The organism is Chryseobacterium daecheongense (assembly GCA_027920525.1).
Lineage (GTDB): Bacteria > Bacteroidota > Bacteroidia > Flavobacteriales > Weeksellaceae > Chryseobacterium > Chryseobacterium proteolyticum.
Genome location: CP115858.1, coordinates 1,845,487 through 1,903,157, shown reverse-complemented (window position 1 = coordinate 1,903,157; position 57,671 = coordinate 1,845,487). Strand labels below are relative to the sequence as shown.

General features: G+C 36.0%; 60 protein-coding genes (2 of these 60 only partly in view). 22 read left to right on the top strand and 38 right to left on the bottom strand.

Going from position 1 to position 57,671, the window contains the following annotated elements:
• The 3 genes from ppk1 to PFY10_08325 form a co-directional block, all read right to left on the bottom strand.
• Positions 1–27 carry the beginning of a polyphosphate kinase 1 gene (gene ppk1 / locus PFY10_08335; GenBank protein ID WBV58455.1) on the bottom strand. Its footprint begins 2,046 nt before the window's first position, so 27 of the gene's 2,073 nt are visible here — the first part of the coding sequence; its start codon is at positions 25–27; the stop codon falls past the left edge of the window.
• A 176-nt stretch (positions 28–203) separates the two neighbouring features.
• Entirely contained in the window at positions 204–1,520 is a 1,317-nt protein-coding gene (locus PFY10_08330) for a hypothetical protein (GenBank protein WBV58454.1), read from the bottom strand.
• Between the two features lie 377 nt (positions 1,521–1,897).
• On the bottom strand, positions 1,898–3,211 hold the full coding sequence (locus PFY10_08325; GenBank protein ID WBV58453.1) for a hypothetical protein: 1,314 nt from the start codon (positions 3,209–3,211) through the stop codon (positions 1,898–1,900).
• Between the two features lie 569 nt (positions 3,212–3,780).
• Between PFY10_08325 and dnaK the strand changes: the two genes are divergently transcribed.
• Complete coding sequence (gene dnaK / locus PFY10_08320) at positions 3,781–5,676, top strand: molecular chaperone DnaK (protein ID WBV58452.1); 1,896 nt, start codon at positions 3,781–3,783, stop codon at positions 5,674–5,676.
• A gap of 90 nt (positions 5,677–5,766) precedes the next feature.
• On the opposite strand, the gene PFY10_08315 is transcribed toward dnaK, so the two are convergent.
• The 3 genes from PFY10_08315 to PFY10_08305 form a co-directional block, all read right to left on the bottom strand.
• A complete protein-coding gene (locus PFY10_08315; GenBank protein WBV58451.1) occupies positions 5,767–6,120 on the bottom strand; it encodes a cupin domain-containing protein in 354 nt (117 codons plus the stop codon).
• Between the two features lie 19 nt (positions 6,121–6,139).
• The gene (locus PFY10_08310; protein ID WBV58450.1) at positions 6,140–6,559 is read right to left on the bottom strand and encodes a DoxX protein; all 420 of its coding nucleotides are present in this window, start codon (positions 6,557–6,559) and stop codon (positions 6,140–6,142) included.
• A 91-nt stretch (positions 6,560–6,650) separates the two neighbouring features.
• A complete protein-coding gene (locus PFY10_08305; protein WBV58449.1) occupies positions 6,651–7,439 on the bottom strand; it encodes a helix-turn-helix domain-containing protein in 789 nt (262 codons plus the stop codon).
• A 254-nt stretch (positions 7,440–7,693) separates the two neighbouring features.
• Here PFY10_08305 and PFY10_08300 point away from each other — a divergent pair, with 254 nt between their 5' ends.
• Positions 7,694–8,803, top strand: a complete 1,110-nt coding sequence (locus tag PFY10_08300) for a heparan-alpha-glucosaminide N-acetyltransferase domain-containing protein (protein ID WBV58448.1) — start codon at positions 7,694–7,696, stop codon at positions 8,801–8,803.
• Between the two features lie 122 nt (positions 8,804–8,925).
• Complete coding sequence (locus PFY10_08295) at positions 8,926–9,447, top strand: thioredoxin family protein (GenBank protein WBV58447.1); 522 nt, start codon at positions 8,926–8,928, stop codon at positions 9,445–9,447.
• 62 nt (positions 9,448–9,509) lie between these two features.
• Here the strand turns inward: PFY10_08295 and PFY10_08290 are convergent, their stop codons facing one another.
• The 4 genes from PFY10_08290 to PFY10_08275 all read right to left on the bottom strand — a co-directional run bounded on the left by PFY10_08290 (position 9,510) and on the right by PFY10_08275 (position 10,758).
• A complete protein-coding gene (locus tag PFY10_08290; protein ID WBV58446.1) occupies positions 9,510–9,908 on the bottom strand; it encodes a hypothetical protein in 399 nt (132 codons plus the stop codon).
• A 53-nt stretch (positions 9,909–9,961) separates the two neighbouring features.
• A complete protein-coding gene (locus PFY10_08285) occupies positions 9,962–10,093 on the bottom strand; it encodes a hypothetical protein (protein WBV58445.1) in 132 nt (43 codons plus the stop codon).
• Between the two features lie 137 nt (positions 10,094–10,230).
• Entirely contained in the window at positions 10,231–10,587 is a 357-nt protein-coding gene (locus PFY10_08280) for a hypothetical protein (protein ID WBV58444.1), read from the bottom strand.
• A 6-nt stretch (positions 10,588–10,593) separates the two neighbouring features.
• Positions 10,594–10,758: a hypothetical protein gene (locus PFY10_08275; GenBank protein WBV58443.1), complete on the bottom strand. Its 165-nt coding sequence runs from the start codon at positions 10,756–10,758 to the stop codon at positions 10,594–10,596.
• A gap of 205 nt (positions 10,759–10,963) precedes the next feature.
• On the opposite strand from PFY10_08275, the gene PFY10_08270 reads away from it, so the two are divergent.
• Entirely contained in the window at positions 10,964–11,977 is a 1,014-nt protein-coding gene (locus tag PFY10_08270) for a nucleoid-associated protein (GenBank protein ID WBV58442.1), read from the top strand.
• Positions 11,978–12,063: 86 nt separating this feature from the next.
• On the opposite strand, the gene PFY10_08265 is transcribed toward PFY10_08270, so the two are convergent.
• The 6 genes from PFY10_08265 to PFY10_08240 all read right to left on the bottom strand — a co-directional run bounded on the left by PFY10_08265 (position 12,064) and on the right by PFY10_08240 (position 19,117).
• Positions 12,064–12,813, bottom strand: coding sequence for a succinate dehydrogenase/fumarate reductase iron-sulfur subunit (locus PFY10_08265; GenBank protein ID WBV58441.1), 750 nt, complete (start codon positions 12,811–12,813; stop codon positions 12,064–12,066).
• A 12-nt stretch (positions 12,814–12,825) separates the two neighbouring features.
• Positions 12,826–14,742 (bottom strand): fumarate reductase/succinate dehydrogenase flavoprotein subunit, encoded by a 1,917-nt coding sequence (locus tag PFY10_08260; protein WBV58440.1) that lies wholly within the window; start codon positions 14,740–14,742, stop codon positions 12,826–12,828.
• 11 nt (positions 14,743–14,753) lie between these two features.
• Entirely contained in the window at positions 14,754–15,410 is a 657-nt protein-coding gene (locus PFY10_08255; protein WBV58439.1) for a succinate dehydrogenase cytochrome b subunit, read from the bottom strand.
• Positions 15,411–15,427: 17 nt separating this feature from the next.
• The gene (locus PFY10_08250; protein ID WBV58438.1) at positions 15,428–16,858 is read right to left on the bottom strand and encodes an anion permease; all 1,431 of its coding nucleotides are present in this window, start codon (positions 16,856–16,858) and stop codon (positions 15,428–15,430) included.
• Positions 16,859–16,877: 19 nt separating this feature from the next.
• On the bottom strand, positions 16,878–18,008 hold the full coding sequence (locus tag PFY10_08245; GenBank protein WBV58437.1) for a porin: 1,131 nt from the start codon (positions 18,006–18,008) through the stop codon (positions 16,878–16,880).
• 62 nt (positions 18,009–18,070) lie between these two features.
• Positions 18,071–19,117 (bottom strand): linear amide C-N hydrolase, encoded by a 1,047-nt coding sequence (locus PFY10_08240; GenBank protein WBV58436.1) that lies wholly within the window; start codon positions 19,115–19,117, stop codon positions 18,071–18,073.
• A gap of 336 nt (positions 19,118–19,453) precedes the next feature.
• Here PFY10_08240 and PFY10_08235 point away from each other — a divergent pair, with 336 nt between their 5' ends.
• The 3 genes from PFY10_08235 to PFY10_08225 all read left to right on the top strand — a co-directional run bounded on the left by PFY10_08235 (position 19,454) and on the right by PFY10_08225 (position 23,287).
• Positions 19,454–21,643, top strand: a complete 2,190-nt coding sequence (locus PFY10_08235) for an ATP-binding protein (GenBank protein WBV58435.1) — start codon at positions 19,454–19,456, stop codon at positions 21,641–21,643.
• 26 nt (positions 21,644–21,669) lie between these two features.
• Positions 21,670–22,221 carry a biliverdin-producing heme oxygenase gene (locus tag PFY10_08230; GenBank protein WBV58434.1) on the top strand — a complete coding sequence of 184 codons (552 nt, stop codon included), beginning with the start codon at positions 21,670–21,672 and terminating at the stop codon, positions 22,219–22,221.
• Between the two features lie 139 nt (positions 22,222–22,360).
• Entirely contained in the window at positions 22,361–23,287 is a 927-nt protein-coding gene (locus PFY10_08225) for a malate dehydrogenase (GenBank protein ID WBV58433.1), read from the top strand.
• Between the two features lie 60 nt (positions 23,288–23,347).
• Here the strand turns inward: PFY10_08225 and PFY10_08220 are convergent, their stop codons facing one another.
• From PFY10_08220 to PFY10_08205, 4 genes are all read right to left on the bottom strand, one after another.
• Positions 23,348–24,076, bottom strand: a complete 729-nt coding sequence (locus PFY10_08220; GenBank protein WBV58432.1) for a hypothetical protein — start codon at positions 24,074–24,076, stop codon at positions 23,348–23,350.
• A 124-nt stretch (positions 24,077–24,200) separates the two neighbouring features.
• Positions 24,201–24,617 carry a VOC family protein gene (locus PFY10_08215; GenBank protein WBV58431.1) on the bottom strand — a complete coding sequence of 139 codons (417 nt, stop codon included), beginning with the start codon at positions 24,615–24,617 and terminating at the stop codon, positions 24,201–24,203.
• A 92-nt stretch (positions 24,618–24,709) separates the two neighbouring features.
• Entirely contained in the window at positions 24,710–25,618 is a 909-nt protein-coding gene (locus tag PFY10_08210; protein ID WBV58430.1) for an alpha/beta hydrolase, read from the bottom strand.
• A gap of 119 nt (positions 25,619–25,737) precedes the next feature.
• On the bottom strand, positions 25,738–26,280 hold the full coding sequence (locus tag PFY10_08205; GenBank protein WBV58429.1) for a hypothetical protein: 543 nt from the start codon (positions 26,278–26,280) through the stop codon (positions 25,738–25,740).
• Between the two features lie 311 nt (positions 26,281–26,591).
• Between PFY10_08205 and PFY10_08200 the strand changes: the two genes are divergently transcribed.
• Positions 26,592–27,923: a DUF2268 domain-containing putative Zn-dependent protease gene (locus PFY10_08200; protein WBV58428.1), complete on the top strand. Its 1,332-nt coding sequence runs from the start codon at positions 26,592–26,594 to the stop codon at positions 27,921–27,923.
• 71 nt (positions 27,924–27,994) lie between these two features.
• On the top strand, positions 27,995–29,008 hold the full coding sequence (locus PFY10_08195; GenBank protein ID WBV58427.1) for a DUF2268 domain-containing putative Zn-dependent protease: 1,014 nt from the start codon (positions 27,995–27,997) through the stop codon (positions 29,006–29,008).
• A gap of 63 nt (positions 29,009–29,071) precedes the next feature.
• Here PFY10_08195 and PFY10_08190 read toward each other — a convergent pair whose 3' ends face one another.
• The 6 genes from PFY10_08190 to PFY10_08165 form a co-directional block, all read right to left on the bottom strand.
• Positions 29,072–29,308 carry a hypothetical protein gene (locus tag PFY10_08190; GenBank protein ID WBV58426.1) on the bottom strand — a complete coding sequence of 79 codons (237 nt, stop codon included), beginning with the start codon at positions 29,306–29,308 and terminating at the stop codon, positions 29,072–29,074.
• A gap of 54 nt (positions 29,309–29,362) precedes the next feature.
• Entirely contained in the window at positions 29,363–30,184 is an 822-nt protein-coding gene (locus PFY10_08185) for an AraC family transcriptional regulator (protein ID WBV58425.1), read from the bottom strand.
• A 26-nt stretch (positions 30,185–30,210) separates the two neighbouring features.
• Positions 30,211–31,188 carry an aldehyde reductase gene (locus PFY10_08180; protein ID WBV58424.1) on the bottom strand — a complete coding sequence of 326 codons (978 nt, stop codon included), beginning with the start codon at positions 31,186–31,188 and terminating at the stop codon, positions 30,211–30,213.
• 240 nt (positions 31,189–31,428) lie between these two features.
• A complete protein-coding gene (locus PFY10_08175; GenBank protein ID WBV58423.1) occupies positions 31,429–32,166 on the bottom strand; it encodes an SDR family NAD(P)-dependent oxidoreductase in 738 nt (245 codons plus the stop codon).
• A gap of 63 nt (positions 32,167–32,229) precedes the next feature.
• The gene (locus PFY10_08170) at positions 32,230–32,814 is read right to left on the bottom strand and encodes a TetR/AcrR family transcriptional regulator (GenBank protein ID WBV58422.1); all 585 of its coding nucleotides are present in this window, start codon (positions 32,812–32,814) and stop codon (positions 32,230–32,232) included.
• Positions 32,815–32,905: 91 nt separating this feature from the next.
• A complete protein-coding gene (locus PFY10_08165) occupies positions 32,906–33,292 on the bottom strand; it encodes a DoxX family protein (protein ID WBV58421.1) in 387 nt (128 codons plus the stop codon).
• A 118-nt stretch (positions 33,293–33,410) separates the two neighbouring features.
• Between PFY10_08165 and PFY10_08160 the strand changes: the two genes are divergently transcribed.
• A complete protein-coding gene (locus PFY10_08160) occupies positions 33,411–33,752 on the top strand; it encodes a helix-turn-helix domain-containing protein (protein ID WBV58420.1) in 342 nt (113 codons plus the stop codon).
• Positions 33,753–33,754: 2 nt separating this feature from the next.
• Here the strand turns inward: PFY10_08160 and PFY10_08155 are convergent, their stop codons facing one another.
• Together PFY10_08155 and PFY10_08150 are read right to left on the bottom strand one after the other, a co-directional pair.
• Positions 33,755–34,294 carry a GNAT family N-acetyltransferase gene (locus PFY10_08155; GenBank protein ID WBV58419.1) on the bottom strand — a complete coding sequence of 180 codons (540 nt, stop codon included), beginning with the start codon at positions 34,292–34,294 and terminating at the stop codon, positions 33,755–33,757.
• A 9-nt stretch (positions 34,295–34,303) separates the two neighbouring features.
• On the bottom strand, positions 34,304–34,960 hold the full coding sequence (locus PFY10_08150) for a hypothetical protein (protein WBV58418.1): 657 nt from the start codon (positions 34,958–34,960) through the stop codon (positions 34,304–34,306).
• Positions 34,961–35,294: 334 nt separating this feature from the next.
• Here PFY10_08150 and PFY10_08145 point away from each other — a divergent pair, with 334 nt between their 5' ends.
• Entirely contained in the window at positions 35,295–36,941 is a 1,647-nt protein-coding gene (locus PFY10_08145; GenBank protein WBV58417.1) for an alkaline phosphatase family protein, read from the top strand.
• Between the two features lie 74 nt (positions 36,942–37,015).
• Here PFY10_08145 and PFY10_08140 read toward each other — a convergent pair whose 3' ends face one another.
• Positions 37,016–38,149, bottom strand: coding sequence for a hypothetical protein (locus PFY10_08140; protein WBV58416.1), 1,134 nt, complete (start codon positions 38,147–38,149; stop codon positions 37,016–37,018).
• Complete coding sequence (locus tag PFY10_08135) at positions 38,146–39,798, bottom strand: AraC family transcriptional regulator (GenBank protein WBV58415.1); 1,653 nt, start codon at positions 39,796–39,798, stop codon at positions 38,146–38,148. The genes PFY10_08140 and PFY10_08135 overlap by 4 nt, the downstream gene beginning before the upstream one ends.
• A 149-nt stretch (positions 39,799–39,947) precedes the next feature.
• Between PFY10_08135 and PFY10_08130 the strand changes: the two genes are divergently transcribed.
• Positions 39,948–41,264 carry a T9SS type A sorting domain-containing protein gene (locus PFY10_08130; GenBank protein WBV58414.1) on the top strand — a complete coding sequence of 439 codons (1,317 nt, stop codon included), beginning with the start codon at positions 39,948–39,950 and terminating at the stop codon, positions 41,262–41,264.
• Between the two features lie 86 nt (positions 41,265–41,350).
• Here PFY10_08130 and PFY10_08125 read toward each other — a convergent pair whose 3' ends face one another.
• The 6 genes from PFY10_08125 to PFY10_08100 all read right to left on the bottom strand — a co-directional run bounded on the left by PFY10_08125 (position 41,351) and on the right by PFY10_08100 (position 44,684).
• Positions 41,351–41,659: a barstar family protein gene (locus PFY10_08125; protein ID WBV58413.1), complete on the bottom strand. Its 309-nt coding sequence runs from the start codon at positions 41,657–41,659 to the stop codon at positions 41,351–41,353.
• The gene (locus PFY10_08120) at positions 41,656–42,192 is read right to left on the bottom strand and encodes a matrixin family metalloprotease (protein ID WBV58412.1); all 537 of its coding nucleotides are present in this window, start codon (positions 42,190–42,192) and stop codon (positions 41,656–41,658) included. The genes PFY10_08125 and PFY10_08120 overlap by 4 nt, the downstream gene beginning before the upstream one ends.
• Positions 42,193–42,262: 70 nt before the next feature.
• Complete coding sequence (locus PFY10_08115) at positions 42,263–42,745, bottom strand: ribonuclease N (GenBank protein WBV58411.1); 483 nt, start codon at positions 42,743–42,745, stop codon at positions 42,263–42,265.
• A 75-nt stretch (positions 42,746–42,820) separates the two neighbouring features.
• Positions 42,821–43,612, bottom strand: coding sequence for an NAD(+) synthase (nadE, locus tag PFY10_08110; protein ID WBV58410.1), 792 nt, complete (start codon positions 43,610–43,612; stop codon positions 42,821–42,823).
• Between the two features lie 14 nt (positions 43,613–43,626).
• Positions 43,627–44,154: an N-acetyltransferase gene (locus tag PFY10_08105; protein ID WBV58409.1), complete on the bottom strand. Its 528-nt coding sequence runs from the start codon at positions 44,152–44,154 to the stop codon at positions 43,627–43,629.
• Positions 44,151–44,684 carry a GNAT family N-acetyltransferase gene (locus tag PFY10_08100; GenBank protein WBV58408.1) on the bottom strand — a complete coding sequence of 178 codons (534 nt, stop codon included), beginning with the start codon at positions 44,682–44,684 and terminating at the stop codon, positions 44,151–44,153. The genes PFY10_08105 and PFY10_08100 overlap by 4 nt, the downstream gene beginning before the upstream one ends.
• A gap of 165 nt (positions 44,685–44,849) precedes the next feature.
• Here PFY10_08100 and PFY10_08095 point away from each other — a divergent pair, with 165 nt between their 5' ends.
• The 10 genes from PFY10_08095 (at position 44,850) to PFY10_08050 (ending at position 54,637) form a co-directional block, all read left to right on the top strand.
• Entirely contained in the window at positions 44,850–45,836 is a 987-nt protein-coding gene (locus tag PFY10_08095) for a gliding motility protein GldB (GenBank protein WBV58407.1), read from the top strand.
• Positions 45,837–45,921: 85 nt separating this feature from the next.
• A complete protein-coding gene (locus tag PFY10_08090) occupies positions 45,922–46,824 on the top strand; it encodes an ATP-binding cassette domain-containing protein (GenBank protein WBV58406.1) in 903 nt (300 codons plus the stop codon).
• Positions 46,825–46,835: 11 nt separating this feature from the next.
• Entirely contained in the window at positions 46,836–49,034 is a 2,199-nt protein-coding gene (locus tag PFY10_08085; GenBank protein ID WBV58405.1) for a thioredoxin-like domain-containing protein, read from the top strand.
• Positions 49,035–49,058: 24 nt separating this feature from the next.
• A complete protein-coding gene (gene gldC, locus PFY10_08080; GenBank protein ID WBV58404.1) occupies positions 49,059–49,385 on the top strand; it encodes a gliding motility protein GldC in 327 nt (108 codons plus the stop codon).
• Positions 49,386–49,477: 92 nt separating this feature from the next.
• Positions 49,478–50,617 carry a cystathionine gamma-synthase gene (locus PFY10_08075; GenBank protein ID WBV58403.1) on the top strand — a complete coding sequence of 380 codons (1,140 nt, stop codon included), beginning with the start codon at positions 49,478–49,480 and terminating at the stop codon, positions 50,615–50,617.
• A gap of 16 nt (positions 50,618–50,633) precedes the next feature.
• Positions 50,634–51,113, top strand: a complete 480-nt coding sequence (locus tag PFY10_08070; GenBank protein WBV58402.1) for a DUF4440 domain-containing protein — start codon at positions 50,634–50,636, stop codon at positions 51,111–51,113.
• Positions 51,114–51,125: 12 nt separating this feature from the next.
• Positions 51,126–51,578 carry a GNAT family N-acetyltransferase gene (locus PFY10_08065; GenBank protein ID WBV58401.1) on the top strand — a complete coding sequence of 151 codons (453 nt, stop codon included), beginning with the start codon at positions 51,126–51,128 and terminating at the stop codon, positions 51,576–51,578.
• 183 nt (positions 51,579–51,761) lie between these two features.
• Complete coding sequence (locus tag PFY10_08060; protein WBV58400.1) at positions 51,762–52,271, top strand: DinB family protein; 510 nt, start codon at positions 51,762–51,764, stop codon at positions 52,269–52,271.
• A 261-nt stretch (positions 52,272–52,532) separates the two neighbouring features.
• Positions 52,533–53,081, top strand: coding sequence for an L-threonylcarbamoyladenylate synthase (locus tag PFY10_08055; protein ID WBV58399.1), 549 nt, complete (start codon positions 52,533–52,535; stop codon positions 53,079–53,081).
• Between the two features lie 137 nt (positions 53,082–53,218).
• Positions 53,219–54,637, top strand: coding sequence for an HD domain-containing protein (locus PFY10_08050; protein WBV58398.1), 1,419 nt, complete (start codon positions 53,219–53,221; stop codon positions 54,635–54,637).
• Positions 54,638–54,814: 177 nt separating this feature from the next.
• On the opposite strand, the gene PFY10_08045 is transcribed toward PFY10_08050, so the two are convergent.
• On the bottom strand, positions 54,815–55,855 hold the full coding sequence (locus tag PFY10_08045) for a hypothetical protein (protein WBV58397.1): 1,041 nt from the start codon (positions 55,853–55,855) through the stop codon (positions 54,815–54,817).
• Between the two features lie 11 nt (positions 55,856–55,866).
• A protein-coding gene (locus tag PFY10_08040) for a TonB-dependent receptor (GenBank protein ID WBV58396.1) crosses the window boundary here: on the bottom strand, positions 55,867–57,671 show its 3' portion. It continues 43 nt past the right edge of the window; only the last 1,805 of its 1,848 coding nucleotides appear in the window; its start codon lies off the right edge, out of view; the stop codon is at positions 55,867–55,869.

Below are 57,671 nucleotides of genomic sequence, written 5' to 3'. Positions count from 1 at the left end.
ATCCCTCGGATTAAAGTGTATTGACATATTTGTGTGTAAAATTTATCAAAAATAAGGATTAATACATATTGAAAGTGGATAAACAAGATTAAACTTTGATTAAGAATGTAATTGTTTTGATCCCTGAGAATATCACATATTTTACTGTAAATAAAAAAGCTGCTTTTACAGCAGCCTTCTATAAAATTATATGTAATAGCAAATTAATGACTTAATACATATTTGATAGCCTTATCAAATATATTACAAAACAAAATGGATTTGCTGTTATCGGAACAACTTGAGGATCCCTGATAAAAACCATCATCTGATTGGTAATTGATGTACCAGTTAATATCCGAAACAACGATTAAGTTATCAGCAATGATAGAATTAACAGTTCCATCCATATTTTTCATAAAAGGAGTGGAATTGGATGTGTAATTCGTCATTTTTCCGACGGCTAATGTCATATTTATTTGTGTACCGGCTGGTAGCGTACCAAATGCACCTTTATCAGGTCCCACTGTTGTTGATACAATAGAACCAGAATAATTACCATAATTAAAGTAGTCAAATGTCTGTCCTGAAAAGACGGATTTTCCCGGAAAAACCGAACCATTATAATTATCGTTACCAATAAAAAAGAATTTTTTCTTTTCATTGATTTTTTGTTCCAGAGCATTCCTCATTTCCGCATTGATATTTCCGTTGGTTATATAACTGATCCAGATGATATCAGCATTATCAATAGCTGTTTGCAGTCCCTGTGCAGTCCCTGTACTAACATCAAAGGTACTATACGTGAATCCAGATATTTTTACAGTTCCGGACGGTCCGAAGTGGGATGAATTATTGAGTTTAGACCTGGCAACACTTGTATAGGGATCATTTGATAAGTTTGTAGACCAGGCATCAGGAACCAGCGATAGTATTTTTATGGTGCGGATCTGCTGCTCAACCTTGACCGTGAATGTGCATGTTTTCCCTAAAAAATTGATTATGAATGTTGCTGTTCCGGATGTAGTTGGTGTTCCAAAAATATTTAAAGTAATGCTTCCGTTACCATTATTTAATGTTCCGGCCGGAGCGGTAGCGGTAAGTCCTATAACTCCTGTTGATGCGACGTTTATAGCATCATAAGCCTTTCCATTTCCGTTCGTATAGTTGATTACTTTCATACCATTACTAAGTGTCCCTTGATTATAAGTTCCAGTCAAAGAACCATTGCATTCCAGATTGTCTATTTTACCTGCTATGTTGTTGTTATCACTAAGGCAATTGGACCATCCTGTAGATTTATGCACCTTAACACAGTCCTCAGTAGAATCATACATCATTGTTCCAACAGCAATATTTCCTCCTTGAGGATTGATTATTTTTGTTGTGCTGGTGTTGGTTGGTAGTACAAACCCAAATTCGTTAGTCGTCGGCTTATTGATGTCCAGTGCACCTCTTGGAGTTGTTGTCCCTATACCTACTTGGGAATAAATTGTTTTAAATGCTAAAAGCATTGAAAGTAGAAAAAAATTTCTTTTCATATTTGTATTTATTTATGTTTATAATGAAATATATTCTTACCGGTTATGGTCTAAATTGTTGATATTGATCTTTTTAAATTAGGTGAACCCGATAATATGAATATGGTTTATCAGTGCCCTAAAGAAAAATAGGGTATGAATAATTTTTTATAAAATAAGAAATTTCATTGGTTTTCATCTTGAATGTTTGTGTTGGGTACTCCTATTATCAATATATGTGCCAAAATCCAAATATCATTGTCTTATACGTATGTAGAAACTAGAATGCGATTTTGTATACGACAACTGTTTTTACCATTTGTATTGTGAGAAATATGCTGAAAAAGGTTGCCACAATGGGCAACCTTTTTAAAGTCTGGAGATATTTTAAATGTTATTTAATGAGTTAAGACGTATTGTACTGCCTTTTCAAAAATATTACAGAATAATATAGAGTTGTTGTTGTCTGAGCAGCTGCTTGAGCTTCCATAAAAACCGTCTGCTCTTTCATAGTTTGTATACCAATTAATATCTGATACAATTACCAAATTATCACTGCTTACTGCATTAGTTGTTCCATCTGTATTCCGTATAAATGCGGTAGATCCGGAAGGGTAATTCGTTACTTTACCAATAGCTCTGTACATTTTTATAGGAGCTCCGTCGGATAGGTTCCCGAAAATTCCTTTATCAGGTCCGTTTGTCGTTGATATGATATTATTCGAAATGGTTCCGAATCTGAAATAATCAAACGTGTGCCCTGCAAAACTGGTTTTACCCGGAAAATATCCTCCGTTGTAATTATCGTTACCAATAAAGAAGAATTTCTTTTTTTCTCTGATTTTTTTGTCCAGCATTTGTCTTTTTTCCGGAGTAAAATAGCTATTGCTTATGTAGCCTATCCAAATAATATCTGCATTGTCTATTGCATATTCCAGCTCCTGGGCACTGTTAGAGTATATATTAAAGGTGTCGTAGGTAAATCCTGTTACTTTAACTTTTCCTGAAGGGCCAAAGTTAGAAGAATTATTTAATTTGGATCTTGCAATATTTGTATATCTGCCATTGGATAAATTGGAATTCCAGGCATCAGGAATAATTGATAATATTTTTACGTGTCTTACTTGTGGTTGGCCGATATTGATTATAAAAGTACAGGTTTGTCCTGCTATATTTATGGTAAAATTAGCTGTACCACTTCCGGATGGCGTTCCTGAAATATTTAAAGTGATTGACCCGTTTCCATTGGCTAAAGCCCCTGCGGGTGCCGAAGCTGTAAGGCCTGTAACTCCTGTTGAAGCTACAGATATTGCGTTATAACTTTGTCCGCTTGCTCCTGTGTAATTAATGGTTTTAGTTCCACTGCTAGGTATAGACTGCGTATAAGTTCCTGTTAGTGTTCCACTACTACAATCCAAAACAAATCCCTGATTAATGCCTTCACCCAGACACTGAGACCATCCTTTAGATTTATAAACTTTTACACAATCCTCTGTTGAATCATACATAATTGTTCCGATTGCTACCTCTCCACCCAAAGGATTAGATATTTTAGAAGTACTTGAATTTGTAGGTAATACCAATCCATGATCATTGGTTGTAGGTTTATTGATATCAAGAGCTCCTCTTGCGTTAGATGTTCCGATCCCTATTTGTGCAGATGTTATTTCAAACAACAAAATTGAGGATAAAAATAGCATTTTTGTTTTCATATGTGTTTATTTATATGTTATTGTATATTATGTATTGAAGGCTTTTTATAAATAATAATACCCGGCCAGGAGCAAAAGCTGCTAGCTTATATAGTTACTGTTAAAGAATTTAAGAATGGATATAGCACAAAACACAACTGGAAGACATGGATGTGTTATATTTAAAACAGATGTGGAATATCCGTATTCAGTATCTTTTAGACAATAAGTTGAATTGGGAGTGTTATATAGTATTAGAATTTAGGGTAGGCTCATACCATAACAGGAAGTAGTTAATTTCATTTTTCATCGTGTGTGTTTGTGTAAATAGAATATTGGACAAATCCAAGCAATTAATATGCCAGAATGGTCATGCTGGTTAGCTCAATATGGCAAAAAAGTCTTAAACCAGATTATTCATAAATTGTTGATATATAAAGGAATATTTTTGAGTGCTGACTTATGCGATGGCCGGCTGCGTCCATGTTCTCTGATAATGTATGTCAATTTGTCATATATATTTGAATGGTACGAATATTGAGAAATGTACAGTGTAAATCAAATTAAAAATTAGAAAAATAAAAAATATTATGAGTAAAATAATTGGAATTGACTTAGGAACGACCAACTCTTGTGTTGCTGTAATGGAGGGTAAAGACCCTGTTGTTATCCCTAATGCGGAAGGAAAAAGAACAACTCCTTCTATCGTAGCGTTTACAGAAGATGGTGAAAGAAAAGTAGGTGATCCTGCAAAAAGACAGGCTGTAACGAATCCAAAGAAAACTGTATACTCTATTAAAAGATTTATCGGGACTCATTTTAAAGAAGATGCTAAAGAAATCTCAAGAGTACCTTACGAAGTTGTATCCGGACCAAATGATACTGTAAAAGTAAAAATCGACGACAGAGAATATACACCACAGGAAATTTCTGCAATGATTCTTCAGAAAATGAAGAAAACGGCTGAAGATTATCTTGGACAAGAAGTAACAAGAGCGGTAATTACTGTTCCTGCATACTTTAATGATGCACAAAGACAAGCTACTAAGGAAGCGGGTGAAATCGCAGGTTTAAAAGTAGAAAGAATTATCAATGAGCCTACTGCTGCAGCTTTAGCGTACGGTCTTGATAAAAATCACAAAGATCAAAAGATTGCGGTATATGACCTTGGAGGTGGTACTTTCGATATTTCTATCCTTGATTTAGGAGATGGTGTATTCGAAGTATTGTCTACAAACGGTGATACACACTTAGGAGGTGATGACTTCGATGATGTGATCATCAACTGGATGGCTGATGAATTCAAAGCTGAAGAAGGTGTAGATTTGAAAGCAGATGCTATTGCTCTTCAAAGATTGAAAGAAGCTGCAGAAAAAGCAAAAATCGAATTATCTTCTTCTCCACAAACTGAAATCAACTTACCATATATTACAGCTACAGCTACAGGTCCTAAACACTTAGTGAAGACTTTAACTAAAGCTAAATTCGAGCAGTTATCTGCTGATCTTGTAAGAAGATCTATGGAGCCGGTTGCTAAGGCATTAAAAGATGCAGGTTTATCAACTTCTGATATCGACGAAGTAATCCTGGTAGGTGGTTCTACAAGAATCCCGATCATTCAGGAAGAAGTGGAAAAATTCTTTGGTAAGAAACCATCTAAAGGAGTTAACCCGGATGAGGTTGTAGCTATTGGTGCAGCTATCCAAGGTGGTGTATTAACAGGTGATGTAAAAGATGTATTACTTCTTGACGTTACTCCACTTTCTTTAGGTATCGAAACAATGGGTTCTGTATTCACTAAATTAATTGAAGCGAACACTACGATCCCAACGAAAAAATCTGAAGTATTCTCTACAGCTTCTGACAACCAGCCAGCTGTAAGCATCAGAGTAGGACAAGGTGAAAGACCAATGTTCAATGACAATAAGGAAATCGGTAGATTTGATCTTACAGATATTCCACCTGCACCAAGAGGAGTTCCTCAAATCGAAGTTACTTTCGATATTGATGCCAACGGTATCTTAAGTGTATCTGCTAAAGATAAAGGTACAGGTAAAGAGCAGTCTATCAAAATCCAGGCTTCTTCAGGTCTTTCTGACGAAGAAATCGAAAGAATGAAAAAAGAAGCTCAGGAAAATTCTGCAGCGGATGCGAAAAGAAAAGAAGAAGTTGAGATCTTCAATAAAGCAGACGGATTGATCTTCCAGACTGAAAAGCAATTGAAAGAGTTTGGAGATAAATTATCTGCAGATAAAAAAGCAGCCATAGAAGCTGCAGCAGCAGAGCTGAAAACAGCATTTGAAGCTAAAAATTCTGACGATGTAAAAGCTAAAACTGAAGCTTTGGATGCAGCTTGGATGGCTGCTTCAGAAGAAATGTATGCAGCAGGACAACAAGCTCAGGGTGCTGATGCCGGAGCTCAGAATCCTGGCGGAAATGCAGGAGGTGATGATGTACAGGATGCAGACTTCGAAGAAGTGAAATAATAAGTTGTAAGTATATACTTACCTTTAATAATACAACCGCAGTAAAAGATTTTTTTACTGCGGTTTTTTTATAAATAAAGGAGTTGTCTTTTAAAGAATTTCAACCTCTTCGGGGATCATAAAGAAGATCAGACATCCGTTTTCTGATTTTACAGAGTGTTTAAAGTTAGGAGGTGTATACAAATAATCTCCTTTTTCCAAACGCGCTCCGGCAATAATGGCATCCCCTTCCATAATAAACAATTCTTCTCCTGCCGGATGATTGTGATAAGGGTAGCTTGCTCCCGGATCAAATTTTAAAAGAATTGTGGTTGATCTGTTCTTTTCAGGATCAAATTTCAGAGATTTAACGAAGATGCCTTCATAGTGAATTCCTTTTTCAATTAAAGGTTGCCATTCTTTTTGTTCTGTTTTTACGATGTAATCGTGAATGTTAGTGTTCATTGTAATTTATTTTTAATTGTTATTGATTCAAAAAATCTTCAAGGTTCCATTTATAATGTGGAAAAGTACTGAGTAAAAATGCTCCGGCACTGAATGCAAATACTGAATAATCCAAAGGCTCTTTAAGTCCAAAAGAAAAAGACATTGCCAAAGCAAATAATAAAGTGAGGAATGATGCAAATAAAGCTGCTTTATGGATTTGGTATCCCACCAATAATAAAATACCGAGCGACAACTCTATAATAGTTGATGCCGTTGCAATGAATGGTGCTAATGACCTGGGTAAGAATGAATTGGTTTCTGCGGTATAGTTTATAAAATTTATCCATCCCGAAGACCGGTTTCCCCAAAGTCCCAGTCTGCTGGCAGTAGCGGATAAAAATCCGGTAGCAAGGGCTATTCTTAATAGGAAAACAGCTATGTCCTGTCTCGCTTTCATACTCATTATTTTATTGGTTGAATTATAAGTACAAATTTCGCGAATGACTCGTAGCTAAAGAATAGACAATCCTGGGAAAAGCATATAAGATTTAGTTTTTCACTGCCTTTTGATAATCCTTGGGAGATAAGGAAGTGTGCTTTTTAAAGAAGTTTGAAAAGTAAAAAGGATCATTGAATCCCAACTGATAAGCGATCTCTTTAACCGTGAGCTTTTCGTAGAGCAATAATCTTTTAGATTCAGAAATAATGAGACTGTAGATGACGTTCAGTGCTGTTTTATTGGTGTGCAATTTAGAGACCTCATTGAGCTTTGCTTCTGTAGTCCCCAGAATATCGGCAAAATAGGATACCGGATAATTCTGCGAAAAATTATGGCGGACATTTTCCAGAAACTTTAAAAATAAAGCATCAGGTTTCCAGATATCATCACCATTTGCAATTTTACTGCGATTGATTTCTATTAACAATAATTCAACCAATGAATGGGTAGAAATGAGATATTGATAAGGCTTTTCATTAATTTCATCTTCAATCTGTTTAAGTGTTTCTGTAAAGAAGTCCGGACGGTGTATCGTGATCTTTTCATTCATACCGAAATGGCAGAACAACCCGTTATGGAAAATGAGCTCTATATCGCTGTCGCTTTTACTGAAAAAATCAAGCGTGAATTCAAGAGCCGTTAATTCGCCTTCAACAGATTTTAACTGATGAAATTGTCCTGAAGTAATGGTTACGGTTTGATTGGCTTCCAGAATAAAAAAATGCTCGTCAATCAGAATTTCAGCATGCCCGCTCTTGCACCAGAACAGCGTATACCTAATGACACGCCTAGGTTCAGGGTGTCCCTTTTGATCTGAGTATTTTTTTATATCAATCATTTTGTTTATTCTCTAATGTAAGCAGCATGAGCCCGGAAATGCATTCATCTAAATTACAAAAAAGTTAAAGTAAAAAATAAGCGGGAAATAATATTAATAAACCATTGGATAAAATACCGATGAAATTGATCATGGAACTTGATTATTTATTTTAAATAAGTATATTTGTTTTTATTTAGAATTAATAAAAATTAAATTTTAACAAACTAAAACAGTTTGATTATCAACTATATCTATTGAATTAAAACAAAACTATGGAACAACTCAACAAAAGAATCTTAACATTGGACCTGATAAAAGGAATGAGTGTAATAGGGATGATTATCATTCATACCTTACTCATATTTGCCAATGTGAAATCACAATCAGATACGGCAATTGGAAGTTTTATTGTCTTTTTAGGAAGAGGGACTTCTATTTTTCTGATTTGTATGGGAATCACATTCATGACTTCCAGCCATCAAAGTTTAACAAGTGCCATCAAACGGGGAGGTTTACTTTTATTAGCGGCTTTTTTTATGAATTTTATGAAGTTCATTGTTCCCGTAATTTTAGGTTTTGCTCCTGCACATTTTATCGAAAAATATGGATGGCATGGTCCGATAGAGCAGCAATATCTATATCTGGCACTGCTGGGGGATATCTTGCAACTGGCAGGAATGTCTCTCCTTTTTGTAGGATTTATCAGGAAATATGTGAAGAATAAATATGGTATCCTTGCGATAGGTCTTTTGGTGGCTCTTGTATCAAGAGAAGTAAGCGGTATTCATATTAATTTTCCTGTCGTTAACTATATTCTGGATCTTCTTTTTAATAATAATTTTCCTGCTTATGTGTACTTTCCTGTTTTTCCATGGATGTCTTTTATTATTATCGGGATGTTTTTTGGGAAATGGTTTCAGCAGCTGAATTATAACGGGCCGCAATTGTTTAAAAATATGCTCTACGTCGGGCTTATATTTATTGCCTTAGGTGCTCCTTTGGTTTTTATGTATGGGAATTATCACTACAATGGTTTTTATCATATGGGGCCTGGAGGTGTAATTTATTTTGCAGGATGGACGCTGATATTTCTTTGGGCTATTTTCAGACTGACAAGTAAAGCAAAGGAAAATACATGGATGAAAGTTTTAAAATATTGCAGTAAAAACCTCACCTCCATGTATATGATACAATGGATATTGATTTCATGGGGAAAAGGGATTTTTGGATACAGACAGCATGGAATTGCATTTGTCTCAATCCTGATTCTCTTTTATATACTGCTCACTTTTTTAGTTCAGAACACATTGGACATTGTAAGGAAAAAAGAACCTTTGATTGTCTTCCGACGTATTTCAGTGGATGAAACAGTGTTAAAATAATAGTGTAAATATGTATAGATACCAGACGGAAAACCAGCAGTTTTTTGATTTTGTATTTTATTATTTATAAATTCCTGATAAATTACCTAAATTCGTGTTGTATTAACTTAAAAAATATTGAAATGAAATATTCTAAAATAATCCTGGTGTTTACTGTACTTTTATTTCAGTTGGGATTTGCGCAGGAAAAAGCAGATGTAGTCCTTAACAAAGCTCTTACAGATGCTAAAAAGGAAAATAAAAATGTACTTCTTGTATTCCATGCGTCATGGTGCCAATGGTGTAAACTGATGGAAAAGAATATGAATCTTCCGGAAACAAAGCCTTTGTTTGATAAAAACTATGTTACGGCCTATGTGGATGTTCAGGAAAGAGGAGAAAAGAAAGTTCTTGAAAATCCCGGAGGCGAAGCAATGATGAATCAATATAAGGGTGAGAATGCAGGCCTTCCTTTTTGGTTGGTATTGAATTCTAAAGGTGAGGTTCTTACAGATTCTTTTAATGACAAAGGCGAAAATCTGGGATCCCCAGCAACTCCGGAGGAAGTAGATGTTTTTTTAGCGAAACTTGAAAAAACTACAAAATTGAACAGACAAGAACTTGAAACCATTCAAAAAGTTTTCGTGAAGAAAAAAGATCAGTAAAGAGATTGATATCATCCAATAAAAATGCCCCGGAATTGAAAGATTCCGGGGCATTTTGCTATTTATTTTTTACCAAAAAATATCTGATCTTTTTTCTGCTGTTCCAGGTAAATTTCCTGGAAATTAACCGGCATATATTGAAAGATCGCATTCCAGTGTTGTATCTTAGTATGCTTTTTAAAGCTTTCAAATGATCTTACGAAAAGATTTTCGATAATATCTTTAACATAAGTATCCGCATTACGGTAAATTCCTTCCATCAATTTGATATGATGGCCGATAATATTAATCTTGGATTCCCGTAAGAGGTTCTTCAAGTAATTTACCGTGGATTGAATAATACCGGCGAAATTTTTTTGCATTGATAATTGAGTAATTTCACTTCTAAGAGTGGGATAGAAAAATTTTAAATACTCTACAGCTGTCTCTTCATTAATAGTTTGCATTGGCTCGTTCATCATAAATAATATTTTATTTTTCAAACACTTTTATTGCCGCCAAAATTATACCAAACTTATAAGTATGATGCAACAATAAATACTCCGATTATTAAAGCAATATGAGTTGCCAATATTTCGATATTGTGTCTGGAATTCGCTTCTTTCCACTGTTTCCAGTCGAATTGTTTTCTGATTTTTGTCTTCATAGTGATGATAATTGTGTAATGAAATACCTGAAAAATGTAATAAAAAAAATAAGGTGACTGGTTTTTATCAACCGTTTTCCACGGAAAATCTCCTTAAAGTGACAAAAGGATTCTTTTTCTGATGATAAATACTGTCATTATATGCCATGATTGTAAATCTGCTTGGCATATATTTTTTGCAAATCCCTGGACATGTGGCTAAAGATTGCTTTCCGGTATTCTTCATTACAAAGGATAGTGACATTATCGAGGGAATAAATAAAAGTACATTCTATAGCATTCTTAAGCATAGCATCTCCGTTTTTATAGATGTTACTCATCTTTTTTAAACTTTTAAAAAGGAGTGTCCTTTCATTTTGACGGATCATTCGCTTGATATGATCTGTAAAAGTGCTCATGGCATAATAAGAACTTTGTGTTTTGTGCTCATCCAACTCGTACTGTATATCAGGAATAACTTCTGTAATTTCCTGAACGGCCTGTAAGTAATTCATATTTATTTAATAATGGTTTTGTTCTAAAAATCTGATAAATCCTCCGAAAATAAAGAGTACAAGAAATGCTATGAATAGCAAGTGATAAGGCTTCATCCATTTCGGGGTTTTCGGTCCTCTGCTTTTTAATCTTCGCAGCCGGTCTATTCTGTTTAAGGTCTTTAAGTCCATTTTTTTATGTTTTGAGAATGGTGATGCCAAATGTGTTCCTTTGAAAGTGTTTTTATTTTAATATACTGTATATCAATTTATTGAACTTATATTACTGATGTTTATACAGCCAGAAAACCATTCAAAATGATAAGGTTATTATCAGAATGAAATGCTGTCCGGTATTTGATATTATTAATATCTTTGCAATCCATAAAAATCAAAAATGTTTTCAAAAATTATAGTACACAGAGTAGGAAATAAGATCAATGGTGAGTCTTTAACACTTTCCCAGGAAGAGCTGCAGTTGGAAGAAGGGATGGCAGAAATGCTGGAAGATTACTTTCTAGGTTCTTTTAAAACAGAAGAAACGTACCAGTTTTACAGTGATACTTATCTTGTCAATAATCCTGTTTACAGTTCTGTAACAGAAATTTTTGAGGATAAGGCCAAATTTCTATGGGAATCGGAGAATATTGCCAAACACCTTTTTGAAGCTGCTGAAAATCCGAGAGTGCAGGGAGGAGAATTGTTTATTGTTTTCTTTGAAGATGAAAGGGAAGGCGATGAGAAAGTGGATAAAATAGGTATTTTTAAGACTGAAAAAAGAGAATCTTTCTTAAAAATATTTCCTCAGGAAGAAACTTTTGGACTTGAAAAAGATCAGGGTATTGGCTTGTCAAAAATTGATAAGGCAGCTTTGATCTATAATAATAACAAAGAAAGCGGATATGTTTTATCTGTAGTGGATAATAACAAGAACGGTGATATGTATTACTGGTTTGAGGATTTTCTTAAAGTAAAGCAGCGTGATGATGAGTATTTCCATACCCAGGAAGCTTTAATGGTGTACAAGGACTATATTACCAAGCAGCTTCCTCAGGAATTTGAGGTTTCTAAAGCGGATCAGGCTGACTTTCTGAATAAATCCATCAATTTCTTTAAAGAAAAAGAAGAGTTTAAGCTTGATGATTTTGCAAGTGAGGTACTTGGTGATGAACACGTGATTGAGAGTTTTGTTAACTTTAAAACAGATTATGAACAGGATATGCAGATCAATATTGCTGAAGAATTTCCGATCAGTGAAGCGGCTGTAAAAAAGACACAACGACATTTTAAAAGCATTATCAAATTAGATAAAAATTTTCATATCTACATTCATGGTGACCGGAAGATGCTGGAACAGGGACAGGATGAAAAAGGAAAGTATTATATGCTGTACTTTGATAAGGAAGTCTAAGGAAGTTAAAACATAAGATGTAAAAGGGCAAAAGGGTAGAATAACGAAAAAGAAAATTCACCTTTTTGTCCTTTTGCTTTTTTTATTTACTTTTTTCTGAAAAATAAAGCCCTGCTGTATTCATAGTTCATACGCGCGATATTAAGGACTGATATTCCCTGAGGGCATTCCACTTCACAAGCTTCTGTGTTGGAGCAATGACCGAATAATTCTTTATCCATCTGCTGAACCATTTTAATCACCCGTTCGCTCCTTTCTTCTTTTCCCTGGGGAAGAAGTGCCATATGGCTTATTTTTGCAGAGGTAAACAATGCTGCACTCGCATTTTTACAAGTGGCTACACAAGCTCCGCATCCGATACAGGCCGCGGAATCAAAAGCTTCTTCGGCAATCTGGTGAGTAACTGCAATGGCCGTGGCATCCGGAGCCTGTCCCGTATTCACGGAAACAAAACCTCCCGAAGAAATAATTCTGTCAAAAGCCGAGCGGTCAACTTTTAAATCTCTTTTTACCGGAAATGCTTCCGCCCGGAAAGGTTCTATAACAATAGTTTCTCCGTCTTTAAAAGAACGCAGGTGGAGCTGGCATGTGGTCGTGTTTTCTAAGGGACCGTGTGCCAGGCCATTGATCATGATTCCACATTGTCCGCAAATACCTTCACGACAGTCATGATCGAATTCTACCGGTTCTTCTCCTTCTATGATCAGCTTTTCATTAAGTGTATCGAGCATTTCGAGAAAAGACATGTGGGAATTGAGATCTTTTAAATCATAATTTACGAGCTTTCCTTCCGTGCTTCTGTCTTTCTGTCTCCATATTTTAAGATGTAAATCCATAATTTCTTTTTTTTATTTATAACTTCTTACAGTGGGCTGTATTTCTTCAAATACAAGCGGTTCTTTAATTAATTCAGGTTCCTGATTTTCACCTTTCCATGCCCAGGCAGAAATAAACTGAAATTCAGAATCATTTCTGAGGGCTTCTCCATCGGGAGTCTGATATTCTTCGCGGAAATGGGCTCCACAAGATTCGTTTCGGGTGATGGCATCGTAGCACATCAGTTCACCGATTTCAAAATAATCTGCAACACGTCCGGCTTTTTCCAATTCTGTATTCATGTGGTTTTCATCACCGGAAACTCTTACGTTTTGATAAAATTCTGCTTTCAGTTTTTTTATTTCTTCAATGGCATATTTCAGGCCTGCTTCATTTCTTGCTAATCCACAATAATCATAAAGCAGTTTGCCCAGGGTTTTATGATAGTAGTCTACGGTTTTGTTCCCTTTGATATTGATAAGGTGTTCAATCTGTTGCTTAACGGCATTTTCTGCATTCTCAAATGCCAGGTTATCGGTTGATATTTTTCCGGTATGGATTTCATTGGAAAGATAATTTGCGATCGTATACGGAGCAATGAAATAGCCATCTACGGAAGCCTGAAGAAGGGAATTGGCGCCCAGTCTGTTGGCTCCATGATCTGCAAAATTGGCTTCTCCCAGAGCAAACAGCCCCGGAATGGTTGTCATGAGCTCATAATCTACCCATAATCCGCCCATAGAAAAGTGGGCAGAAGGAGAGATCATCATGGGTTCTTTATAAGCATCATATCCGGTTATTTTTAAATACATGTCGAACAGGTTTCCATATTTTTCCTTAATTTTTTCTTTGCCCTGTTCCTTAATTGCTTTGGAAAAATCAAGATATACTGCATTTTTAAGAGGTCCGATACCGAATCCGGCATCAATTCTTTCTTTAGCAGCCCGGGAGGAAATATCCCTTGGTGCCAGATTGCCAAAAGCAGGGTACCGCCTTTCCAGATAATAATCCCGTTCATTCTCAGGAATATCATTTGGTGATCTGGTTTCATTATTTTTTAAAGGAACCCATATCCTTCCATCATTACGGAGAGATTCGGACATCAGGGTCAGCTTGGATTGATAATCTCCGGATTGGGGCAATGATGTCGGGTGAACCTGTATCCAACTTGGTGAAGCCATTAAAGCTCCTTTTTTATGGGCTCTCCAGATTGCTGAGCCATTACATCCCATGGCCAGTGTGGAGAGGTAATAAATTTTACCATATCCGCCGGTGGCTAATACAACAGCATGAGCAGAATGCCGTTCAATCTCGCCGGTATCCAAATTTCTTACAATAACTCCTCTTGCCTTGCCATCAATGAGCACAAGATCCAGCATTTCATGTCTGGAAAACAATTGTACGGTATTTTTACCAACCTGCCTCATCAATGCCTGATATGCTCCCAGAAGCAATTGCTGACCGGTTTGACCTCTGGCATAGAATGTTCTGCTTACCTGTACTCCGCCAAAAGACCGGTTGTTGAGGTAGCCTCCGTACTCCCTGCCAAAAGGAACTCCCTGCGCTACTGCCTGATCAATAAGGTTTAACGAACATTCAGCCATGCGGTATACATTGGCCTCACGAGCTCTGAAATCTCCTCCTTTGAGGGTATCCACAAACATTCTGTAAACACTGTCTCCATCATTTTTATAATTTTTAGCAGCATTTACTCCTCCCTGAGCTGCTACGGAGTGGGCTCTTCTCGGACTGTCCTGAAAACAGAATGATTTTACATTATAGCCCATTTCTCCAAGAGATGCAGCTATGGAACTTCCTGCCAGCCCTGTTCCGACTACGATAACATCCAGCTTTTTACGGTTTGCAGGATTAACGAGTTTTGCCGTTTTTTTATATTGAGCCCATTTTTGTTCTAATGGTCCCTGGGGTATTTTAGAATCTAACTTCATCGGTTTTATTTTTAATTAGCGGTAAAGAAAACATAAACAGGCATGAGCGCAAATCCAATGCTGATTATGACTGAATAAGCAATTCCTATGGTCTTAAACCATTTTACAAACTTCGGATGATAAAGTCCCAATGTTCTTACTGCGCTATAGATCCCATGGATAAGATGATAGCATAGGGCAGCCATGGAAATTACATAAATGATCACATACCACCATTCTTTAAATACCGTCACCACCAGTATATAAAGATCCTTATTCCCGTTATTGTCTAATGGCGGACTACCGAATTTATATACATACCAGAAGTTCTGAAAATGGATCACCAGAAAGATCAGTAATAAAGTTCCCAATATTCCCATATTCCGGGAATACCACTTGCTTGCTCTTCCGCGTCTGTCGGCAGAATAACGTCCGCCCGATTTTTTGTTTTTTAAAGTGATGATTAAACCATCTACTGCGTGAAGAATAATACTTGCATACAGGACATAAGAAACGATTTTGATTACAATATTACCCGAAAGGAAGTGAGAGTAGGCATTGAATTGCAAATGTGCCTGCTCCTGCGGCAGGAACAGCTGAAGATTTCCCAGGAAATGGATCAGCAAGAAAAAACTCAGAAACAATCCTGTGAGGCACATCAGCATTTTTCTTGACAAGGTAGACAGCATAATTTTTGTTTTTTATTTTAATAATATCCCAATACTTTCATCCATAGGCCACCTACTACCATGTAGATAATAAGAAGTACAATTCCTATTTCCAAACCGCGAAGCCACCAGGCTTTCAGTTCTACATAGCCGCTTCCGAAAAATACCGGAGCAGGACCGTGGCCATAATGCGTAAGTACCCCATAAATAGAACCCAGAAAACCGAGCATCATGGCCAGTAACATTGGTGGTATCCCCACGGCAACACCTACACCTAACAATGCGGCGTACATGGCAGCGACATGGGCAGTAGCACTGGCGAAAATATAATGGCTGAAAAAGTATACAACAATAATTACTGGAAAGGCCACCTGCCAGCTCAGTCCACCGATTTTCACTTTGATCAGGTCACTGAACCATCCGATAAAGCCGAGTTCATTCAGTGAGCTTGCCATCATAACCAGTACGGCAAACCATACGATGGTATCCCAGGCTCCTTTCTCTGACTTTACATCTTCCCATGTCAGGACAGAAGTCAGAAGCAGTAAGGTTAATCCTATAAAAGCGGTTGTAGTAGCATCAATTGAAAGTGCTCCGCCAAATATCCAGAGTGCCAGTAAAATGAAGAATGCCAATAGCATCAGCCATTCGTTCCTTGAAATAGGCCCCATGTCTTTAAGCTTTTGAGCAGCCATTTTAGGAGCGTCACCTGTTTTTTTCAATTCCGGTGGATACAATTTATAGAGTACTAACGGAACTACAAAAAAGGCAACCAAACCAGGCAGGAAACCAGCAGCAGCCCATGACATCCAAGTGATGTTGATGCCCAGATTGGCTGCAAATTTCTGACACATCGGATTACTGGCGGTTCCTGTTAAGAACATAGAGGAAGCGATCAGGTTCATATAATAGCTGTTCAGCGTTAAGAATGCCCCTAGCTTTCTGTGGGTTTCCGGTTTTTCCGGAACAGAATCAAAACTGATAGCCATGGATTTCATAATAGGGTAGATGATACCTCCTCCCCGTGCGGTATTACTAGGGATAGCGGGAGCCAGGCAGACATCCGCTAATCCCAGACCATAAGCCAGCCCAAGGGAACTTTTACCGAAAATCCTTATGAATAAAAAAGCAATACGATTTCCCAGGCCGGTTTTTATAAATCCCCGTGCAATAAAAAATGAGATCCCAATCAGCCATATCACTTTATCTCCAAAGCCGGAGAGTGCTTTAGTGATTGATTTTCCCGCATCACCCGGTGCAATTACCTGGGTTAGTGCAGTGAATCCGATAGCCATCATACACATGGTTCCCATAGGAGCCGCTTTTAGAATGATTCCTAAAATTGTTGCCGCGAAAATGGCAAAAAGGTGCCACGCATCTGCGGTAACACCATCGGGCTCAGGAATAAACCAGATGATAAGGGCAACAGCAAAAGTTATTGCGACATTCTTGATATTTATTTCTTTCATAGTAGTAATGTGTTAATGATTAAAATCTACTTTGCACCTGAACGATGAATAGATTATTATTGTATTGTGAGGTATTTTCAATCTGTTTTTTATATCTGTCGAACTGTACACCCAATTGAATTCTTGCGCCATAGTTTTTAAGAAACTCTAAACCAAACATCGGAGTGATCGTTTGCCGGGGATTGGAGTTCATCCTGAAATTGGTGTCCAGGTATTCATACCGGCAGGATAATTCGAAGGCGCTGAGGTTTCTATGGTTGATTTCATATCTTAAGTTTGGTAAAAAATAAATGCCACGAATCAGATAATTGTCCGGATTGTCGGGCCTTTGTTCGGGTGTTATTGAATTATACAAAACATGATTTGTTGCCTGTTTCGCCTCCAACTGCATATCGAGGCTCCATTTAGGATCAAAAGTAACCAATGAGCTGAGGTCAACTCCAAGGGCGTAAACCTTTTTACCAAAGACTTCACCTATGCCTCCATTTAAACCAACGTTAAAATTGTATTTTTTTAAAAGCCCGAATACCAGGCGGGTTGAATATTGTTTTCCGTTGTCGTTATCATTAACCTGATTCTTTCCATTACCATTAACTACAGAAACCGCATATTGGAAAGGTATTTCTCCCAGCTCAAGCTGCCCGGTAGCAGACATCCCTATCTGGAAACTTGTCCATCCCAATTTTCCGAATTCGGTATACTGATTGGACCAGTCCAAAGACTTGATGATGTCTATAGGGTAGGTTTCTTCAATCCCGAACCACGGACGGAATTGCCCGACAGTGATGGCAAGTTTAGGATTGAAAGTGTATTTCAAATAAGCATTTTCAAGAACCCTGCTTTTAGGATCATTTTTGAAATCTGCCAGATTAGCCAATACGACCACTTCAGTGCGTTTGCTGATCTGTGCTCTTACCTGTACCCTCATGTATTTGAGCATGAAATTATTATCAGTTCCGGATCCGTCTTCATGATGAAGTCCGTTTACATCGACATCTTTGGTCATACCAACAAGATATCTCGCCTGAAAAAGTCCTTTAATCTGTAGCTGAGGATATTTTACATTATCTTCTTCCGGTTGGGTCTGTGCAGAGTCTTTCACCTGCCCGCTTACTGATATCGAGAAGACAATCAGGCAAAGTAATTGCATTCTTTTTTTTAGTGAAAAAAAGGTCATAGTGCTTTATATTGAGTTTAAAGATTGAAAAGGATCTACAGTCCCAGGAATTTAAAAGGCTTGCTTTCTACAAAGTCTTTATTGGTTTTTCCGTTGTAGGTTTTAAAATTATCAAGGTTTAATTTTAATATTTTTCCTTTGGGGCTGAAATCAAATTCTTTAAGATCTACCCAAAAGGTATTGGGAGTGAATACGGTTTCGAAGTAGTAAACCAGATTTTTATGGTCGGAGACAGAACGCCATCTTGTTGAAGAGATATTAGGTTCTGTTTCTGAACTTATACCGTATGGTACCGAACAATTTCTGATCACACTGAAAACACTTGCTACCGCAGAGCGGGTATCAGAAGTTTTAGGAATCGCATCGATATAATAAGAAGCTCTTACAAAACGGTCTGCTGCACGATTGGTTCCGGGAAGCATAATAGTGCCCGGGATTCCTTTCCAGTAATTATTTAAAGCGAGTTGCTGATCAAAAACAGGGGAGTTTGTCATTACAGTGTAAGACGGATCGTGATGGATAACCAGTTTTCCGTCGATGTATTCTAAAACAGCATTATCCCCGGAAGCATCTGATAAAGATAAATGAAGAGTAGTAAATCGTTCAGTTCCCGGGATATAATCACTTACAACAACGAACGGTTCTTTTTTCATATAATCGACAGCCTCTTTTACATTTTCAAAATTATCGAGGAAATATTGAGCCCACATCGAAATGGAAATGCCTTTCTCGCGTCCCTTGGGATTAAATTTCGGATATTGGCTTTCACCCAGCCATAGTACATTGGCAACAAGTCCTTTTTCGTTCATTCCGTCAGCGGTTGCAATATCCCATGCTGTGCTGATAAGGCTGCCATATTTAGAGGTCCATTTAACGGATTTTGCACCAACTTCGCCGTCACGTTGTATTCCTCGCGGGAGCACCCATAAATTTACTGCAATTTCATCACGCCAGTCCATAGACCGGGCAGTGATAACTGTGTTATCAGGACCTTTATAAACGACTCTTGTACAAGCTTCGGAATAATTAATGAGTCCAGGTAGAAAAAAGGAAATAAGAGGGATTATAAATAATTTTTTCATACTGATGTATTTGAGTGTTAGGTAAATAAATAATATATTTCTTTTAAAAATATTTGATTATTTATTTATGTTTTCATGTTTTGGTGATATAAAACTAGTGAATTTTACTTAATTATTAGAATTATTTTAATTTAATATTAGTTTGATGTTAATAATCATTTTCCTTTAATTTTATGAAAAAAATTGTGATTTTCTTAACAAAATTTATTATATTAATAACAATGGATTGTATTCTAATGTGCTGTTATTTAAATAGTTGAATTTATAAAAGGTTTAGATACCACAAAGTAATATTTCATCAAAAAAATCGTTATATTTGATTGATTTTAGAATACTATGAATTTTGTAGAATGTCACGAAGAACCCATCCATATTCCGGGGTATGTACAAAGTTTTGGATACCTGATTGGCATTGATGCAGAATCTCACTTCATTACTTTTTTCAGTGAAAATATAAGGGATATATTTGCTATCGAAGATGTAAACATCCTTTTCGATAAAAAGATCAGTGATTTTCCGGAAAGCTTCCAAAGTATTATAGAATCAGAGATTTATAATTCACTGAATACGTTTACAAGACGAGAAAATGAGACTTATTTCGATAAAATATTCATCCACGGAACGGAATATCATTTTTCTGTTTTCCGAAATAGCGGCCGCATCTTTTTAGAGTTTGAGAAGGTTATTGAAAATCCCAATAAGCGGATATCCAATAAGTACGATAACTTTTATATTATAGACAATGCTCAGGAAATCTGGGATCAGCTCTTAAACACACTTTCTAAAATTGTGAATTATGACAGAATGATGGTGTATAAGTTTATGACCGATGGTTCGGGAAAGGTGATTGCTGAAAAAAGAAGTAACGGTACACATAGTTATCTCGGATTGCATTATCCTGAAACGGATATCCCAAGACAGGCCAGGGAACTGTATCTTAAAAAAAGAAAGAGGATTTTCAGTAATGTATATTCTGAAACTGTTCCTATTTTAAGCAAAATACAACAAAATATAGATCTTACATTCGCTGCGTCACGTGGAATGTCGCCTATTCATGGGCAGTATATCAAAAACTCCGGAGCTTCTTCAAGTTTTAGTGTTTCCATCATTATCGATGATAAGCTATGGGGATTGGTAACCTGTCAGAATACCGAACCTAAACATATAGATCTGGAAGACCGCGTTCAGGCAGGGATTTTTACAGCATTGGCATCTAATGCCTATTCGTCTTTTAAAACCAAAAGAGAACTGAAGTATCGCCTGGATCTGAATGAAAAATCTGCATTTCTGAAAACAGAGTTTCTGAAACAAAATTCTTTATTCGACTCTCTGGTTCAGAACAGGAAAGAAATTATGAATATTGCGGAAGCAGATGGTCTGGCAATTATTTCGGATGACAATATTGTAAAAACAGGAATTACTCCAGCCCACGCAGTTATTCAGAAAATAGTAAACTGGGCTTACGAAAACACAGATGAAAGTATTTACATTAACCGCAGTTTCCTGAAAGAGTACGGTAATGATCTGGAACTCGACAAAGATAGTGCAGGGATTATCATATACTTCATAGACCGGGTTAAGAATGAAATGTTGATCTGGTTCCGCCGGGAATTTGACGAACATATAGATTGGGCCGGAAATCCTGAAAAGAAGGTTGATGTTTTCGTTCAAAACGGGGAGGAAAAGCAGATCGTTTCTCCAAGAAAATCTTTTGAAGTATTTAAGGAAAACATTAAAGGTAATTCCAAACGATGGAGTTCCAGAAACATAAGCGGAGTACAGGTGGTCCGTGATGTAATTTTAGAAACATCCCACAAGCAATATAACACCATAAAACAGCTGAATGACCAGCTTAAAAAGGTAAATGAAGAGCTGGACAGTTTTTCTTATACCATCTCTCATGACCTGGGAACACCACTTACCGTAATGAAGCTTAATGCCCAGATGCTTCTTTCTAATTTTGACAAGTCCGAAAAGGAAAAAAACAAGCTAAAGTCTATTATCGAAGAAATTGATAATATGGCAGAGATGATGCATGATGTCCTTCAACTGAGTCGTGCAAAGCACAGTGAAATTGAACTGGAAAGCCTGCAGCCTCATCAGACAATCGAAAAAATTTCTGAAAATGCCAGAATCACTTTTGATAGCCCGAAAACAGAGATTATCATCAAGGAAGCTCCCGAGGTCCTGGCAGATAAAACCATGTTGCACCAGGTATTTTTAAATATCATTAATAATGCCGTAAAATATTCCTCTCATCAGGAGCAACCGACAGTAAAAATCGAAGGGCAGGAAGTGGGAGAAACGGTTGTTTATAAAATTTCAGACAATGGAATCGGAATTCCTGAAGAGGAAAAGCATAAAATGTTTAAGATTTTCAACAGGATGGATAATGCCAAGAAGTTTAAAGGGAATGGCATCGGGCTGTCTATTGTTCATAGGATTATGAAGAGAATAGGAGGGAATGTGGATTATAAAAGTGATAAAGAGGGTACTTCTTTCATTTTAACGTTTAAAAAGCCCTAAATTTGAGGAACTTTTAAATCCATATTATGGTATCTGAATATCTTAAACAAAATACAGCTGAATATCACGATGCTGCTGAGAAACTTTTTAACTCTGAAAAGATTTTTAATAAGACCTTTACTTTAGAAGATTATAAAAAAATCATTCATACGAATTACCTGATGCTTTTGCATTCTGAAGATAAAATTTTCAACAGCCTTCATGACAAGTTTGGGGATAAACTTCAATTGGAACAGAGAGTAAAACTTCCCCTTATCGAAAAAGATCTGGAAAGTCTTGCTTTGGAAAACCAAAAGACATCCCAAAGGCTTGAGGTAAATAATGAGCATGAGGCATTGGGAATGATGTATGTAATTGAAGGTTCTACATTAGGAGGAAATGTTATTGCGAAACAACTTTCTAAAACGGAGGGTTTTGATGAGGTAACTTTCAATTTCTTCGGTTGTTATCAGGAGAACACGGGACCCATGTGGAAAAACTTTAAAGAGGTTCTGGATACTGAAGTTTCTGAAGAGAACTACAACGAGGTATTATCGGGAGCCAAAAAATTATACACTTTTTTACTGAACGTAAATTAATTTCCGGTCTGAAATCCAAATATATCCTTTGCAGATAATTAACTTCCTGAAAGATTGCTCAATTTTTCAGGAATTGTTAAATTTGGGAGTCAAATTTTTAGACTGAACTAAAAATAAATAATTTTAAAAAGTATACATTATGAAAGTAACTGTAGTAGGTGCAGGCGCTGTAGGAGCAAGCTGTGCAGAATACATCGCTATGAAAAACTTCTGTTCAGAGGTAGTTTTAGTAGACATTAAAGAAGGTTTTGCTGAAGGTAAAGCAATGGATTTGATGCAGACAGCGTCGCTTAACGGTTTTGATACCAAAATTACGGGAACAACAGGAGACTACAGCAAAACTGCAGGATCTCATGTAGCAGTAATCACTTCAGGGATTCCAAGAAAACCTGGAATGACAAGAGAAGAATTGATCGGAATTAATGCAGGAATCGTAAAAGACGTTACTGCTAACCTGGTAAAGCATTCTCCTGATGTAATTATCATTGTAGTTTCTAACCCTATGGATACAATGGCATATTTAGTACACAAAACTTCCGGTCTTCCAAAACATAAGATCATCGGAATGGGGGGTGCACTGGATTCTGCCAGATTTAAATACAGATTGGCTGAAGCATTGGAAAGCCCTATTTCTGATGTAGACGGAATGGTAATCGCTGCTCACAGTGATACAGGAATGCTTCCATTATTTAGCAAAGCGACAAGAAACGGAGTTCCTGTAACTGAATTCCTTGATGCTGATCAACAAAAATATGTAATTGAAGAAACGAAAGTTGGTGGAGCTACATTAACTAAATTATTAGGAACTTCAGCTTGGTATGCTCCAGGTGCGGCTGTTTCTGTAATGGTTCAGGCAATTGCATGTGACCAGAAAAAAATGATCCCTTGTTCTTTGATGCTTGAAGGGGAATACAACCAAACTGATATCTGCTTAGGTGTTCCTGCTATTATCGGTAAAAATGGTGTTGAAAAGATCGTAAACGTAACACTTACTGTAGAAGAGCAATTGAAGTTTGCTGAGGCTGCTAAAGCGGTAAGAGAAGTGAACGGAGATCTGAAGTTTTAATTACATTAAACTTTATATATAAAAAACGCGCCTTTTGGGCGCGTTTTTTATGTAGTCTTTTTAATCAATTCTTTCGATCAACATCTTTCTTCCACCCGCATCAATTTCCTGTTTCAAAACCTGGTTGGATTTTGTGTCAATATAAAAAGTCATTTTTACAGCATTGTCAGAAATATCATCTGTCACACTCACCATCCAGACCTCTTTATTGAGAAAAGTTCCTTTTTGTGTATCTGCAATATGGGCCTTCATTAACCTCTTGCTTGATTTCGGATTGTAGTCAAAAATGGCAATATCAGTCTTATAATGATCTTTAAGCGGTAACCACCGGATGATCTGAGGATAGATGTTACTATCGAAAAATCCTCCCTCTCCCTTTTCGTTAATTTCGGTTTTGGTATTGCTTGCTTTGTCTGTATAATATCCGGTTACTGTTTTCCCAAAATGTAAAGCCATGTCCCTTTGTGTGTTGAAAGAAGTATGTTTTATTGGTTTTAATTGAGGAAGCTCTGCAATGGTTTCATCAACCCAATCTGGCTTACCAGCCATTTTTACGGTAGTTTTTACATCCACTGTGGTATTGCTACGGGTAATTTCTGTGTTTATCTTAGCAATTTCAATTTTAGCCCCATCCTTTAAGGCATACCAGATCATTGCTTCTTTTTCATTTTTGATTAAGTTATTGATCACTTCATTCTTTTCAGGAGTCTGAACTTTATCTTGTGCACAAAATAGGGAATTGCCTAATATCATCATGAGAACTGTGCAGGAAAGAAACCTTGTTTTCATAGTATAGTTATTTGTTGGTTATAATCAGTAAGTCACTGAAAATGAACAAATGTTACATTGCTATGAGTATTATGGGATAGGGAGAAATAAAAAACGCACAATTTGTGCGTTTTTAGGTAATCTCTTATTTTTCAGCGTGAAGGCCAATTCGGTTGCCTTCCGTATCTCTAATTACAGCAATATAGCCTGCATTCATTTTCATCGCCGGACTTACGATCCTGCCACCAGCCGATTCTACTTTGTCCAAGACCACCTGGATTTCCGGATAAGCATTGATGTAGACTAATGTTCCTTTGTCCGAAGGCTGATTGTTTTCTGATTTTGATAAAACTCCTGTAATTCTACCCGAGGTAGCCTGCACAACATCAGGGTTATAAGGGAAGAAGGTAAGTTCTTCCTGAGTTTCCGGAATAGAGCGTGTGATCATTTTAATATCTAAAATTGTTTCATAAAATGTTTTCGCCCTTTCCGTATTGATGACCGGAATTTCAAACCATGTAATAACATTGGTGTTTTCGTCAATTTTTTTTAATGCTTTCATAGCTTAATATTTATGGTGTATGATTAAGGCAGCTAATACAATACCAATAGCAGCTATGTTTGAATTATTTTTATTGACAATTTGCAGATTTATTATTTTTTCCTTCCTACAAAATTCCAGACGGCCTTAATGAATTCAGGATTTTTTTCATAATACAGCAGGTGTCCGCCATCAATGGAAACAATTTCTTTATCAGGGAACTTAAAGGATTGATAGTGTTTTGTACCTACAGCCTTATCCTTTTTCCCAGTAATGATCAATGTTGGAACTTTGATGTCTTTTGTAATCGGGGCATAATCTGCATAGTATTCGGGAAATTCTTTAGGCTTTGTAATCACTGCCATCCCAAAGTCAATGATTCTTGGATGTAATGAATCAACCTTATCCATTTCTTTGATCGTTTCAATATCATCCGTAAGGAATCTGAATCCCATTCTTTTGGATCTTAAAGCCTTGCTTAATTTGGAAAGTTCAGAAGAAAGACTGTCTTTTGCAATCTTTTGGTTTTTCAAATGAAGAAGCTCATTGGCATATTCAATCTGTTCTTTAACAGATTCATTATTTAAGAAATGTAAAGTCACATTGGCTAAAATAATGCCTTTTACGTTTTGAGGATATTTTTTAGCATAGCTTACGGCAATAATTCCTCCAAAAGAATGAGCCATTAAGAAGACCTTGTTTAATTTTAGATGCTGTCTTAATTCTTCAATATCCTGTACCATTTTATTCAAATGATAATCATCCGACTTCCCGGATGTTCCAGATCCTCTCTGATCCATATAGACCATAGTAAGATTTTTCTCAAGCTGATTTCCGCCCATCAATTCAAAGGAAGGATATCCTTGCCCGGGACCACCTGGAATATAAATACAGGCTTCTCCTTTTCCTGAAACTTTGTAATGGATCTGTACATGATCACTTGTCTGAAAAAAATCCTCAGATTTGGATTGAGCTGATATAGTATTAATGAATAATAGCAGAGTAAAGAAAATAAATTTCATGTATTCAATTTTATACGAATATAACATTTTATACCAGGTATTTATTACACCTCTTTTATCTTAAGAGATAGAAGATAGGTCTCTGTACTTTTAAAATAATCCAGCCAAATCTTATAGGATTATATTTCTACGGTTTTCGGTACCTTAAATAACAAAACAACAGCCCATATTTGCAGAATAGTTTGAGCAACATTTATAATTCCAAGAACAGGATCTGCTAAAAAATTCATTATTACAATTGGGATTGCAAGAATTCCTAAAATTAAAAGAACCAAAAGGACATATTTTATCCATTCTGTACCTTTTCCTGCTAAATATCCAATTCCAAAAATGATTGCAATTGTTACTACAGCTGTAAATATTGCAGAACCTGAACTAAGAGATTCATAGGTCCAGATCATATTACCGACACCTAACGCAGCTGAAAGATAAATTAAGTTAGCTGCTTTCATATGGTTAGAGTGGGGAATGACCTCTGCTTTTTCTGTTGTGATCAAAGAATTCTTTCGTTCAATTTCTTCAGGACTGAATTCTTTCCCTCTGGATTCCAATATATCAAATGCATATAGAATAGCTTGAGGCACAACCTTAGTATCTGGTTTTATATATTTTTCAAGCTCCTGGCTTGACATTTTTTCTAAGACATTTTTATTGACGCTCATTTTAAATCAGATCGTAGTTTTTTAAGATCGCAAATTTAATAAAACCTCTCTCTTAAAATAAACAAATCTGAATAATAAATAGATTTCAGCTAAAAGACTGAATCTACTTTTCTGTAGCCGAAAAAGTGGGTGTGTTTATAAAAATAAAAGAAGCAAATTTTCTTTATGTAAAATTGAAAGTAGTGAAAAATTATATTCTATATTTCTGAACCTATAATTAAAATATTATTAAAAAATATTGTAAATACTTATTTCACTTGTAATAAAATTTATTTTTGAACTGTCTATTATGATAGACACCTTAATTCAATATGAAGCAAAAATTATTTTTTCTCTTATTCATCGTATATGCATTTTCGCACGGACAAAAAATAGAACTCGGGAAATCATATCCAAATCTGTCATTTGATGGATCTTCTGATGCTCATTATCATTTGAATTTGAAAAAAGGAGATATTTATCTCTTTACAGTTTATCAAAATAATATAGATGTTGAAGTTATACTTATGGATTCATCAGGGAAAAAAGTTGCTTCTGTAGATCTTGCAGACGGTAACAATGGTTATGATAAAATGGAGTTTTCACCCGAAAAAGATGATTATTACAAGCTGATTATTCGTTCTGTTGAAAAAGAGAAAAAACCAAATGGGGTGATTGGAATTACTTCAAAAAAACTGACCAAAAATGAATTGAAAAACCGGGAGAAGGTAGCTCTTGGTCTGAAGAAAGAAAATGCTAAAGATATCATGACTGTAGATGTCATGCATTTTTGGGAAGCATATGATCAGTTGAAGCTGGCAAAAAGTAAACAGGATAGCATAGATGTTATCCAAAAAATATATCTGGACCGCGCAACAGATGGGCTTAGGGAATTTGAGAAAGTAAGGTACTTTTCTGCAGAGTTTTTTGTTGAACGGATAAAAAAATACAGTAAATTCTATACTAGTGTCAGAAACAATACCATGATAGCCATGCAGATGGAAAATATAGGATCAGTGATCACTGAATTCAAAAAATGGTATCCGGAAGCAAAACCTGCTAAAATCTGTTTTGTTATTGGCCCTATGTCAACAGGAGGAACAATTTCGGGTAATTATATATTGATAGGCGTAGAAATGCTTGCTGGAAATAAGGATTGTGATATATCTGAAATAACGAATGAAAACCTAAAAGCGGATATTTTATCCCGGAATAATGAATCGGATGTGGTTGATTTTATTAAAGAAACAGCGGTTCATGAATACATCCATACCCAACAGAGAAAAACTGATAAAAATGCATGTGAATGCATTCTTCTGGAAAATATCATAAAAGAAGGCGTGGCATCATATATTTCGGAGAAAGTATTGTTGGAAAAAAAGAACTATAACAGCAGAGCATTTATGTATGGTAAAGAAAATGAGAAAAGACTTTGGAATGAGCTCAAAAATGAGTTATGCACAAAAGATTTTAGTAACTGGCTTTTTAATGCTTCTGTCAGCAAGGACCGGCCGGGAGATCTTGGTTACAGAATGGGCTACAATCTGGCCGAAGCCTATTATGAAAATGCCACAGATAAAAAATCCGCTTTAAAAGAAATGATCGAAATGGAAAATCCACTTCTGTTTCTTGATCAGAGTAAATATGACCTAAAGTTCAGATAAGTGAAATAAAAGCATCAAGATTACCGCGTTAAAGAAAAAAATAGATACCAAGATAAACCTAAAACCACGAGATGAAAAGGACTACATTATTGATATTCAGTGTTATTACAGTGTATTTTTGTTCTACCAACCAAAAGCTTAGCCCAGAGAATTCTTTCGAAAAAGATGTTGAGAAAGTGGCAGACAGTATTAAAGTGAATGATATTGTCATTAAAAACCTTTTCAAATATCAGATACTGGCGCATCACAATAATTCTTTTGATGAAAAAATGATTGTTCAAAAGGTTTATCATCCTCATAAAAGGCTTTGGGATAGTTGCTATGCTATGATCTTTGGTGAAAAAAATGCTTCTTTATACAATACTCCGGAAGGAATGGTTGAATGGAATAAAACACTTTATCTCAAACATAAAGCTGAGTTTGACCGTAAAACCAAAGAATTGCTAAAGGTGAATATCAACCGTGTGCTGACAACTAATTTGAAGAAATTTGGCAGACTAGTTCCATACCAGCCTAAAGCAACTATTAGTATACTTTTCAGCCCACTAACAGGAATTGGTTTTGGAGGTTGTAATGCCGGGCAATTTGCTCTTGAACTCAATAATAAAAATATTGACCCTGAATTTATACTCGAGAAAGGGTTGCCTCATGAACTCAATCATTTGGTATATGAAAAGTTCAGAAATCAGGATAAGGATAAAAATTCAGCATTAAGCCAGACTATTGATGAAGGTTTTGCCTGTTATTTTACCTGGGTATTTTTCGAAGGAAAAATGGAGAAGCATAATGCAGTAGAAAATATGTCCCAGGAAAACTGGACATGGTATCTAAATCATGAAAAGGAAATCTTCACCAATGTAAAACCTTATTTTGAGGATACCTCCGGAGATAATCCATTGTTAAGAAATGATCGGAAAAAACTTTTCCCCCAAGCTCCCAAAACTTTAAATTACTGGCTTGGCTTCAGGATTGTAGAAAAATATGTAGAAAAACATGGACCTGAATCGTGGAAGGATATATACAAACTGACCCCTAAAGAGGTGCTTGGCAAAAGTGGCTACGAAAATTATATAGCTACATTGTAAACATTTCTTTTGTTGAAATGATTTCAATAAAAAAGAGTGGGTAACCACTCTTTTTTCATATCATTAGTAGACGCATCCACATCCTGTTTCCCATTCCTGGCAGAAACGTTTGGGTTCATGACATCCACCTATTGGGCCCCCACCTGTTTTGGGAGTTTTATAACATACATCACCACTACAGTAAGTATCATAACCAGGACCCGCCGGAGGACAAACGCCATCGAGGCAAAATGCATATGCTGTATCACCGCCGCTGATCAATACCAGATCTCTTCTTGATAATTTCTTTGAATTTTTCATAGTAATAGTATTTTAATTTATTGATTACTAATATACTAAAATTATCAAGGCAATTTAATGCGACTGATTGGTCATTGATGAGGAGTGGGATCTGTTATTCAAATATGCGGGAGAAAATCCATATTGCTTTTTAAATACATAAGAAAAATGGGAGAGATCTTCGAAGCCAAGATCAATATAAATTTCTGTCGGTTTTTTATGCTCTTTGTCCAATAGAAAATAAGCTTCCTGCAAACGCCTTTTTATTAGCCATTTACCGGGAGTCATGTTGAAGATCATTTTAAATTCACGCTTGAATGTTGACAAACTCCTTCCTGTCATAAATGCAAAGCGTTCAAGGCTGATGTTGAATTTAAAATTATGATTCATAAATAGTTCCAAATCAATTTTATGAGGGGCGCTGAAATTAAAGAAGATATTCTTTAGTTCGTGATTGTTTTTTAACAGAATCATAAGAAGTTCTTCTCTTTTAATATCAACAAAAATACTGTCTAATTGTTCTGTTCCGTTGTAATATGGCTCTAAGGACTGAACAAAATTTTTAATCAGTTTATCTTCATCTATAAACAAAAAGGAGTCGTCGTTTTCCGTTGGTTCTACAGAGTAGGGATGACGTTCCAGAAATTTTTTTAGGAATGCTTCATCAAAGGCTATAATTACTTTTTCAAAGGCTCCGTCTTCCTTGTGCTTTGTGTAACGGACCAGATGATTTTTTCTTGCAATGCAGTAATCCCCGGGTCTCATAGTGTAATGCTTATAACCATCATACGAAACCATTGATCCTTTGAGCAAAAACAGAAAGAAATGTTCCGGAATAAATTGTTCCGGTGATATTTCAGGACCAAGGTGGCAGGATTGTATGTTGTTAAATTTCAATGGACTATTGCTTTAGTATGACAAATTTATGATTTTAACATTAAACTATCTGCACTGGCTAATATTGCTTCTTCTCTGCTTCTGGGATTCCATCCTAGTAAAGATCTGGCTTTTTCATTAGAAATTTCTTTGTAGAAATGAATGTCAATTGGATTTAACGCCTTAATATTGGAAGCATATTCGCTTCTTTTTTCCTTTATTAGTTCAGCTACATCGTAAAATGACATAACTCCTTCTGAAGTGGCAATGAATCTTTCTCCAGCAGCATTAGGATGGAGCATGGCTTTGATATGAATATCCGCAACGTCTCTTACATCTACTACACCCATAGTGAAATTGGGATTGTAATTGGTAGTTCCGTTAATAATTCCTGTAATTGCAATATCCAATGAAGCTGAAGAAATTCCAGCGAGCGCAGGACCAAAAATACCCACGGGATTTATTACGGTTAATTCCATATTATTACCTTCTGTATGTATAAATTTCCAAGCTGCTTTTTCGGCAACAGTTTTCGATTTTATATAAGGAGGAAGTTCAGCATTGAGATCTGTCCAGTCTCTTTCTGTGAAAATGTGTCCTTCTGTATTATTAGTATAACCAACTGCGGCAAAAGATGAGGTAAGAATTACTCTTTTTACCCCTGCAGATCTCGAAAATTGTAATACGCGTAAAGCTCCATCCCTGGCAGGAATAATCAGCTCATTTTCATCTTTAGGATCTTGAGCAGGGAAAGGAGACGCTATATGAATTACAAAATTACAGTTTTTGGTTGCTGCATCCCAATTACGGTCACTTGTAAGGTCTGTTTCATAAAAAGACAGGTGTGAGAAGTCTGAAATTCCACCTTCTTTCAGTGCTTTCAATATGACATCTTTTTTATGAAGTGAGCGAAGGGTTGTTTTTACTGTATATCCTTGTTGTAATAATTGAAGAATTGTGTGTATTCCCACGAATCCGGTTCCTCCTGTTACCAATACCGTTTTTCCTGATATTAAATTTTCCATTTTTTTTAATTTTACAGGACAAAGTTCATAATAAACTAAGCTATTGGCTTTGTTGAGGAGTTCAAATTTTCTTTGTTGTGAGGTTCATAGTTAATCTGAAAATCTGGAAATACCCTATGCTTCTTCACTATAATTTTAAACTCTTTTATTACAAATACAAAACCGATATTCAATTGAACACCGGCTTTGCATCTATATAAAAGAACTATTAACTTCTAAAAACTATTATTTAATTCTTGATTATTTATTGAATACCTCGAAAGCGCCTTCTGAGCCTGCAAAGAAATTGCTGTAAACCATTTCGGTATTTCCGACGCGAACTTCAAAGGTATCTTGCTCAAGGGCTTTTACAAGATCTTCAGCAACAACAGATGCCGGAATGCCGTTTTCACGGCCACCGATCTCTACAGAGAAATCTGTGTCAACCAAAGGAGGCATAAGCTCAAAAACCTTAATGCCAGTATCTTTTGCCAGTTCATATCTCAATAATCTTGTATAGGAATGTAAAGCTGCCTTGGAATCCGAATAGGTGGGCACATGAGATCCCGGAATAAATGCAACAATTGAGGATACGTTAACTATCGCCGCGTTGTTTTGCTGTTTCAGTAAAGGGAGTAATTTTTCAGTAAGTCGGATAGGAGCAAAGTAATTGGTTGTAAATTCTGCAATCGCTTTAGTATAGGTGTCAGAAGAGTCCGATAAAGTATAAGCATATGCATGGCCGGCATTATTAATCAGGATGTTCAATGTACCAAAATTGATTTTGATCTCTTCTATCAGACGATTGATGTCATTTTCATCAGTGATGTCTGCCTGAATAGTGAATACATTTTCCAATCCCTGGGCAGCATTGTCCAGTTTTTCTTTGTTCCTACCTACAATAATAATTTTATTGGACGGATTTAACAATTTTGCAATTTCTAAGCCGATTCCTGATCCTCCTCCTGTGATAAGGATGGTGTTGTTTGTAATGTTCATAACTGTTGATTTAAAATATTTATTTTATATTGTACCATTTAGTACAAAATTGTCCAAAAAAATTTAGTCAAGCACTTTCAAATTTATTTCAATGATTGAACGAAGTGTTTTAGATGAATTCTCCATACGTCTTGTAACATGAAGTCCATTCCATAAATTGGTGAGATGCCACGCAAGAATTTCGGGATCTTCTGCATTTTTTATTTGTCCGTTGTCCTGAGCTTTTTTGATCGATTTTTTAAAGGTCTGCTGAAGTTTTTTCAAAAGCCTTCCTGAGATGTGCTTGGCTTCAATATCTTTTTCGGATAGCTGTACTAAAGCATTTCCCAGATAGCAACCTGTCTCTCTATCGCAATCAGGTTTTTGGGAAAGCTGTAAAAAAAATGTTTTAATCAATTCAATTTCATTATCAGAACTTGAAAGCTGCTGCTCAAATCTACTAAGAAAACCTTCGGAAAACTGTTCAATGGAACGTACATAAAGCTCCTGTTTTCCTCCTTTAAAGGCATGATAAAAACTTCCTTTTCCTATTCCCATCGCATTAAGCAATTCGTCTGCAGAAGACGCATCGTATCCCTTTGCTCTGAAAACTTCAGTAGCCTTTTCAATTGCCTGATGCTCGTCGAATATTTTAGGTCTTCCTGCCATGATGAATGATTTAACAGAGCAAAGGTATGTAATTGTACCGTTCGGTACAAAATGGAATTTGTAATATCTTTAATTGATTTTGTCGATTGAGTTAGAAATGAGAGCATCTCTTTTTCGTCCAGATAATAAACAGAGCCACCAGCAGAAAAAATATATTTATACCAATTTGTCCTGCTTCTCCCCGTGAAATATGAAATACACTTGCGAAAATCATCAATATAATTACTCCATATGCTGTGTATAAGGTAAGCCTTGATTTGAGTGTTATCAGATCAGGAAGAAGAATCCCGATCGCAGCCACCGCATCAATAATTCCTGTTACCAAAACCAAACTACGGTTTTGTTCAGTCCATGGCCACATTTGAGCTAATGTTTCAGCAGGCTGGAATAATTTCATAGAGGCTGCCCAAAGTAGTGAAACGGATAAAAAGATTTTTGCAGCCCAAATGGTAATGCTTAAAATTTTTGAGGTTTTCATTTCTAATGATCTATTGATTTTAATGATTCAAAATTACTTACATTTGTTATGCGGCCATGGTTACTTTCCCTTTGGATAGTACTTTCCGGCCGGAAAGTAATAATGAAATCAATAAGTTATGCTGGCAAAAGGAGGATGCCCCAAGACAATGCTTTCTATTAAGGATGCTCTTGAAGCAGTAGAAGGAAAGTGGAAATTATTAATTTTATTTTCTTTATCTGAAAAACCCAAAAGATTTGGCGAACTTTCTAAAGAAGTAACCGGTATTACAGATAAAATTCTGTCCAAAGAGTTGAAACTTCTGGAGGTAAATAAACTGATAAAAAGGGAAGCTTTTGATACTGTTCCGCCTAAAGTAGAATATTCCATTACAGAGCACGGCATGTCCCTTGAAAAAGTTTTGGACGAGCTGCACTTCTGGGGACTTTCTCACCGATCAAGAATTCTAAGTGAATGGTAGAGCTATAAGACATCAAAGCTCATGTATATTGCTGTTTCCGTAGAGTCATTATAGAGTTTTGTATTGATCCCAGTAAAACTAAATCCTGCACGCAGATAAAATTTTATGGCAGGGTAGTTGGTGTTTTGGGTTTCCAGTTCTACGATTCTGCAATTTAAATCCCGGGCTTCTCTGTTTGCCTTTTTAATCAGTTGCTTTCCAATATCCTGTCCTCTAAATTTTTCACTGATTAAAATATTTTCAATATAAAAGCTATTATTCCACTCCCGGAATTCGGCAATAAGCCATCCTACAAGTTCACCATTGATAAAGGCCCCGAAAGAGTGTCCCTGCTTTATAACCTCATTGAGATCATTAATCTCATCAGGACCTGTTTCCCAGTTTTTTTTATAATGCTGTTTTTTCTCTCTTAATGAAAATTCAAAAATATTACCCATCGCAATGGCGGAAACAACAAATATCGTATCTGTCTCATATCCATTAAGTCCCCAATTGACTGTTGGGTCAGATATCAGTTTTTCTAACTTCTTAATTTCTGTCATTTGAAAGGTCTATCGGTTAGCAATATTATTTTCATAAAAATCAGTAAATCTTTCAAGGAGATCATCGGGATTTTCCCTGTCAAATTGACCAAATCCCAAAGTCATGATATGCCCTGAAACAAATTGTGAAAATACTGAATTGAAATTCTCAATATAGGTTTCGGCATGCCCTTGCAACTGTATCTCTGCTTCGATCATTTTTGTCCAATGTGGAGGGGTCTCTTCATTCTTTGAATAAGTAAGATAAGGTAAAATAAAAGGGACGAACTTCTGATATTGTTGATATTTATTAGGATCCAGGCTATCATTTGGCCAAACCCTGAATTGTTTTAATCCCAGGTTATCAGATTCTACTACGATTGCAGTTTCATTGTTGGCAACTTCTGTGATCACTTTTTTTTCCTTAAGAAAAATCGAAAACCAGGCAAGGTCCCATGCCGTTGCTCCATTTTGATTAACAAGATAATAAGGGTGAAAAATAGAATCTATTGCAATGAAACCTTGATTACCAACGGTATTTCTTATAATTTCCGAAACTGCTTCTTTATCTGAAATTTTCTGCATTGGATTACCATTGATAAAACCATAGATATAATGAGAGTTCCAGAGAGAAGGATCAAATGAAGGGTTATTATCTTCTTCTTGATTAATTGCTTGTGAATGCATTTTTGTGATATTAGGTCAGGATTAATATTCGTCTATTTCGGCACTTGAAAATTATTGTAATTTTTTGATAATTCCATTTCCAAAATTTTCATTTTTACTTTGTTCTTAACTCAGGATCAAAAAATCTAATAATCCGTTTTCACTTTTTTTATACTAAATCTTATTTTCATATTGCATATGCAGTCGTTCAATAGAAAAAGACTGATACGGAGAATATCTTTAGACTCATTTAGTATATCAGTTTTAATTAAGATATAAAATCCAAATTTAATCAAAATTTCATACTACAAAACTTTCAAAACCCTTAAATTTGCTAGCAATAAAAATTTACCAGATGCTTAGGAAAATTTCAATTGCGGCACTTACCATGTTGTCCGTAGTTACAATTGATGCTCAGAAGAACAAAAATTCTCAATTAGAAAGACCCAAATTAGTTGTAGGCTTAGTTGTAGATCAGATGCGTTGGGATTATCTGTACCGCTTTTACAATAAGTATGGAAATGATGGTTTTAAAAGATTGCTGAATACAGGTTATGCTTTAAATAATGTTCATATTCCTTATGTACCCACGATAACAGCTCTGGGACATACTTGTATTTATACAGGCTCTGTTCCGGCTATTCATGGAATTGCAGGAAACGACTGGACTGATAAGGAGACAGGAAAGAATGTCTATTGTACTACCGATGAAAGTGTACAGCCTGTTGGAACCACAAATACTAAAATAGGAAGCCACTCGCCGAAAAATCTTTGGTCGACAACTGTGACGGATGAGCTAAAATTAGCAACCAATTTCCAGGCAAAGGTAATCGGGGTATCTTTAAAAGACAGAGCTTCCATTCTTCCGGCAGGACATACTCCAAACGGAGCGTTCTGGTTTGACGATTCCACAGGGAATTTTATTACCAGTACTTGGTATATGAATGATCTGCCACAGTGGGTGAAATCTTTCAATTCACAAAATTTACCTGAAAAGCTGGTTGCTAACGGATGGAATACTTTATTGCCTATTAATCAATATACAGAAAGTGCACCGGATAACTCTGCTTGGGAAGGTCTTTTAGGAAGTGCAAAAACACCAACATTCCCTTATAGTAATCTAGCAAAAGATTATAAAGATAAAAAAGACAATATCCGCTACACTCCTTTTGGTAATACCTTGACGTTGAAATTAGCTGAAGCTTCAGTGGAAGGGGAGAAGTTAGGAAATGATAATGTTACAGATTTCTTAGCGATCAATCTTGCTTCAACGGATTATGCGGGACATAAGTTCGGACCTAACTCGATTGAGGTAGAAGATGTTTATTTAAGATTAGACCAGGACCTTGCAGAATTCTTTAATTATCTTGATTCTAAGGTAGGAAAGGGTGAATATACTGTTTTTCTATCTGCAGACCATGGTGGAGCACATTCTGTAGGTTTCCTGCAAGAGCATAAAATTGCTACAGGTTTCTTTGGAGAAAATAGCCAGAAAGATATCAATCAGAAATTAAAAGAGAAATTCGGAGTAGACAAACTGATTAATGCTGTAGACAACTATCAGATTTATTTTGATAGAAAATTATTAAAAGATAATAAGATCGAATTAGATGATGTGATAAATTTTACAGTTAAAGAATTGGAAAATGATCCTACCGTTTTATATGCTGTTTCTGTAACCAAAGTACAGGAATCTTCGATCCCGGAACCCATTAAGCAGAGAATTATCAACGGAATCAACAGGCAGAGAAGTGGAGACATTCAGCTGATCTCTCATGATTCCATGCTTCCGTCTTATGCAAAAACAGGGACAACGCACAGTGTATGGAATTCATATGATTCTCATATTCCGTTATTATTTATGGGATGGGGAGTTCAGCACGGAGAAAGTAATAAACCTTATTTTATGACGGATATTGCTCCTACAGTGTCTTCTTTACTTAAAATTCAGTTTCCAAGTGGTACGGTTGGAAATCCTATTACGGAAGTGATTGGAAAATAAACTTACCACATAGTATACATTATTAAGCATTCCTTTCGGGATGCTTTTTTGTTGGTCATGCTGAAATTTTCAGATTATGATCTGATCAGTAATTGAATTTCTTTATGGTATTTATTATTTCGTTTTCTAATACTTACGATGAAGTAAATGAGAATAGCAATAATTGCTGAACCGGATAAAATAATCCCAATACTAAGATAGTTGTATTTATTTCTAAGTTCTTTCGCTTTCTTCTGTGTTTCCCTGTTGTGGTTATTGATGGAATGATTAATGGAGCTTAATTCACTTTGTTCCCTTTTAAATCGCATTTCAAAATACTTTTTGTTGTAAACCTGGTAAAGGTCAGGCTTTCCCATGGCCAGATAGTTTTCTGACATTTCTTTGTAGATTCCCTCATTGAGGATGAGGTCTCCTGTATTTTGAGAAAGGCTTTCTGCCTGGATAAGAAGTCCCAGGGCTTTTTCATTTTCCCGGTTTTGCTTGTACATTTCTGCCAAGCCTTTAAGGGCAAATGCTTTGAGACTTTTGGCATTGAGTTTTTCTGCGTATTGTATAGATCTGATAAATGCCTGCCTGGCTTTTTCCTGTTCATTCAGATTAAGATAACAATATCCTATGTTGTAATAAACCACACTCATATTGGCAAAGGTGGTTTTCTTCATTTTTACTTTTTCAAAATTCCCGATAGAGATCAGGAATTTTTCCAGAGCAATTTCCGAGTTGGACTGGCTTTTATAAATCATGCCCCGGATAGCATAGCTTCTAGCTGTTTCAATAAGTTTTTCAGGAGATTCTTTTGGAAGACGCTCTAAATAACGGTCAGCCTCATTAAGGGTTTCCAGACTCTTACTGAATAGTTCCATTTGCTGGTATTGTATAGCTACGGAAACCAAAACACTGGTTTGTAGTTTCAGATCGTTGGTCTTTTGAGCCAGGTCTTTTGCTTTCAGAATATATTGAAATGATTCATCAAAGTTTCTTTTTGCAATATTTGCGGTAGACAATAACAGATAAACAGATATGGACTTGTTAATATCCTTTTCCTTTTTCAATAAATTTTTTCCAATGGCTATAGCGTGATCGGGGTTATCATAAATATCGAGGCGGGCCTTTTTGAGCAGTGAATCATGAGAAATGCTCTGAGCACATACGAAAAAAGAGTTAACAAATAATATGATCATAAAAATGGTATGGGATCCTATTCTCATAATGCTTTATTTTTTGTGATTTCCTGAATATATACATTGGGAGACATTCCCGTTACTGATTTAAATACTGTTGTAAAAGCACTGTGCGACGAAAATCCTGAAAACTCTGCCAGATAGCTTACTTTATAGTGAAGAAAGCTGGAATCTGTCTTTAATAAATGAGCGATATGGTTGATCCTGAGCTCGTTGATGTACCCGTTAAAATTTTTACCTTTGCTGGTATTGATTACTTCAGATAAATATTTGGTGTTAACTCCCATCTGTGCGGATAAAGATGAAAGAGACATATTGCGGTTAAGGTACCGGTGAGATTGCTCCCACTCATTCAATTTTTGGAGAATTTCTTTTTCTTTCTCTTTCGAAATTTTATGGGTGTCTTTTTCAGAGTTAAGGTCAATTCTGTTTTCTTTTCCGGTCTCCACATGATCTGTTTTAAGAGGAGCGGAAAGTGCCCGCAGTTTTTGTTTTTCAAAAAAGTACAGCTGTTTTTTCAGGTCCTTATTTTTGTTTTTTTCCAGAAAGAAATAGATAACCAATGCTGTAATAACTGCAAGAATGATAAAGGTTAAAATCCATAATTTCCTGGACTCATTCTGTTTCTGGAATTCAAGGTTGTTATTCTGGTAAGTTTCTACCAATTTAACGATATACCGTATACCTTCTTTTTGATTGGAATCAAGTTTAGATCTTAATTCGGTATACAGCTTATTGTATTGATGGTATTTTATATCATTATGTAAAGCGAAATTGGTTTTTGCCAGTGATTCATATATCTTCAGTTTCAAATTATTATAAGGAAGATCTTCAATTTCAGAAAGTCCTTTTTCAAGATGGGCAAGGGCTGTTTTATAATTTCCGTTAAGAAAATAATAACGGGATAAATTTTCATTGGCTAAAGCGGAGAGAAAAGGTTGGTCGGGGCTTCTCTCAACATCAGAAATAACAAGATCCAATATTTTTTTAGCATCAATATACTTGTTTTGCCGAAGCAGATAGGAGGCACGGAAGATTTTATTTTCTATGCTGATCATGCGGTTTTCCTCATTATGAAGATCAATATACTGATCACTTTTGCTAAGATTCGCAAAAGCGGTATCAAAATTTCTTATAATGGCAGAATTGATGGCTTGCAGTTGATACAGTTTGGCAACGGTAATTTTAGACTTCGGGCTGTCATTTTTTAATAGTTTAGGATCTGATAAAAGACGGGAAATGATCTCTCCGGACTGGTTATACAAATCTAAATTCTGATATTGATCCGCGAGATTATAATCGCTGAACAGCTGCATAAAATAAGAAAGGTTTTTTCTTTCGGAATCATTTTGCTGTGCTGATGTTGTAACGGATTGTACATAATCCCCTTTCATGGCGTAAGCCTGTGAGATTATATTTTGCAGGACCATTTTATGCTCTGTATTCTGGTCGCTGATCAATAAGCTTTGGGTATAACTGATACAGTTATCCGGATTCTGGTAAAGCTTCTGAAATGCTTTATCTGCTAAAATGGAAAAATCGGGGCCGGATTGCGCATGGTAAAAAACGGAGGATAAAAAAGTCAGGAGTAAAATCGTACATTTTATGACACTACAAGATAAAAATAATTCGTTTTTTGCTTTTCTTTTTTCAATCGTCTTACAATCTGTCCTCAAAGTTGAATTTTTATAATATGGTGATTTTTAATTATTTAAATTTTAAATGTTTTTGGATTTCACGAATTATGTAAGCCAAATTCTTTTTAAATGGTAAATATAATATTAATATTGTTTTCGTCAATTCAAAATATTAAAACCAAATAAATATGGAAAACTTTTACAAGATTTTAACAAAAACAGTATACGCTTACTTTTTATTCAACCTGTTTTCGGTCATGAATGCTCAGGTGACGGTGATGGCGACAGCCAATTACTCACCAGGTGCAGTATCTGATAATGGGGTTGTAAGCATGCAGAGTAGTGGTGGTCAGATTTTTAAATGGGATGCCGTTAACGGGTTGTCTCAGATCGGAGCAACCTCTAATGGCTATCCCGGTGCAGGGAGAGCTGTAATTTCTAATGACGGAACAAAAATTGCCTCTACAATGACCAATACGGGTACGGGATTTAATGAAATATCAGTTTATGATATCGCTAATTCAACATGGACTTCCCTGGGAGGACTTGTTCCTACAGGATGGGACGGTTCTGTAAGTTCTACCTGGGGATTGTCGTATGACGGAAGTATCATTGTAGGATTAGGATGGTTAACTGCTGCCAATGCTCATGCGGTAAAATGGACTGCACAAAACGGGATGGTAGACCTGGGAAGCATGGTTTCGGGAAGAAGTTCGAGGGCTAATGCCGTAAATGCTGATGGGACGGTTGTGGTTGGCTGGCAGGATGAAGACAACGGAACCAGAAGTGGTGCTAAATGGGTGAATGGAACAGAAAGCTATATTACAGACAGTAACGGAAATAATGTTGGCGAAGCAGGAGCCGTTTCTGCCGACGGAAACACAATAATAGGGGCAGGTATGCCCAATCCTTATGTATGGAACAGTACTTCAGGACTTACTTACATTACACATCCTAATTCCTCAGCCTTCTTCAGAGGCGGTGCAACCGGAATTTCTGCTGATGGCGGAACGGTAATAGGTTATTTCAGGCCTTTTGCAGCACCTCCGATGTCTGGAGAAGGCTTTATATGGACTGCTGCCGGGGGGAGAATCAATCTAAATGATTATGCGGCAAGCCTAGGGATCAATACTCAGGGAATAACGATGTCCCTGCCGTTGGCTATTTCCCATGATGGGAAAAAAATAGCGGGTGTTGGGACCAATTCTTCCAATCAGATTGTAGCATTCTATCTGGACCTTTCTGAATTCTTATCTACCCACGAAGCAATCAAAAAAGGTCAGGGAATATCTGTCTATCCCAATCCGGTAAAAGATATCCTCTACGTGAAAGGAATTGAAAAAATAGAAAAAGCTGAAATTTATAATATGGTCGGTCAGAAAGTAATGACCTCAGATTCTGCAGGAAATCAGATTAATGTTTCCTCATTGTCGACAGGGAATTACATACTGCAGATTTTTGTGAAGGGGGAAATTTTACAAAGTCTAAAATTCATTAAACAGTAGATAAAAATTGGACACTTTTATTTGACTCAGGCCAAAAAAACTCGCAGATACATCTGCGAGTTTTATTTTTTTGATGGGATTTAAGTTTAGTCTTCTTCGGAAGCTTCTTCGTCATCATCTTCATACTGCTCCAGGTAATAGCTGAAAGTAAAACCCTCAAGCTCTTCTTCTGCATCCTCCAGGGTGGTGAGCAGGTCCTCAAATAATTCCAGCTGATCTACCGTTAAATTAACAAACTCAAGATGCAGAGGCATTTCCAGGTCACCCGTAATAACATCATAAAGGGCATCAAGATTGTCCCCAAAATGTTCCGGAAGACTGATTTTCTCTTTCAACTGGCTATAGAAATCTTCATAATCTCCTATATCTGTAAAATCTATATATACTGTTTTCATATTGAATTGAATTTCCAATTTTTATTTATTAAAAAGGCTTTGCATTTTTTGCAAAAATCCACCTCTTCATCTGTGGGATTTTTACCTTCTGCGCTCCTCATAAAACATGTTTTTTCAGGGCAATGCTCCAATCCCTGTGTGTGACCAAGTTCATGAATGGCAATTTTAAAAAGCTGTTCATCAGCTTTTGCTTTATTTAATCTGAAATTTGATGCTACGCATGCTTTTCCGGGTCTATAACCGAGTCCCATTATACCAAAGTCTTTTATTTTACCCTTAGTGGTGCTTATATCTTTTGATGTTAAGCCGATTGTGACATAACCTCTGTCGGTTCTGTTATTTAAAAATCTGATAACAGAATCAGCCTTGTAGCGTTTTCTCTCCGGATAATAAGCCTCTTTCGGTAAATCTATAGCATTCAGAATTTTTATATCCGGATATATTTTCCTGATCTCATTGCTTACGAATTTTACACTTTCAGGTTTTAAATCATTAAATGGCTGAACCAATACTATCAATCCTTTATTTTCCATTGTCAGCTTATGCGATTTATCTGAACAGGAAAATAGAATAAGCATCAGCATCAGAATACTGATTAAGCAGCTACTGTTTTTCAAAACTTTTATAATGATTTTTGGTAAGATATACATCCCCATCTTTTGTGAAAATAATGCGGTCGGCATTTCTACTTCCACAACTGTAATTTACATCAGCTTCATAGTATTGATTCCCTTGCGGAAGACTTCTTTCTCTGTTTCCGAAGCGGTCTCCTCCTATGGCACGTCCGGGGAGAACATCGCAAAGATTTCCCTTCGAAGGATTCCAGCCAAGCTTTCTGGCTTCATTTTTTGTAATGTAATAATCAGGTAACTGATGATGTTCCTTTACATAAATCATTACCGTTTTTTCTGCGGTAAGCTGATCGATAGATTGTTGATTTGCTGTACCGGCAGTTGTGTTGTATTCAGCTTTTGGATTCTGAATATCTTTTTCTGTACCAGAAAACTTATTGAAAATATACATCACGAACATTCCAAACAGAAGGCCGATGCAGGCAAAAAATACGGGTCTCATTTTACTATTCATACTCTATTATATACTTTACCAATATAAACAATCTACCAATTTTACCGAGACGGTGATATTAGCATACTGATTATTTTATGATCTCCATTCTTCAGGAATATCACAAACAGGAATAGGATTCATTTTATGCTGGGCTGCTTTATGCATTCTGTCAAATATTAAGAATACCTCGCGATCACGTCCCTCATAATCTTCTGCAGTTTTAGAACCATATTCCTTCTGGATCTTTTCAAGTTCCGGATAGGTGGCACCAATTTGTTGCTCGTCAGTTCTTTCTACATCCCAAAGTCCATCTGTAGGAATGGCTTCCTGGATATTTTTAACAAGGTTCAAGGCTCTTGCAAGTGTATAAACTTCTGTTTTATAAAGGTCTGCAATAGGGGAAACATCAACACCTCCGTCTCCATATTTGGTGTAAAATCCGATTCCGAAATCCTCGACCTTATTTCCGGTTCCACAAACCAATAAGCCGTTAAGCTGTCCATAATAATATAAGGTAAGCATACGCAAACGTGACCTTGTATTGGCAAAAGCTAATTTTTCATTCGGATACAAATCATCCTTTACATCGAAAGTCTTGTACAGTTCTTCAAAAGCAGGAGTCAGATTAACAGACATGGCTTCTACATTAGGAAATCTTGACTTAAGATCATTCATGTGCTCCCATGCACGATTTACCTGATCTTCTTTCTGACGGATCGGCATTTCTATTAATAAAGTCTTCAGACCGGTCATAGCTGCTAGTGTTGATACTACTCCGGAGTCAACACCTCCCGATACTCCAATCACATATCCGTTTACTTTTGATTTTTCTGCGTAATTTTTTAACCAGCTTACAATATGATCAATTACTTTTTGTGTCTGCATTATATATGATATTTTTAATCTATTCCAAATTCTTTAGGATATGTTACAATCCCGGTTACATTTTTTAAAGCATCGGGTATCAATTCTATAGCCATCCCATTTTCTTCCGGAAGGTCAAAAGGAAATGATATTCCAAAATTACTTGTTTTTTTATATCCAAATCTCGGATAATACTTTTCATGGCCTATTAAAATCACTGATTCATAACCCAATTCCCTGGCAATTTTATGTCCATAACTGATCAGTTGACTACCTATTCCTTGTCCCTGATGTTGCGGTTTCACGGAAACAGGAGCCAGAGCCAATGAATTGAAGGCTTTGTCATTATTTTTAACGGACAGCCTGGTAAAAAGTATATGGCCGACAATTTCGTTTTCTATTTCGGCGACAATGGATAATTCTGGAATGAAAGCATCCGATTTTCTTAGCTTTTCTACTAAAAACTGTTCCTGATGGTCGCTGTGTTCCGCATTTTTAAATGCCTGTTCCACCAATTCAAAAACCTGTGGATAATCTTTTTCCAGTTCCTGTCTTACAATCATTTTTTTGAATTGTATTTTTCACGTTTCAGTTCATACCAAAAGCATATACCGTCCGGTTCTTCAAATTCCCCTTTATTTTCAAATCCTAACTTACTCAGTATATGATTGGAACCATTGTTCTCAGAATGCGCACAGGCATATATAATGGGGAGATCAAGATTATAAAACCCAAAATCCAAAGAAGCTTTTGCAGATTCAATCGCATATCCCTTACCCCAAAATTCAGGAATAAAACGATAACCGAGATCGTAAATGTTCTTGTAGCCATTTATTTCTGTAGTGATGAATTTTAAACCGCTCCATCCGATTAAAAGATTGCTCTTCTTTTCAATCACTGCAAATCTTCCCACACCATTATCCTCGTATTGCTGTTGAATCATTTTAATAACATTTTCAGATTCACTGATATCTTTTGCCGGGGGAGTACATACATACTTTACCACTTCCGGATCGGAATCCAGAAGGAAAAGACGCTCGGCATCATCAGCTTCGAATTTTCTTAGAATCAGTCTTTCAGTTTCCAGTTGCATATGTTTATTTTTTAATCAATAACAGATTTCGAAATGGAATGGGTATTTTAAATCATGAAAAAAGGAAAACATTGCAGCAAAGCAAGCTGTTTTATTTTATTTTATTTTCATCATGATATTATGTTTAAATCCGTATTTTCGTAACCTTAAATTTCTGTAAAAATAATGAAGATTTTTAGAACTATAGCGCTTTCTTCTATATTAGTTTTAGGATTGTATTCCTGCAAGAAAGAACCGGACAATGTATGGAAAGTAGAATTAAAGGAACCTGCCGAAAAAGTGGAGATGACAGATATTTCCAGTCAATTCTACGACCAGAATATCCCTCTGGAAAAATTTAAATCGGAGTTTCCTTGGTTTCAGGGTACTGTTTCTGATGAAGATTTTGGAAAGAGAAGAGCTGACGCAGAAGAAATAAAGATTTATAGAGAGGCCGTTGCAAAAATTGATCAGAAGAAACTCCAAAAAGAGCTTCAGGACCTGTTTTCACATATCAGGCATTATTTCCCGAAATTTAAAAGCCCTAAAGTGTATCTTTTTTCATCAGCGTTGCAGATGATTCAGGATCCGGTTTTTTATGATGAAAAAGGAAACCTTTTGTTTATAGATATTACCGGGTTCATGGGAGACAAAAACCCAAATTACAAAGGACTGGAATTGTATTTCCAGAAATCCATGAATCCAAACAATATTGTCCCTAAAGTATCAAGGATGTTTGCCGAAAACATTGTTCCTTTCTCTACAGATCATCAAAAGTTTATTGACCAGCTGATATATAACGGAAAAGTAATGATCCTCCAGGACGCATTTCTTCCGGATACTCCTGATTACCTTAAAATGAATTATACGAAACAGCAGTATGAGTGGGCAGTAAGCAATGAAGGCAACATCTGGAATTATTTTGTCGAGAATAATTTATTGTTTGGGGATGATCACAGACTGGAGGAGCGTTTTATCTCTCCGGGACCTTTTTCTAAATTTTATACAGATATTGACAATGAATCGTCTCCGCAAATCGGTATTTATACAGGATGGCAGATCTGTAAAAAATATCTGAAAGAAAAGCCTGAGGTAAAGCTTACAGATTTTCTTAAAATGGATGCAACTGAAATTTTTAACCAATCTGGTTATAAACCCGCTGTAACAAAATAGATTATTTTTAAGACCTATATAAGACCTTTTGTGAAGAACAAAAGGTCTTTTCTATTTTTTAGACACTAATCAAAAATACCTATGTATGGAAAATCTGATTACAATCCGGGACCTCAGTTACGGATTTTCAAAAAATAAACTTATTCTTAAAAATGTGAGCCTTTCAGTTCCGAAAGGAAGTGTTTTTGGGTTCCTGGGAGCTAACGGAGCGGGTAAATCAACGACCATGAAGCTTATGCTGGGCAGTATTCCCGATGAAAACAATACCATTGAAATTTTTAGTCAGAAATTACCTGAACTTTATCCTGATGGGTTTCAAAGGATCGGAAGCCTTATAGACAGCCCTGCCTTTTATGATCATTTGTCCGGCTGGGATAATCTTACTATTCTTTCCAAATTAAGAAACCTCCCTGATTCTGAGTGTGAAAGAGTTTTGAATCTGGTAGATCTCTGGGACAGCAGGAAAATGAAAATGAAGAAATATTCACTAGGGATGAAGCAAAGGCTTGCAATCGCTATGACACTTCTTGGAAATCCCGAACTTCTGATCCTCGACGAGCCCGTGAATGGTCTTGATCCTAACGGGATGTTAGAGATCAGAGAACTATTGCTTAAACTCAACAAAGAACAGGGTATCACGATATTCATTTCAAGTCATTTGTTGCAGGAAGTGGAAAAAATGGTCACCCACCTTGCTATTATATCGCATGGAGCCATCAAATTTTCCGGAAGTGTTGAAGAGCTTAACACGCATTACCGCCATAACCATATGAGGATAGGACTCAATAATGCACCTCAATTTTTACAACATATTCCTGAATATTATGCCCCTGAGATAATTGATGATCATACTTTAGAAATTACCGTGCAATCAAGGGAAGACATCATCAGACTTACCAAGAAACTGGTTGTAAATGAAGCCGAGATTTTTGAAATCAAAAATAGTGCGGGATTGGAAGATTGGTTCATGGAAATAACAAAAAATTAAAAACAGCACAAATGAAAAAGTTAACAACACTCATCAATACGGAATGGCTTAAAATAAAAGGTTTGGGATTGGTTTATTTAGCAATAGTACTTGGTATGCTGATTCCTCTTCTTGCTTTTTTGACCAATACCTTTAATCCCCGATTTATTACAGAGGAAGAGCTTCCTCTTTCTGTTTTTGAAAGCTCTATAACGGATAGTTTTAAAGCCTTTTCCATCTTTTTTCTTTTGCTTTATATCGTTATTGCGGCCAACAGGATCGCTCAGGTAGATCATAAAAATAATGGATGGCAGCTCATGGAAACTCAGCCCATCAGCAAACTGCAATTGTATCTCGCAAAATATGTGGTATTGTTATTACTAAGTTTCTTATGTATTGCTTCTTATTTTACATTCAGTAATATCTTTTCATTTCTGGATTATTATATTCACCCAAGTACAACAAAATTGTTAAGCTTCGATACAATCTGGATGCTTAAGATGTTCATAAGATTATGCATCGGAGTATTGGGTGTGGCAGCTGTTCAGCTCTGCATATCAGTAGCTTTTCCAGGTTTTATATGGGCTTTTTTGGTGGGTATTTTAGGGCTTATAGTCAATACCTATTCTCTGGTACAAAGAGCAGCATTTCCTTTTTGCCCCTACAACTCTATGTATATTCTGTCCAAAACACCTAATGTAAGAAACCTGAATTATTTTATCACTTACAGTGAATATCTAAGTATATTCTGGGCCATTGTATTTTTTATTATAGGTTATTTCTGGTACAGAGGAAAAGGATTTAAATCTGCATTTCTACGTCATAAAAAGCAGATAATACTTTCATCTGTTTTTATTATAGTTTCAGCAGGAATATTTTTCATTATACAGCAACCTAAAGATTACAAAAGTAAAGGTGCAGGGGTTGTTATCAAAGGTACATTATATACTGATCTAAAGATTGATTCTGTAAAAATATTCTCTAAGGATTTTCATAAGCAGGTAGGAAGTGCCATTGTAAAAAACGGATCATTCCTGTGGGAAACCCGTCAACAGATTCCATTTGATCAATATAGTCTTGAATTTGGAACCAAAAGAATCGATTTCATGATGGGAAGCGGAGACCGTTTTGATTTTGACATCCGTTGTAATCCTTTAAAAATTCAATATTTTCTAATCTCCAACAGGTCTGCCGAACAGCAGTATAATACAGAAGAAGATGGATTCGGATATGAATTCTCATATGCTGTCGAGCAACAGAAATACAATGATAATCCTTCAGAGTTCTATCAGCTAGCGCAATCCGATTGGAATAAAAATATTAAGAGATTGGAACATTATACAGATGCCGAAAATAATGCCTTATCTGATGAATATAAATCTTACAGGAAGCAGCTTCTTGCCATTCAGTATTTGAACGAGATTAATAACTATCGGAAAATGACTTCCTGGGATGACCCTAAATTTGCTGCTCCGAAAGAATTTTTAAACGAACTGAATTCTAAAATTAAAAATCCGACGGTTCTGTTAAGTAAAAATGATGATTACTTACAATACAGATTGGATAAAATGCTTACCGACAGGGACCGGTTGTCCAATCCTGACAGTATTCTTTTTGTGAAATTAAATGCGTTACCTGGTAATATCGATAAAGACCGTTTGGTCAGCAAACATCTTATAAAGACCATGGAGCTGGAATCGGATAGTACTTTAAGGAAGCAGCTTTTTGAAAGAGAATTCCGGATGTTAGGAGATAATGATTATAAAAAGCTGGCAACATCGAAATATGAACAGCTGAACATCTCTCAAAAAGGAGCCGCATTTGTAGATTTAAAATTTCTGGATAACAAAGGGAAGTCGCATCAGCTTTCGCAATACCGTGGAAAATATGTGATCATTGATTTATGGGCAACATGGTGTGGTCCTTGTAAACAGATCCGGCCGATATTTGACATGAGAAGTATTAAATATCAATACTATAGTAATATTCAGTTTATTTCGATAAGTCTTGACCAGGATAAATCAAAATGGCTGAATTATCTAAAAACAAAACCATCCAAAGTACCTCAATACTGGCTGGCGGATGCTCAGGAGTTTATGAGCAGGTATAAAATTCAAACTATTCCCAGATTTATTATTATAGATCCTGATGGAAAAGTTTTTAACATGAACAGCCCTTTTCCTGATGAAGATAATTTCGTAGAAATTTTAGATAAGCTCAAGAAGTATTAACTTTGTGAAAAATTTAAAATTGATATGAGAAAGACTCAGATAACGATAGACGTTGAATTAGATGAAAATCACATTCCGGAAACCATAACATGGAATGCTCAGGATGGAGGAATTGAAAAAGAGGAAACTAAGGCAACGATGATTTCTGTTTGGGATGAAAAAGCAATGGAAGCATTAAGAATTGATCTTTGGACAAAAGAAATGCCTGTGGATCAGATGAAAATGTTCATTCACCAGATTTTAGTTTCATTAGGGAATACCTATCAGAGAGCGACAGGAGAAGAAGATGTGGCGCAGTGGATCGAACAAATGGCAGAAGAATTTGCAGTAAAATCTGCGATAAAAATGTAAACCAATTACTAATATATCAATCTTATAGTGTAATGCATCAATAGCATTTTTAAATAATTACACTATTGGATTGTTGGATTAAAAAAAATATTATGAATTTTAATACAAAAGTTATTCACGGTGGCCAGCACCATGAATCTGCAACAGGTTCCGTAAATGTTCCTGTATTTTTAACTTCTACTTTTGCACAAAAAAGTCCGGGTGTTCACTCCGGTTACGAATATTCGAGAGCTGCCAATCCTACAAGACAGGCTTTAGAAGATTCTTTGGCAAGTATTGAAAATGGAGCAAGAGGTCTTGCTTTCGGTTCAGGTCTTGCAGCGATCGATTGTGTTTTGAAGTTACTGAACCCGGGAGATGAGGTAATAGCTGTTGATGATTTGTATGGTGGAACATACAGAATGTTTACAAGACTTTTTGAGAAATACCAATTGAAATTTACTTTCGTGAATTTTGATGATGTTTCTAAAATTTCAGAATTTATTACAGATAAAACAAAGCTGATCTGGGTAGAAACACCTACGAATCCTCTGATGAAATTAGTGGACATCAAAGCTGTTGTTGATATCGCTAAAGGAAAAGATATTTTGGTAGCCGTAGATAATACTTTTGCAACGCCTTATTTACAAAGACCTATCGATCTGGGAGCTGACATTGTTATGCACTCCGCAACAAAATATTTAGGAGGACATTCTGACGTTATTGCAGGAGCTCTTATTGCTAAAGATGCAGAATTGGGAGAGAAACTACATTTCATCCAATTTGCAAGTGGAGGTATCTTAGGACCACATGATTCTTATCTGGTTCTTAGAGGGATTAAAACCCTGGCATTAAGAATGCAGAGACATTCGGATAACGGACTGGAAGTCGCTAAATATCTTGAAACCCACCCTGCAGTTGATAAGGTAATCTATCCGGGATTGGAATCTCATCCACAGTATGAATTAGCAAAATCCCAAATGAAGGAAGCTGGAGGAATGGTTTCATTTACTTTTAAATCCGGAAAGAAAGAAGATGCCATCAAATTCCTGGAAAGAGTAAAAGTCTTCACCCTTGCTGAATCTTTAGGTGGAGTAGAATCTCTTGCTAATCACCCGGCATTGATGACTCACGCTTCCATTCCTGCTGAAAAAAGAGCTGAATTAGGCATCACGGATGATTTGGTTCGTCTAAGCGTTGGAATTGAAGATGCTGAAGATCTTATCGCTGACCTGGAAAGAGCTTTTTCTTAATTGAGATAATATAGTAGTGAGAAGGATTACAATTATTTTTATCCTGAGTATTTTTAACCAGCTATTATATGCACAGGTTAAATCTACTGATGAACTCTTTCAAACCGCCATGAAATTGGATAGTTTGGTTTTCAAAGAAGGATTTAATAAATGTAATCCTTCCCACTATAATGATATCATAAGTAATGACCTTGAGTTCTATCATGATATTGGAGGTATTACTCTTGGTAAAGAAGCGTTTATAGCTTCTGTAAAAAATAACATCTGCAGCATTCCCGGTAAAATAAAAAGAGAACTTGTTCCCGGAAGTATGAAAGTGTATCCTCTGTATAATAATAAAACCTTATATGGATTTATACAGGAAGGTGACCATGAGTTTTTCGAAAACAACAATGGGAAATGGAATAGGACCGGAAAAGCAAAATTTACCCACTTGTGGATCTTCGACCATAACCAGTGGAAACTCAAGCGGGTGCTGAGCTATGATCACCGATAAGCATTATATCATATGAAAAATACAAGAAAAGCAAATATTTCGGATATAGAAGAGTTATCCGGATTGTTTGATCAATACAGGATTTTCTACCATAAGGTATCTGATATCCCGGCTGCTGAAAACTTTTTAAAAGAAAGGATCCTGAATCAGGATTCTGAAATTTTTGTTGCTCAGGAAGAAGATAAATTAATTGGTTTTGTTCAGTTATATCCTATTTTTTCCTCAACCAGAATGAAACGCTATTGGTTACTCAATGATCTTTATGTTAATGACCAATATCGAGGAAAGGGCTATTCAAAACAGTTGATAGAAGAAGCAAAGGAGCTTTGCAAATCCTCAAATGCCTGCGGAATGTTATTGGAAACGGGAAAAAGCAATGACATAGGAAATCAATTATATCCGGCTTGTGGTTTTAAGCTCTACGATTCTGTTAATTTCTATGAATGGAGTAATCCGGAAGAATAGAAGGAGGAGGGAAAGATTTAGGAACCAAGAACCAAGAACCAAGAATCAAGAGCCAGGAATCAAGAACCAAGAGCCAGGGATCAAGATTTGATGTAATAAACATCATATAAACATTGGTCTAAATTTCATCATTTATCACTCATCACACATCAATTATCATCAATAACCCATAATCACTCACATATGACTGAATTTCAAAAATACATTCAAAGATACCTCGATCTTATTCCTTCCGGAAAATGGCAGGAAGAAATACAAAGATCAGAAGAAAAGACAACCAATATTTACTCCGCCCTTTCTGAAGAGCAATCTCATTTTGCGTACGCAGAAGGAAAATGGACCTTGAAGGAATTATTATTACACCTTTCCGATACGGAAAGAGTTTTTCAATACAGGATTTTGGCGATCGCCAGAGGCGAGCAGAAAGATTTACCAGGTTTTGATGAAAATGAATACGCAAATAATTCTCATGCTAATGACAGAAGCCTGAAATCTTTACTGGATGAGTATCAGCTGGTAAGAAAATCTTCTCAGATCCTCCTTGGAAGTTTACAGCCTGATGCTTTGGCTACGGTAGGAAAGGCTAACGGAAATTCTATTTCAGCAGAGACAGTAGGTAAGTTGATTGTAGGACACAATTATCACCATCTGAATGTAATTGAAGAGAGGTATTTACCAAATTTGAAAAAATAGAATGATATTTTTTTATCATTTTTTGGGTGGGCTTTAGCCCACCTTTATTGATTATATGCTCTTGTTATAAAATTGTATTGATGATATACATCAATAGAAAAGGGCTTTAGCCCGTTTCACATTTTATGTGTTTTTTAATTCCAACGGCTTCAGCCAAAACCTAACGGAAAATCCGTATTTTTGACATGTAAATTCAATTTGAAAAATTGTATATAAGAGATTCTTTCTCTTTCATTTTTCTCATAATTCTAAATATTAAAAATGGAAAACATTATCAATATATTAAAATCCGGTGGAACTATTCTTTATCCTACAGATACAATTTGGGGAATTGGTTGCGACGCTACTAATATAGAGGCTGTTAATAAGATCTTTGAGATTAAGAAGCGCGAAAAAAACAAGTCGATGATCATTTTGGTGGAATCTGAAAAAAGACTTCAGGACTTGGTTGATGTTCCGGAAATGGCCTGGGAAATTATTGATTTAAGTGAAAAACCGGTAACTATTGTTTATGAAAATCCAAGAGGCTTACCTGAAGAACTGTTGGCAGAAGATGGGAGTATTGGAATTCGGTTAGTAAAAAATGATTTTTGTAAAAAACTCATCACAAAACTGAATAAACCGTTGGTTTCTACTTCAGCAAATTTTAGCGGAGACAAGAGTCCGTTAAAATTTTCGGATATCTCTCCGGAGATCATTAACATGATTGATTATGCAGTGGAAGAAGACAGGGAAAAGGTTTCCAAGTATTCCGGATCTTCAGTTATCAAAATCTGGAGTGATAATAGAATCAAGGTACTTCGGGAGTAGAAAACAAGATTTTAATTATCTTTGCAAAATCATTATAACCATTAAGAGAGTGGGAGGTGGAGTCTGTTTAAAATGCATGGAATTTTAAATAAGTCCAATAACCTGGTTTCTTAATGGTTTTACATTAAATAATAAATATGTTCATTAATCTCAATCAAAATAAAAATCTAAAGCTTTTTAAAATCATTTCGGAGGTTGCAGCCCGGAATAATCAATCAGTATATATTGTTGGCGGATACGTGCGGGATTTACTGATGAAAAGAAAAGCGTCTACAGATATTGATTTTGTTACTGAACAAAGCGGAATAGAGCTTGCACAAAGCGTGGCTGCGGAAATTGATCCGAAAATGAAGGTTTCCGTGTTCAAAACCTATGGAACCGCAATGATCAAATATAAAGATCTTGAGCTGGAATTTGTGGGAGCAAGAAAGGAAAGCTATAATGAAAACAGCCGAAAGCCGGAAGTGGAAGGGGGAACATTGGAAGATGACCAGAAGAGAAGGGATTTCACGATCAATGCAATGGCAATTTCTTTAAATAAAGATAATTTTGGGGAACTTATAGACCCGTTTAATGGAGTAGAAGATTTAGAAAAAGGAATATTAAGAACCCCTTTAGAACCTGCACAGACGTATTCTGATGATCCCCTGAGAATGATGAGGGCGGTTCGTTTTGCTTCTACATTACAGTTTACGATAGAGGAAAACTCGTTATCCGCAATCAGCCAGGAGGTAGAAAGGATTAAAATTGTTTCGAAGGAGAGGGTTATGGTAGAATTCAATAAGATTATGCTTTCTGAAAAGCCGTCTATTGGATTAAGCCTGCTGGAACAAACCGGTCTTTTAAAATACATCATTCCTGAATTGATTGAACTGAAAGGGGTAGAAGAGGTGGAAGGACAGACCCATAAAGATAACTTTTACCACACTTTGGAGGTTGTAGATAATATTTCCGTCAATACAGACAAACTTTGGTTACGTTGGGCAGCATTACTTCATGATATTGGAAAAGCACCCACTAAAAAATTTGTTGAAGGAACCGGCTGGACTTTCCATGGTCATGAATTTTTGGGCTCGAAAATGGTGAAAACCCTTTTCCAAAAGCTTAAACTTCCCTTAGGGCCAGATATGAAGTATGTACAGAAAATGGTCAAACTTTCATCCCGCCCGATCGCTTTGATTACGGATGATGCTTCTGATTCTGCTCTAAGAAGACTTTTATTCGACACTGGTGAAGATCTTGAAGATCTGTTTACGCTTTGTAAGGCGGATATCACCACGAAAAATTCAAAAAAACAGGAAAAGTTCAAGAGGAACTTCGAATATGTAGCGGTAAAGATAAAAGAAGTTGAGGAAAAGGACCAGGTAAGGAACTTTCAGCCACCTATATCCGGAGAAGAAATCATGGAGATGTTTCAGCTGAAGCCGGGACGTGAAATTGGAATTCTGAAAGAGAAGGTTAAAGAAGCTATTCTTGAAGGTGAAATCCAGAATGATCATGAAGAAGCAAAAAAGTATGTTATTGCAGAAGCTGAAAAGTTAGGATTGATCATCTGAGTCCAAAACTATCAATTGAAAAAGAAAAAGATCCGGAGATTTCATTTCCGGATCTTTTTTATTTGGATGTTGTCTGGTTTCTGTAAAAGAAATCCGGGCTGCCTTAGGCAGCCCGGAAAAAACACAAATGATGAAAAAAAAATAAAATTTATTAGTCTATTAAAAAGTAGAAACTTCTTAATTTAAATACACGCCATTAGTCCCCTTACCTGTTGTAAAGGATTTGATTTTTGATCCTGAAGTAGTATATACTGTAACTTCACTGTCTTCAGTAAAGTTCTTCACATCAGACGTAAAGATCTTTCCATCTACAACACTGAATCCGTAAAGTGTATAGTATTGTCCTCCGTCTACAGCAGTAATAATAGGAGTTGTAGGAGGAGTAGTTGCTGCCATAACCATTGAGTATACTTTATTTGCTGAAGAGAAGAAATATCTTCCACCATCAATCTGAAGATTGGTTGCATTAGGAATACCTATCAACGTTGTTGTTTTCGTAATGCTTCCGGTACTTGAAATTTGATAAATATAAGAGTCTGTAGTTCCTGTAGCAATAACGTATACATTACCATTATAGGAAATTGTTTTGTTGATGTTTACATTGGGCAATGTAATTACAGATTGTACATCATTATTCGAAGTATTGATGTAAGTTATTTTGTTTCCGAATCCAAAGCTTGCATTTTGAACAAAAATATTTCCTCCTGCTTCAACAATTCTTTCAACGTTATCTGTGAATGTAATTTTCTTAACAAAAGATAGATCTGAATTTTTATAAATACTTACATATTTAGCTCCCTGATATTTATCATTGGTTACATAGATATTATTATTGGCAACTGCAACATAACGGGGATTATCTATTTGATTTGTAATTTCACCTGCACTTTTAAAAGTATATCGATTTACTACCTGGATTTTATTTGAGTTGTTTAACAAGAGATATGCTTTATCCCCGTTGAATGCCATAGCTTGTAAAACATCACCCAATTGGTTTCCATTATTATTTTTGGAAAAGATGCTGTTTTGACTAAAAGTTAAGTCTCTTGAAACGAAAGTTACTTCTGCATTTGGCTTTCCGAAATTTCCTTCGTTCGAAATTAAATATCCGTTTTCATAAGTTACTACAGGCAAAGTATTATCGCTATCAGTACTACAGGAAATATTGAAAAGTAGTACTACAGCAAATAAAAGTTGTAAAAGTCTAGTTATTTTCATGTTATTTTTTATTAAAAATTTATCGTTGCGGAAATACTGTAATTACGTTTTGGCATCGGATAATAAGACACCGTTTCATAAACAGTATTGGTTAAATTATTGATTTTAAAACCTAAGACATATTTTTTTAAGATCGTTGCTGATACACCCGTGTTCATGACGAAATAAGAATCTATAGCATCTTCTCTTTTTTCATCTGTTGTAGTGTATGTAAGACCATTAAAAACTCCCTGAACATAAAGTTTTAGGAAAGAATACTGATAATCAAAATTTCCAAAAACCTTATGGAGAGGGACATACATCATTTGCTTTTTAGTTTCCTGATTGATGGATTTTGCAAGTGTATATCCTATATTAAATCTAAAATGGTGTTCTTTAAGCTGTTTATCAAAAGTAATCTGTGATTCTAAACCATAAGACTTCACTTTATTGATATTAACTGGGGACCAATATCCGTAAGCTGTCGGCAACCACACTATATTATCCGATATATAAAGATAATACGGACTTAATGCAAGTTTAATATTACCCCATTTAAACTCATGGTCCATATCCATCTGGTAAGACCTTTCCGGTTTTAGGTTTGGATTTCCTCCGGGATTCCAATACAGATCATTGAATGTTGGAAATCTGAAATTTCTGGATACATTTACTCCAAGATTATACCATTGTACCGGACTCCATTTTCCCGAGAATGAGTAAAGCAATGGCGAACTTATATTCTCTACAAAATCCTTTTTAACACCAGCTTCAAAACGCAGATCTTTCGTCGGAAAATATCGTATTAACCCCGCTAAAGAGCCTACATTTCTACTTACATTACCAATTCCTTCAGTTTTTACACCTTGGAGATCAGGCTGATACCCCTCACCTTTGTTTACCTGGAATTCGGTGATGATGTTGACATTAAGTTCAGGTACGATGAAATAATTAAAATCATTTTTAAAGATATAATTTTTCCCTGTTGAACCACTGGTCTTCGGAGCATTGTAATTGCCAAAATATTGGAAATTTTCTTCTGTGTAAGCAGCTTTTAAGCTATTTGAAAATTTATTTTTAGTAATATCCCAGGAAAGTAAGCTTCTGGTGCTTTGTGTCTCGTATTTTGTACGGTTGCCATTCTCTACAAAAATCGGATAATTCTGTGTCGAGTCAAAAAATTGACTTTGCCATGAGATCGTCTGATGTCTCGCAATTTTATAGGAGATTCCAACATTAAACGTACTGTTAAAGTATTTGCCGTTTCTATTAATATAGTTTTTTTCTTCCACTTTATAATCATTCTGACTGATCGAATGATTTCCTGAGACTTTAAAACTCAGCTTTTCATTGCTGTAGGAGGCCGTTCCGAAATTATTAAAAGTACCAAATGATCCACCCTCAGAATACAGGGAGGCTTTAAAACCTTTATTGAAATCCAGATTATTATTGAGATGTATACTTCCGCCGATTGCACCACTTCCGTATATTACACTTCCGCCACCGGCTTTCACTCCGATCTCATCATATCCGAAAAGAGGAATATTATTAATGTCTCCCTGACCAAGAAATATCGAATTGATATTGATTCCATTCCAAACAAAGGCTGTCTGTGGAGCAGAGGTTCCTCTGAACGAAGGCGAAGAAACTGCACCTCGTCCGTTTTCCTTGATATAAATACTGGATTGGAAACGTAAAAGTTCTGAAAGATTCGTGGAATTCTTTTCAGCATCCTGAGGAGTAATTGGAGTAACCTTATGAAAAAGTTTTACCTTGTTCATCTGGTTGTCAAAAATATAAACGGTATCGATTGCTTTCTCTTGTCCCAGACAAAGAA

Excerpts from the sequence above, each read along its gene's own strand:
- PFY10_08120 (WBV58412.1), bottom strand. The coding sequence starts at position 42,192 with ATGGAAAATAAAGGATTGATAGTATTGGTTCAGCCATTTAATGATTTA.
- PFY10_08150 (WBV58418.1), bottom strand. The coding sequence starts at position 34,960 with ATGCATTCACAAGCAATTAATCAAGAAGAAGATAATAACCCTTCATTT.
- PFY10_08220 (WBV58432.1), bottom strand. The coding sequence starts at position 24,076 with ATGAAAACAAGGTTTCTTTCCTGCACAGTTCTCATGATGATATTAGGC.
- PFY10_08140 (WBV58416.1), bottom strand. The coding sequence starts at position 38,149 with ATGAGAATAGGATCCCATACCATTTTTATGATCATATTATTTGTTAAC.
- PFY10_08215 (WBV58431.1), bottom strand. The coding sequence starts at position 24,617 with ATGAAAGCATTAAAAAAAATTGACGAAAACACCAATGTTATTACATGG.
- PFY10_08310 (WBV58450.1), bottom strand. The coding sequence starts at position 6,559 with ATGAAAGCGAGACAGGACATAGCTGTTTTCCTATTAAGAATAGCCCTT.
- nadE (WBV58410.1), bottom strand. The coding sequence starts at position 43,612 with ATGCAGACACAAAAAGTAATTGATCATATTGTAAGCTGGTTAAAAAAT.
- PFY10_08270 (WBV58442.1), top strand. The coding sequence starts at position 10,964 with ATGTTTTCAAAAATTATAGTACACAGAGTAGGAAATAAGATCAATGGT.
- PFY10_08255 (WBV58439.1), bottom strand. The coding sequence starts at position 15,410 with ATGCTGTCTACCTTGTCAAGAAAAATGCTGATGTGCCTCACAGGATTG.
- PFY10_08225 (WBV58433.1), top strand. The coding sequence starts at position 22,361 with ATGAAAGTAACTGTAGTAGGTGCAGGCGCTGTAGGAGCAAGCTGTGCA.
- PFY10_08285 (WBV58445.1), bottom strand. The coding sequence starts at position 10,093 with ATGAAGACAAAAATCAGAAAACAATTCGACTGGAAACAGTGGAAAGAA.
- PFY10_08100 (WBV58408.1), bottom strand. The coding sequence starts at position 44,684 with ATGCAACTGGAAACTGAAAGACTGATTCTAAGAAAATTCGAAGCTGAT.
- PFY10_08195 (WBV58427.1), top strand. The coding sequence starts at position 27,995 with ATGAAAAGGACTACATTATTGATATTCAGTGTTATTACAGTGTATTTT.
- PFY10_08055 (WBV58399.1), top strand. The coding sequence starts at position 52,533 with ATGGAAAACATTATCAATATATTAAAATCCGGTGGAACTATTCTTTAT.
- dnaK (WBV58452.1), top strand. The coding sequence starts at position 3,781 with ATGAGTAAAATAATTGGAATTGACTTAGGAACGACCAACTCTTGTGTT.
- PFY10_08330 (WBV58454.1), bottom strand. The coding sequence starts at position 1,520 with ATGAAAAGAAATTTTTTTCTACTTTCAATGCTTTTAGCATTTAAAACA.
- PFY10_08235 (WBV58435.1), top strand. The coding sequence starts at position 19,454 with ATGAATTTTGTAGAATGTCACGAAGAACCCATCCATATTCCGGGGTAT.
- PFY10_08300 (WBV58448.1), top strand. The coding sequence starts at position 7,694 with ATGGAACAACTCAACAAAAGAATCTTAACATTGGACCTGATAAAAGGA.
- PFY10_08075 (WBV58403.1), top strand. The coding sequence starts at position 49,478 with ATGAATTTTAATACAAAAGTTATTCACGGTGGCCAGCACCATGAATCT.
- PFY10_08190 (WBV58426.1), bottom strand. The coding sequence starts at position 29,308 with ATGAAAAATTCAAAGAAATTATCAAGAAGAGATCTGGTATTGATCAGC.
- PFY10_08275 (WBV58443.1), bottom strand. The coding sequence starts at position 10,758 with ATGGACTTAAAGACCTTAAACAGAATAGACCGGCTGCGAAGATTAAAA.
- PFY10_08230 (WBV58434.1), top strand. The coding sequence starts at position 21,670 with ATGGTATCTGAATATCTTAAACAAAATACAGCTGAATATCACGATGCT.
- PFY10_08170 (WBV58422.1), bottom strand. The coding sequence starts at position 32,814 with ATGGCAGGAAGACCTAAAATATTCGACGAGCATCAGGCAATTGAAAAG.
- PFY10_08060 (WBV58400.1), top strand. The coding sequence starts at position 51,762 with ATGACTGAATTTCAAAAATACATTCAAAGATACCTCGATCTTATTCCT.
- PFY10_08130 (WBV58414.1), top strand. The coding sequence starts at position 39,948 with ATGGAAAACTTTTACAAGATTTTAACAAAAACAGTATACGCTTACTTT.
- PFY10_08305 (WBV58449.1), bottom strand. The coding sequence starts at position 7,439 with ATGATTGATATAAAAAAATACTCAGATCAAAAGGGACACCCTGAACCT.
- PFY10_08175 (WBV58423.1), bottom strand. The coding sequence starts at position 32,166 with ATGAACATTACAAACAACACCATCCTTATCACAGGAGGAGGATCAGGA.
- PFY10_08145 (WBV58417.1), top strand. The coding sequence starts at position 35,295 with ATGCTTAGGAAAATTTCAATTGCGGCACTTACCATGTTGTCCGTAGTT.
- PFY10_08125 (WBV58413.1), bottom strand. The coding sequence starts at position 41,659 with ATGAAAACAGTATATATAGATTTTACAGATATAGGAGATTATGAAGAT.
- PFY10_08085 (WBV58405.1), top strand. The coding sequence starts at position 46,836 with ATGAAAAAGTTAACAACACTCATCAATACGGAATGGCTTAAAATAAAA.
- gldC (WBV58404.1), top strand. The coding sequence starts at position 49,059 with ATGAGAAAGACTCAGATAACGATAGACGTTGAATTAGATGAAAATCAC.
- PFY10_08090 (WBV58406.1), top strand. The coding sequence starts at position 45,922 with ATGGAAAATCTGATTACAATCCGGGACCTCAGTTACGGATTTTCAAAA.
- PFY10_08240 (WBV58436.1), bottom strand. The coding sequence starts at position 19,117 with ATGAAAAAATTATTTATAATCCCTCTTATTTCCTTTTTTCTACCTGGA.
- PFY10_08260 (WBV58440.1), bottom strand. The coding sequence starts at position 14,742 with ATGAAGTTAGATTCTAAAATACCCCAGGGACCATTAGAACAAAAATGG.
- PFY10_08160 (WBV58420.1), top strand. The coding sequence starts at position 33,411 with ATGCTGGCAAAAGGAGGATGCCCCAAGACAATGCTTTCTATTAAGGAT.
- PFY10_08245 (WBV58437.1), bottom strand. The coding sequence starts at position 18,008 with ATGCAATTACTTTGCCTGATTGTCTTCTCGATATCAGTAAGCGGGCAG.
- PFY10_08325 (WBV58453.1), bottom strand. The coding sequence starts at position 3,211 with ATGAAAACAAAAATGCTATTTTTATCCTCAATTTTGTTGTTTGAAATA.
- PFY10_08290 (WBV58446.1), bottom strand. The coding sequence starts at position 9,908 with ATGATGAACGAGCCAATGCAAACTATTAATGAAGAGACAGCTGTAGAG.
- PFY10_08115 (WBV58411.1), bottom strand. The coding sequence starts at position 42,745 with ATGAATAGTAAAATGAGACCCGTATTTTTTGCCTGCATCGGCCTTCTG.
- PFY10_08095 (WBV58407.1), top strand. The coding sequence starts at position 44,850 with ATGAAGATTTTTAGAACTATAGCGCTTTCTTCTATATTAGTTTTAGGA.
- PFY10_08295 (WBV58447.1), top strand. The coding sequence starts at position 8,926 with ATGAAATATTCTAAAATAATCCTGGTGTTTACTGTACTTTTATTTCAG.
- PFY10_08045 (WBV58397.1), bottom strand. The coding sequence starts at position 55,855 with ATGAAAATAACTAGACTTTTACAACTTTTATTTGCTGTAGTACTACTT.
- PFY10_08200 (WBV58428.1), top strand. The coding sequence starts at position 26,592 with ATGAAGCAAAAATTATTTTTTCTCTTATTCATCGTATATGCATTTTCG.
- PFY10_08155 (WBV58419.1), bottom strand. The coding sequence starts at position 34,294 with ATGACAGAAATTAAGAAGTTAGAAAAACTGATATCTGACCCAACAGTC.
- PFY10_08180 (WBV58424.1), bottom strand. The coding sequence starts at position 31,188 with ATGGAAAATTTAATATCAGGAAAAACGGTATTGGTAACAGGAGGAACC.
- PFY10_08065 (WBV58401.1), top strand. The coding sequence starts at position 51,126 with ATGAAAAATACAAGAAAAGCAAATATTTCGGATATAGAAGAGTTATCC.
- PFY10_08050 (WBV58398.1), top strand. The coding sequence starts at position 53,219 with ATGTTCATTAATCTCAATCAAAATAAAAATCTAAAGCTTTTTAAAATC.
- PFY10_08210 (WBV58430.1), bottom strand. The coding sequence starts at position 25,618 with ATGAAATTTATTTTCTTTACTCTGCTATTATTCATTAATACTATATCA.
- PFY10_08265 (WBV58441.1), bottom strand. The coding sequence starts at position 12,813 with ATGGATTTACATCTTAAAATATGGAGACAGAAAGACAGAAGCACGGAA.
- PFY10_08250 (WBV58438.1), bottom strand. The coding sequence starts at position 16,858 with ATGAAAGAAATAAATATCAAGAATGTCGCAATAACTTTTGCTGTTGCC.
- PFY10_08315 (WBV58451.1), bottom strand. The coding sequence starts at position 6,120 with ATGAACACTAACATTCACGATTACATCGTAAAAACAGAACAAAAAGAA.
- PFY10_08165 (WBV58421.1), bottom strand. The coding sequence starts at position 33,292 with ATGAAAACCTCAAAAATTTTAAGCATTACCATTTGGGCTGCAAAAATC.
- PFY10_08105 (WBV58409.1), bottom strand. The coding sequence starts at position 44,154 with ATGATTGTAAGACAGGAACTGGAAAAAGATTATCCACAGGTTTTTGAA.
- PFY10_08280 (WBV58444.1), bottom strand. The coding sequence starts at position 10,587 with ATGAATTACTTACAGGCCGTTCAGGAAATTACAGAAGTTATTCCTGAT.
- PFY10_08205 (WBV58429.1), bottom strand. The coding sequence starts at position 26,280 with ATGAGCGTCAATAAAAATGTCTTAGAAAAAATGTCAAGCCAGGAGCTT.